Genomic DNA, 44,032 nt, shown 5'->3' with positions numbered 1-44,032 from the left:
TTTTTAGTGTAAACCTATTTCAGGATATGACAGTGAGCAGGCGCAGCCGAGTATGTGACGAATATATACCCTAATCATTAAAAATTAAACATTATTTCGTATTTTTGCGGACTGACACTAACAACACCATACTATGGAAGAAACATCACAAGGAGAGTTGCTTCTCTATCAAGATGAAAAGGGGGCAACCCAAATAGAAGTACGCCTTGAAAACGAAAACGTTTGGCTTACACAAGCACAGTTGGTAACCCTTTATCAATCTAGTAAAGCTAATGTAAGCGAGCATATTAAGCATATTTTTGAAGAAGGAGAATTAGAGGAAATGGCAGTTGTTCGGAAATTCCGAACAACTGCCGCTGATGGCAAAAATTATAACACAGCTTACTACAATCTCGATTTGATTATCTCTTTAGGCTATCGCATTAAGAGCCATATAGCTACTAAATTCAGAATTTGGGCTACCCAACGCATCAAAGAGTACATCATAAAAGGTTTTGTAATTGATGATAATCGTTTGAAACAAAATGCAGGGGGTAACTATTGGTACGAACTTTTAAATCGCATTCGCGATATTCGTTCTTCTGAAAAAGTATTGTATAGGCAAGTGCTCGATTTGTATGCCACTAGCGTAGATTATGACCCTCGCACCCCCGAATCTATCACATTCTTTAAAATTGTACAAAACAAATTGCACTATGCAGCACACGGGCATACCGCTGCAGAAGTAATCTATGAGCGTGCTGATAGCGATAAACCTTTTATGGGACTTACCGTTTTTGCAGGCGATCATCCTTCACTAAAAGAAGTAGTAATTGCTAAAAATTACCTCACCGAAGAAGAACTAAAAGTGCTTAACAATTTAGTTTCAGGATATTTTGATTTTGCCGAAATACAAGCAATGAAACGAAAAGCTATGTATATGGCAGATTATATCAAACAATTAGACAATATCTTATCGGCTACAGGAGAAAAAATACTACAAGATGCAGGGCGTGTAAGTCATCAAAAAGCTATTGAAAAAGCCACTACCGAATTTAAAAAATACCAAGTAAAAACCTTATCAATGGTAGAGGAGGACTATTTAAAAACCCTAAAATCTTTAGAAAAAAGAATTAATAATTAGCAATAGATGAAAATAATAAATAGCCTCTAAACATTATTTCGTATCTTTGCACACCACAATTTTGATACCTACAGAAAAATGGAAAATATCCAAGCCATAAAACAACGATTTAGCATCATCGGCAACGACCCCATGCTGAACCGCGCCATAGAAAAAGCTATACAAGTAGCCCCTACCGACATTTCCGTTCTCGTAACGGGCGAAAGTGGTGTAGGAAAAGAAAGTATCCCCCGCATCATACATACCCTATCCAACCGAAAACACGGAAGATACATCGCCGTAAACTGCGGTGCTATCCCCGAAGGAACGATAGATTCCGAACTCTTCGGGCACGAAAAAGGAGCTTTCACAGGAGCTACTGCCACCCGTAATGGCTATTTTGAAGAAGCCGATGGAGGCACTATCTTCCTCGATGAAGTAGGCGAACTACCCCTCACCACCCAAGTACGGCTCTTGCGCATCCTCGAAAATGGCGAATTTATGAAAGTAGGCTCTTCAGTAGTACAAAAAACCAACGTACGCATCGTAGCGGCTACCAACGTAAAAATGCAAGATGCTATCAAAAAAGGACAATTCCGCGAAGACCTCTATTACCGTCTCAGTACGGTTGAAATACACCTACCCCCCTTGCGCGAACGAAAAGACGATATTCACCTGCTGTTCCGCAAATTTGCTTCCGATTTTGCCAGCAAATACAAAATGCCCGCCATCAAGCTCACCCCCGATGCTGTATCCCTCCTCACCAACTACCGATGGAGCGGTAACATACGCCAGCTGCGCAACGTAGCCGAACAAATATCTGTATTAGAACAGCAACGAGACATCACAGCCCCCGTACTGCAAACCTACCTGCCCACCCCCACCAGCACTCTCCCCACCGTAATACCCCAAAATAATCGTAACGAAAACGACTTTAGCAACGAGCGAGAACTCCTCTATAAAGTCCTTTTTGATATGAAAAACGACCTCAACGACCTGAAAAAACTCACCCTTGAGCTCCTCAAAAACGGAAATTCAACCAAAGTGCAGGAAGATAACCAAACGCTTATACACCGCATCTATGGTAAAACTCCAGAAACCCCAGTCCCCACACATTATCCCGAAAATACCACACCCTATACCCTTATCCCTGTGAAAACCAATGAAAATACCACTATCCACCCCGTAGAAGATACTTATACTTACGAAGAAGCTACTGAAGAAGAACGCTTTTCGTTACAACAACAAGAAAAAGAAATGATTAAAAAAGCCTTAGAGCACAACGAAGGCAAAAGACGCGAAACTGCCAAAGAACTCGGCATTTCCGAGCGCACACTCTATCGCAAAATAAAACAATACAATTTAGACAATTAGCCTATTTGCTAATTGATTTATCAGCAAATTATTATGAAATCATACAAAATAGGCATCATAGGGCTTGGCTATGTAGGATTCCCCTTAGCCTGCCTCTTTGCCAAAAAATACCCCACCATAGGTTACGACCCACAAGAAAAACGCATAGCGCAGCTGCGCGAGGGAATAGATATCACCAATGAAATCGATACAGAGGTGATACAAGCACGCCTAAATACATACCTGCAATGCACTAATGACCCCAATGCACTGAAAGACTGCAATGTATATATCGTAGCAGTCCCCACACCCATAGACCTTTATCAGCAACCCGACCTTACGGCACTACGCAAAGCAAGCAAAACCGTAGGCACACTGCTCAAGCAAGGTGATATTGTTATCTATGAATCTACCGTCTACCCTGGGGTTACCGAAGAGGTATGCGTGCCTATATTAGAACAGACAGCAAAACTTACCTTCAATAGCGATTTTTTTGTAGGCTATTCACCCGAACGCGTAAACCCGTCCGACAAGCAGCACACAGTAGAAAACATCAAAAAAATAACCTCTGGCTCTACCCCTGCCATTGCTGCCGAAATAGATGCCCTCTACAACAGCGTTCTCACAGGAGGCACTTACCCTGCCGAGAGCATCAAAGTAGCCGAAGCTGCCAAAGTAATAGAAAATGCCCAACGCGATGTGAATATCGCCTTTATGAATGAAATTGCACAAATATGTAACCTCTTGAATATAGATACCCAATCGGTTATCAATGCTGCTGCCAGCAAATGGAACTTCCTGCCTTTTCGCCCAGGATTAGTAGGAGGACACTGCATAGGCGTAGACCCCTACTACCTCATACAAAAAGCCAAACTACACGGCTTATCACCACGCCTGATGATGGAAGCCCGAAAAACCAACGATAGTATGGGAGGGTATATAGTACATCAAATTGTAAATAAATTATGCACGCTTGGTATTAAGGTGAAAGACAGTAGGATACTTCTCTTAGGATTTACTTTTAAAGAAAATTGTCCCGATATTCGCAATACCAAAGTAATAGACTTATATCATAGTCTGGAAAGTTTTACACATAATATTACTATCTACGACCCTCACGCCAATGCAGAAACTGTACAAGAAGAATACGGCATCACCCTCATTACCGATATGAATAAGCTGCCCAAAAACAACGATGTTGCAGTACTATGCGTAGCCCATAACGAGATGTTATCTATAGATATTAATCAGTATATCAAGCCTGAAGGTATTATTTATGACGTAAAAGGAATACTACCCCTTAGCCCAAAAACTTATAGGCTATAAAACGACGAGGCGTGCAGTTTCACAACTACACGCCTCTTTTAGTATATAAATAATAGCGATTTCTGAAGAAATATTCCTCCTATTTTATTTAGAAAGATATTACATTCTTCAAGAAGAAGCTCAAAAACCGTGCCAATCTTTTTTTTAATCATTAACATTAATCATTGATATTTAAACATTATTTCGTATCTTTGCCCCCGAAAACAACTACACACTATGGCTCTGCTAAAATTGAATAAAAACGAACTTATCAACTACCAGCTCATCGGTATAGAAACCCCCTTGCCCGACTATAAGCTCGCCTATAAACTAAACCAAAAACTACATATTCAATTAGCAAAACATAAAGACTATGAACCTCTAATAGCTACAAACCACCAATACCACTCTTATTACACTTGGCAAGACCCTGCTACCGACCTAAAATGGCACTGCATAAGCAATAAAATGCTCATAGAAGGCACCCCCAACCAGCTATTCGGTATAGAATACCTCATAGATAAGTATAAAACAATAGATTATTTCTTAAAAATAGACACCCTCGATACCGACTTATGCAATGCTAACACCATAATGCAGCAACTAATGCCCCTAAAATGCAAAATTATAGACCCTAATAAACTGAATTTAAAACATAATTACATATTTCAAGAATGCTAAATAGTAAAAAAACCAAAATAGTAGCTACCTTAGGTCCTGCTACCGCTGACCCCGAAGTTATCAAAAATATGATGATTGCGGGAGTAAATGTATTCCGTATCAACTTCTCTCACGCCGACTATGACGATGTGCGAGAACGCATAGAGATGATACGCCGTATCAACCAAGAAAACGGCTTCCATACCGCTATCCTTGCCGACCTGCAAGGTCCTAAATTACGCGTAGGCGTAATGGAAGAAGGTACCGTAGTAACACCAGGAGATAAAGTTACTTTTGTAACAGGTGAACCTTTCGTAGGCAACAAAGAGCGCGCTTATATGAACTACGAAAAATTCCCTGCCGATGTACGCCCAGGAGAACGCATCTTGTTAGATGACGGTAAACTTATCTTCGAGGTATTATCATCAAACGGAGAAAACGAAGTAGAAGCTGTCGTAATACAAGGAGGTCCTTTCAGCTCTAAAAAAGGGGTAAACCTCCCCAATACCAAAGTATCACTACCTGCCCTTACCGAAAAAGATATACGCGATGCTCTATTTGCTATCACTCAAGAAGTAGATTGGTTTGCACTCTCATTTGTACGCCACCCCGAAGATATTCAAGACCTTAAAGACCTTATCGAGGAAAACGCAGGGCACAAAATACCTATTATTGCCAAAATTGAAAAACCAGAAGCTCTAAAAAATATAGATAAAATTATGGCAGCCTGCGATGGTATAATGGTAGCTCGTGGCGACCTTGGTGTAGAAATCCCTGCCGAAGAAGTACCTCTTATCCAAAAAGAGTTAGTACACAAAGCCAAAGCACACCATATACCTGTAATTATCGCTACCCAGATGATGGAATCGATGATAAACAGCCTAACCCCCACCCGTGCCGAAGTGAATGACGTAGGAAACTCTGTCCTTGACGGTGCCGATGCGGTAATGCTTTCGGGCGAAACTTCTGTGGGTAAATACCCTGTACAAGTAATAGAGCAAATGAGCCGCATTATTCGTAGTGTAGAAGATTCTGATATTATCAAAGTACCACTCGTTACTCCTTTTATACGCTCTTTGCGCTATATTACCAACACCATTTGCTTTCACGCAGCCAAAATGGCTAACGATACCAATGCCAAAGTGATAACCTCACTCACCAATAGTGGCTATGCAGCATTCCGCATCTCGTCATATCGCCCTAGCTCACATATTTTGATATTTACCTCTAATAAGCGATTACTCACCCAGCTAAACCTATTGTGGGGTGTAACCACTTTCTATTATGACCGCTTTGTCTCTACCGATGAAGTTATAGAAGATATCAACCACGTAGCCAATGAACAAGGCTATGTAGATATGGGCGACATAATGATCAACCTCGTATCAATGCCAATGCAAGGCAAAGGAATGGTAAATACCCTACGCGTTACCGAAATCGACTCTTGCGCCGTAAGTTTTGATAAGAAAAAACGATAAAGGTAATTATAAATTAATCAATAAGATAATAAATTAACACACAGAGGCTGTCCGAAAAGTTTTGTTTTGTGAAGGCGATTTGCCAATCGCCCCTACAATGTGAATAAAAGTGATTGATTATCAGAGCAATTAACTTTGTCAAACTTTCAAAGTTTGACAAAGAGTGTGGCGCAATCATACTTTTTAAAACTTTTCGGACAGTCCCTTTTAATGAATAAACTGTAAAAATGCAGTAGCATCACACTCCATTAGTAGCCAATTACCATTCACTCTCATAAAATAAAAATTAAAAGTATGAAAAACAGAGATTTAGGATTACTTATTTTGCGACTTACTATAGGCTTATTAATGATTCCACACGGGCTTCACAAGGTTATACATCCTATCGCCTTTCGTTTTATAAAAGAGACTGTAGAAGCCAAAGGGTTACCTATATTTATTGCTTATGGTGTATTTATAGGTGAGATTGTAGCCCCTTTATTAGTAGTATTAGGATATAGAGCACGTATTGCAGCCTTTGTGATGTTCCTCAATGGGTTAGTAACTCTTTATTTAGCCTATAGCAATAAGCTTATAGCACTCACTGAGTACGGTGATTGGTCACCAGAACTATCCGCCCTTTTCTTTTTAGGTGCATTGGCTCTATTCTTTACAGGAGCAGGCAAATACAGTCTTTCACATCGCAACACTTGGGACTAAAGCACTGCACTACACCCAAAACTCAAAAACAGCTGATAGCCAAAAAAATGCTATTGGTAGATTTAAATCATAAATAAAAAGTGTTACTTCCGTAATTTTCTCATCTACAAATTAGCTAATTAGCAAATTATTATTATCTTTGCCTGAGAAATTTAAAAAACAGCTAATATAATGAGCAGTACTAAACAACGAGAAGAATTACAAGCCGCTATTTGGAAGATAGCCAATGATGTACGTGGCGCTGTAGATGGTTGGGATTTTAAACAATTTGTATTGGGTACCCTTTTCTATCGTTTTATCAGCGAGAATTTTACTAATTTCATCGAAGGTGGTGATGAGAGTGTACAGTACGCCGAGCTGCCCGATGATACTATTACTCCTGAAATAAAAGACGATGCTACTAAAACTAAAGGCTATTTTATTTACCCGAGTCAGCTCTTTGTGAATATAGCCAAAAATGCAAATACCAATTCCAATCTCAATACCGATTTAGCAGCTATCTTCTCGGCTATTGAAAGTTCTGCCAATGGCTACCCTTCCGAAGCGGACATCAAAGGTCTTTTTGCCGACTTCGATACTACCTCCAACCGCCTTGGCAATACCGTTGAGGAAAAAAACAAACGACTTGCGGCGGTAATAAACGGAGTAGCAGGACTTAGTTTTGGCGATTTCGAAAACCACCAAATCGACCTCTTTGGCGATGCTTATGAGTTCCTCATCTCCAACTATGCTGCCAACGCAGGCAAATCGGGTGGGGAGTTTTTTACCCCTCAGAATGTATCAAAACTCATTGCGCAGTTGGCATTGTTGGGGCAATCTTCAGTAAACAAGATTTACGACCCTGCTTGTGGGTCGGGCTCTCTACTACTACAAGCTAAAAAACACTTCGATGACTACCAAATAGAAGAAGGCTTCTTTGGGCAGGAAATCAATCATACTACCTACAACTTGGCGCGTATGAATATGTTCTTGCACAATATCAACTACGACAAATTCAATATTGCCTTAGGCGATACCCTCATCAACCCTTGCTTTGGCGATGAAAAACCTTTTGATGCGATTGTTTCTAATCCACCTTATTCGGTGAACTGGATAGGCAGCGACGACCCTATCCTTATCAACGATGACCGTTTTGCACCCGCAGGTGTATTAGCTCCAAAATCTAAAGCCGACTTTGCCTTTGTATTGCATTCCCTCAGCTACCTTTCGGCTAAGGGGCGCGCCGCTATTGTGTGTTTCCCTGGTATCTTTTACCGTGGAGGTGCTGAGCAGAAAATCCGCAAATACCTCATCGACAACAATTATGTAGAAACCGTTATCGCCCTACCGCCCAACCTCTTCTACGGCACCAGCATTGCCGTAAATATATTGGTACTTTCCAAACACAAACCCGATACCCATACCCAATTTATAGATGCTAGTGGTGAGGAATTTTTTAAGAAAGAAACTAATAACAACGTACTTACTGATGACCATATAGCGCATATCGTTGGCATTTTTGCTGACAAAGAGGCGGTTCCTCACACCGCTGCGATGGTAGACAACCAGCAGATAGCCGAAAATGATTACAACCTATCTGTGAGTTCATACGTAGAGGCGAAGGACACCCGCGAGGTGATAGATATAAAGGTGCTAAATGCTGAAGTAGCGCAAACCGTAGTGCGGATTAATGAGCTGAGGGCGGATATAGAGGAGATTATTAGAGAAATAGAAAACTAATAGATAAATATGGAAGCACAAAAAGGAGAGATTATTCTTTATCAGCGTGAAGATGGTGCTGTACAGATAGATGTAAAGGTAGAAGACGAGACGGTGTGGCTTACACAACAATTGATGGCTGAGCTTTTTAACACTACTAAGCAAAATATCAGTTTACACATTCAGAATATATATGAAGAGGGTGAACTTTCAGCCGAAGCAACTGTCAAGAAAATCTTGACAGTTCAAAAAGAAGGTAACCGAGAAGTTAGGCGACAATTAGATTATTATAATTTAGATATGATTATCTCTGTTGGTTACCGGATAAAAAGTGTGATTGCTACTAAATTTCGCATTTGGGCTACTGAACGATTAAAAGAATACATTGTAAAAGGCTTTACGATGGATGATGAGCGACTAAAAGGCAATGGAGGCGGAAATTATTGGAAAGAACTCCTCAATAGAATACGAGATATCCGCTCAAGTGAAAAAGCTCTGTACCGCCAAGTGCTCGACTTGTATGCTACCAGTAGGGATTACGATCCTAAAAGTGAAATAACGCTTACTTTTTTTAAAATAGTACAAAACAAATTGCATTATGCCTGTAGCGAGCAAACATCGGCTGAACTGATCTATAGCAGAGCAGATAGTACTAAGGATTTTATGGGGCTTACGACTTTTAAAGGAGCTTTACCTACCCTGAATGAGGCTAAAATAGCGAAGAATTACCTCACAGAAGAAGAGTTATTCCGCTTAAACCGTCTTGTTTCTGCCTTCTTTGATTTGGCAGAGCTTAAAGCACAAACACAAAGCCCTATGTATATGCAAGACTGGGTAGATGAATTGGATAAGTTTTCAGCCAATTATGGTAAAGGAGTATTGAAAGGAGCAGGCACTGTTAGCCACGAACAGGCGGAGCAGAAAGCAATACAAGAATACCGAGCTTATGAAGCACGCACACTATCGCCTGTAGAACAATCTTATTTAGAGAGTTTAAAAGCATTAGAGAAAAACACAGCTAAGCTATTGAAAACAAAACATAAATAACAATGACACAAGAACCAAAAATATTCCCTTATATAGAACGCCTCCTACAAGGTACTGAAGTGGTGTGGAAACCTTGTAAGAAATATACTAATAAAGGAATGAATATAAGAAAAAGATATCAATAAAAATCAAAAATCATATTAATAGATTGAATAAGCAAGATAGAAATATAAGAACTTGGAAAAATAAAGAGGGAAATCTTTGTTTCAGTTATGATATGCAAGACTCTATGGAGAATCCAGCAATAGTCATTATAATATTATTGGTTTTCATAGGAATTATACTATTTGAATACTTATATTTTAATAGTTATTATTCTCTGATTATATTACCCTTTCTATACTCCATCATCTTTGTATATTGGACTTTTTATCCATTAAAATATAATGAAAAAATAGAAGAATATATGATGGATAAGAATGTTACTTTACGATTACATAATGATGTAAGAAAGTTAGGAAAAGATATTTATGAAAAAAGACGTAAATTTTATAAGGAAACAAAAGGCACTTATGGAGTTGTGACAGGCACTTATATGTTAGTACTATTATCAAATAATGACATCTTAGAGTATGAATTAAAATATCATGCATCTAAAGATAATCAAAAAAGTACCTATTGTGAGTTTATAAAAACACCTCAAAAATGTTCAAATTCTAATCGTAAAAAAGTTATAGAAATAAAAAGTTTTATAAACTGGCTGTCTAGTACTAAAATAACTGAAAGAGCAAAACTTTTAATTATTATATTTGGAATTCTGATTATAGGACTCTTAATGATTTTTCTTGGTTCATTTCTATATGCAAAATTAGGAATTACAAAATGTATATATTTCTTTATAATATATCTTGTTACTTATTTGTTGTTTAAAGGTATTATTCACTATAAAAAAAATAAGATACTAACTATTATTGATAATATTCTTTCTTTCCCTTATCTATTAATTGTTGTTATAGAGCCAACATTCACTATCCTTTATAGTTACTTATTCTTAATACTCTTTTCTATTATACCTTCAATGTTAATAGTATTATCTTTAATTTTTTTGTTTTCTATAAATCTTTCAATAGAAACATCTGTCTTTATTACACTCTCTTTAGCTTCTATCATAGGAACTTATGGAGAAAAATACATACAATGGATAATAAAAGAATTTAGCCCATTAAAGAATTGGGGAAATCATAAGTATGAAGAGTTTCAAGAAGAATTAGCTTTGTATGTTATTGAAAAAAACAATATAATCTTTTTTATTTATTTTATTTATCTATTATATTTATTTATTTCTAACTTTATACAGATACAGTATAACAGACCTTTGATAACAGTTGCTATTGATAATGCAGTGCTAAAGAGTTTTCTTATTTTTATTGCTTTTTCAAATATGATTAATAAATCAAATCAAGTTGATATAGAAGCAAAAACTCTGTTAAATAAAATAATAAAATTGATAACATCACACTACAAAAATTAAAAAGGAAGTAGATGTTTATATAAAAACACTATTGTAAGCTTACGTGAAGACAATTATACCAGAAAACAATGACACAAGAACTAAAAATATTCCCTTATATAGCCCTCCTCCTGCAAGGTGCTCAACTACAATACAAGCAATATTAAAAAATTAATGGATAAATATGGAAGCACAAAAAGGAGAGGTTATTCTTTATCAGCGTGAAGATAGTGCTGTACAGATAGATGTAAGGGTAGAGGGAGAGACAGTGTGGCTTACACAAGAACTAAAAATATTCCGTGTCAATTCCCCTCTCTATGGAAGGAGCTGTTTTAGAAATAGATGTAAATAGATAGTATTATAGAAATTTTTGGCACGAGCTGCAAGCTCGCGCCAGCATGGGTAGAAAACAATACCAGTATTATAGGGAGAAATTATTGTCGTTTTCTAAGGAATAAAAATTATTAAGCAAGTTTTGCCCCTTGTTAAGCAAGGAAGAAATGTAATTATAACTCACTGAAAATCAATAGTAAAATTTAAATAAGCAAGTTTTAGCCTTAAATAAGCAAGTTTTTTATACCAATAAGCAAGGAAAAATTATGAATAAGCCAGTATCAAAAATTAATAGTATTATTACCAAGCAATACTTAGAAAAACAGCTTGAAAACCAATATTTTGAAAGGAAAGGCTTAGGAGAGAAGGATACGAAACCTACCAAAATTGCGGAAGAGCTCATTGGTATGCTCAATGCTGATGGAGGGGTATTAGCTTTTGGAATAAGTGATAAAGGAGAAATACAAGACCTCAACACTATTGCTGACAAATTGGATGACTATAGAAAACTAGTCTTTGATTTTATTATTCCTCCTTGTAATATTGTATTAGAAGAAGTATTTATAGATGGAAAACTAATCTTTCTCTTTCATGTAGAACAAGATGTAGAGCGTATATATTGTCGTAAAGATAATGAAAAATTTTTTCTAAGAATAGCCGACAGTAACAGGGAACTAAACCAAGAGCAGATAAAAAAACTTGAATATGATAAAAATATTCGACGCTTCGAAGATGAGGTTATTCCTGACTTTGATACTGATGACTTAGACCAAGAATTATTAGCTGCCTACAAGGCAAAAGTGAATTTTTCTGGTGAGATATATGATTTGCTTTACAAACGAAATCTATTAGCTAAAAAAGAAGGGAAATTTCAATTTAAAAAATCGGCAATACTTTTGTTTTCTACTTCGCCTGAGCGTTATATTCCGTCAGCCTCAGTACGCTATGTACGTTATGAAGGTACAGAGGCAAAAGTGGGTAGTGAGCACAATGTAGTGAAAGACCAACGTTTTGAAAACAATATCCCAAGACTTATTGATGACCTTACCTATTTTTTACGTACCTCATTGCGAGATTATTATTTTTTAGATGTTACTATAGGAAAATTCAGAAAAGTACCTGAATACCCCGAAGAGGCTTGGCTTGAAGGGGTGGTCAATGCTCTTTGCCACCGTTCCTATAATCTACAGGGCAATGAAATTTATATCAAACATTTTGATGACCGACTTGAGATTAGTAATAGTGGTCCTCTCCCTGCACAAGTTACGATTGAAAATATAAAAACAGAACGTTTTGCTCGAAATCCACGTATAGCAAGAGTGTTAGAAGACTTAGGGTATGTTCGTCAGCTCAATGAGGGAGTATCACGTATTTATCAATCTATGGAAAAGTCATTGCTTGCCCAACCAGAGTATAGAGAGCAGAATAACAATGTATATCTCACTTTGCGCAATAGGGTAAGTGCTCACGAGAAAACGATTTCAAAAGCACTAATGAATGCTATTGAAGAGAAGTGGAATGAATATAATGAAACCCAAAAAGCTATTTTACTCTATTTATTCAGAAAAGGCTCTGCTGTACTTTCTGATTTGCTACAATATACAAAGATTAATCAAAATTCTGTACGCTCTTATCTAAATGCATTTATCGCTCAAAACATTATAGAACGACATAGTGAAAAACAGCGTGATGTGAATGCAAAATATACCTTCAAGAAAGAATAAGCAAGTTTTGCCCCTTGCTAAGCAAGGAAGAAATGTAATTATAACTCACTGAAAATCAATAGTAAAATTTAAATAAGCAAGTTTTACCCCTAAATAAGCAAGTTTTTAACAATGACCTACAACACTATTACTAAAACACAAAACTACATCAGACGACAAACCAACTATCATAGCCGCTTTTGTAGAGAAATACAAAGGTGTAGGGGGTGAGTTGTAATTTTCTCATCTACATTAGCTAATTAGCAAATTATTACTACTTTTGCCTGAGAAATTAAAAAATATCTATGTCTGAAAAACATCATTACAAGGGGCTTACCGAGGCGCAAGTCCTTGAAAATAGAAAAAAATACGGCGACAATACTCTTACTGCTGCCGAAAAAGAATCGCTGTGGAAGCAGTTTATTGAAAAATTTACCGACCCTATCATTATCATTCTATTGGTAGCGTTGGTATTTTCTTTTGCCGTTTCCACCTATGAGTTTATCGTTCATCACGAGGGTATTCACGCTTTCTTAGAGCCTGTGGGTATCCTTTTTGCTGTGCTTTTGGCTACGGGGGTGGCTTTTTACTTCGAGGTAAAAGCTAATAAACAATTTGAAATCCTCAATCAGGTAAATGACGATATTTACTACAAAGTTATTCGCAACGAACGGGTAACGCAAGTGCTTAAAAAAGACATTGTTGTAGGCGATATTATCCTTCTCGAAACCGGTGAAGAAGTCCCTGCCGATGGTGAACTGTTGGAGGCTATATCGTTGCATATCAACGAGTCGACACTTACAGGAGAGCCGATGGTGCACAAAACGACAAACCCTGAAGAATTTGAGCAAGAAGCTACCTATCCTTCCAACTACATCTGTCGAGGCACTTCTATTGTAGACGGGCATTGTGTGTTTGAGGTGAAAAAAGTAGGCGATGCTACCGAATACGGCAAGGTGTTTGAAGGCGTACAAATAGACAACTCGGTAAAAACACCTTTGAATGAGCAGTTAGACAATTTAGCCGACTTGATTACCAAAATAAGCTATGCCATCGCCGCTTTAGTAGTTGTGGGCAGGTTTATTGTTTTCTTCTCCAATCCCGCCAATACCATTGAGCATATAGACTGGGTACTCTTTGGCGGCTATATGCTCAATACCGTGATGATTGCCATTACCGTAGTGGTAGTTGCTGTGCCAGAAGGGCTTCCGATGAGTGTAACCCTTAGTTTGGCTTATAGTATGCGCCGTATGATGGCTACCAACAACCTTGTGCGCAAGATGCACGCCTGCGAAACAATGGGGGCAACCACCGTTATTTGTACCGACAAAACGGGTACGCTCACCCAAAACCAAATGACCATCTATGAAACCTACTTCAATCCCGCTACCGATGATACATTAGTAGCCGAAATGATGGCAGTCAATTCCACCGCTTATTTAGATTTTACTGATAAAGACAAGCCGAATGTCTTAGGAAATCCTACTGAAGGCGCCCTATTGCTTTGGTTGTATGGCAAAGGTATTAATTACTTGCCTATACGCGAGGAAAATGAAGTGCTTCAGCAACTTACGTTTTCTACAGAACGCAAGTATATGGCTACCTTAGTACAGTCGGTAGTTTTGGGCAAGAGCGTATTGTACGTAAAAGGAGCCCCCGAAATAGTAATGACCTTCTGCCATAGTGCAGGCAAGTTCAATTCTCAAATTTCGCAAGCCGACTTTGAGGCGAAACTCCTACAATATCAGCAGCAAGCGATGCGCACCATTGGCTTTGCATACAAGGTGATTGATGACCCCAAGGCAGTGATTTCCGAGAATGGCAAGCTGGTAGTAGAAGGCTTGCAGTTTGTAGGTATTACCGCTATTTCCGACCCTGTTCGTCCTGATGTGCCAGCCGCTATCAAAGAATGTATGGGCGCAGGCATACAAGTGAAAATCGTTACAGGCGATACCCCAGGTACAGCCAAAGAAATAGCACGACAAATAGGACTTTGGGACGACACTTGCACCGATATCAATCACATCACAGGCGCAGAATTTGCCGCAATGAGCGATACCGACCTCTCTAAACGCATCACACACCTACGCGTCATTTCGCGTGCTCGTCCGTTAGATAAAGCCCGCTTGGTAAATCTCCTACAACAGCGGGGCGAAGTAGTAGCCGTAACAGGCGATGGCACCAACGATGCTCCAGCCCTAAAAGCAGCCCAAGTGGGGCTCTCGATGGGTGATGGTACTTCGGTAGCCAAAGAAGCTAGCGACATTACTATCTTAGACAACTCTTTCAGCAGTATTGGCAAAGCCGTAATGTGGGGACGCTCGTTGTACCTTAACATTCAGCGTTTTATCCTCTTCCAGATGACCATCAACGTGGCAGCTTGTATCATTGTACTTTTTGGAGCGTTTTTGGGGGTACAATCGCCGCTTACCGTTACACAAATGCTATGGGTGAATTTGATAATGGATACTTTTGCCGCTTTGGCATTAGCTTCATTACCACCAAGTGAGCGCGTGATGAGTGATAAACCTCGCTCGCGCAGGGCTAATATCATCAGTAGAACAATGGCAGACGGCATTTTTGGCGTTGGCGGACTTTTCGTATTGTTGCTCTTCGGCTTTATACAATACTTTAAGAATGAGGAAATTACCAGCCTCACCCAGTTCAGCGTGATAGATTATTTCGCCCATTTCTTCCATTTCGGAAGTTTTGAGAGCGGATTGTCAGCCTATGAATTATCGCTATTCTTCTCAATCTTCGTGATGTTACAGTTTTGGAATATGTTCAATGCCAAAGCCTATCGCACAGGCAAGAGCGCTTTTGCAGGCATAGGCAATAGCAAAGGCTTTGTAATGATAGCCTTAGCCATTATAGTAGGGCAGCTATTGATTACCACCTTTGGAGGAGCAATGTTTAGCGTAACCCCTTTAAAAATAACTGATTGGCTCATTATTATAGGAGCCACCAGCACCGTCCTTTGGGTAGGCGAAGCCCTCCGAATGATAGTGCGTAAATAGTTATATTTAATCGTTATTTAAGAGGCTGTCCGGAAAGTTTAGTTTAAACTTTTAAGGACAGCCTTTCTTTTTTTCATTTTATTCCTGTGAGATACTTATTTTCTAAAATTATGACTTATAGACATTTGTAGGTTGGTAATTATTTTGTACTTTTGCATTGATTCAAAATAATAACGTATGATAGATTACTATAAAACATTAGAGGTTAGCAAAACAGCTACTCAAGATGAAATCAAAAAAGCATATCGGAAGTTGGCGCGCAAATATCACCCAGATATGAACCCCAACGATAAGAATGCCGAACAAAAATTTAAAGAAATTAACGAGGCAAACGAAGTGCTTTCTGATCCCGAAAACCGTGCTAAATATGATAAATATGGCGAACATTGGCAACACGGCGAAGAGTATGAAAGAGCCCAACAACAAGCGCAAGGTGGTTTTGGAGGCTTTGCACAAGGCGACTTTCAGGAAGGTGATTATTCCGATTTCTTCCGCGATATGTTTGGCGGTCGTGCAGAAGGCTTCGGGCGTGGGTATGGTAGTGCAGCACGCAAGTTTAAAGGACAAGATATTTATGCCGATATGCAACTCTCTTTGCGGGAAGTCGCTGTTAGCCAACAACGTACTTTTTCGGTAAACGGTCAGAATATACGCATTACAGTACCAGCAGGAGTATATGAAGGGCTACAAATAAAGCTAAAAGGACACGGGCATCAGGGGTATAACGGAGGTCCTAACGGCGATTTGTACATTACCTTCCACATAGCCCCCGATAGTCAGTTTGAGCGCGATGGGAATGACCTAAAAACCACAGTGAATATAGACCTTTATACAGCTGTACTCGGTGGCGAAGTGCAGATTGAAACCCTTAGCGGCAAGGTGAAAATGAAAGTAGCACCCGAAACCCAAAACGGCACTACGGTACGTTTAAAAGGTAAAGGTATGCCCATTTACAAGCAAGAAGGTGCTTTTGGTGATTTATTCGTTCATTACAACGTTACGCTACCCCAAAATCTCACCGATAAACAAAAGGCATTATTTGAACAACTTAAAAATTCATAGTTATGGAAGAAAGAATATCAAAAGAAGAAATAATCCGTTTGTACAATATAGAAGTTTCATTTTTTAACGACCTCGTATCAAGCGGACTTATACAAACGGAGGTAATTAATAACACTACTTATTTGCACTATGACCAGCTTTCTGCCTTCGAGCGTTTTACGAACTGGCATTATGACTTAGAGGTAAATATGGCTGGCTTAGAAATTATTCATCATTTGCTTGAACAAATAGAAGCTCTTAAGCGTTAATTTTTTTGTATACCCTCAGCGAAGGTTTAGCGAAGGATGAGCGAAGGATGAGCGAAGAATAAAAGCCTGTGCGGCTCGCACCGAAGGAAAGTCGGCGAGCTGGCGCAACCGAGTATGTGAAGCCTATGCGGCTCACACTTGTATATTAAACATTATTTTGTATCTTTGCATTATGAAAAAATATTTAATAGCCTGTCTCGGCAATATAGGCGAAGAATACGCACTCACGCGTCATAATATAGGATTTTTAGTAGCCGATAAATTAGCTAAAGACCATAACGCTACTTTCACCACCCAAAAATTAGGCGACCTTGCCGAAATAAAGGTGAAGGGGCGTACTTTTATACTCTTAAAACCTTCCACTTATATGAATCTCAGTGGCAAGGCGGTACGCTATTGGATGGAAAAAGAAAATATTCCTTTAGAAAATTTATTGGTGATATGCGATGATTTGAATATTGCTTTCGGTACATTGCGCCTGAAAGGCAAAGGTAGTGATGGCGGACATAATGGGCTAAAAGATATTCAGGCTCAGCTAAATACCACCAATTATGCAAGGTTGCGCTTTGGTATCAGCAGCAATTTTGAGCAGGGGAAGCAAATAAACTATGTGCTGGGTGAATGGACTGACGAAGAGAAGTTAGCTTTGCCCGAACGCATAGAAAAATGCGCCGAAGCCGTAATTTCCTACGGCTTAGCAGGTCTCGCCATTACAATGAATACCTTTAATAATAAGTAGCTATTAACAACTCATAACTAAATAATTAACTAAACAATGTACACACACCACATTCTCTTAGTACTTCACCTTATAGCAGCCACCATTTGGGTGGGAGGGCACTTAGTATTGGCTATAGGCTATTTGCCTAAAGCCCTAAAACACCGTGATTTTAGCTATATTGGCAATTTTGAACGCACCTACGAGCCCATCGGTATGCCCTCACTGTTGGTATTGGTCATCACAGGCATACTAATGGCGTATGATTTTGGAGCTACTGCCACCACGTGGTTCCATTTTCAGTATCCTGTAGAGCGCGTTGTATCGCTGAAATTGTTGTGTTTGCTCACCAGTGTGTGCTTTGCTATTTCGGCACAAACGCGCGTACTCCCCAAGCTCCGCAAAGGGCACATAGAAAAGTTGCCCGAAATGGCAGTACATATCATTTGCGTAACCCTTTTGGGCGTAACAATGGTATTACTCGGCAGCTTAGTACGCATCGGCGGACTATAATTGCCATACCGACTGCACCTAAAAACTAACAACTAAACATTGTGATTGAACAAATAAATTTAAACTACGAAAAAGTAGTGCTCGTTGGGATTATCAACCAGCAGCAAACCGAAGAAAAATCTAAAGAATACTTAGATGAGTTGGAGTTCCTCACCTACACCGCAGGAGGTGAGGTGCTGAAGCGTTTTACCCAAAAATTGGACGTTCCCAATCCTAAAACCTTTATAGGGACAGGTAAAATGGAGGAAGTGCAGCAGTACGTTGAAGAAAACGAAGTAGGCACTGTCATTTTTGATGACGAGCTTACACCAGCCCAACAGAAAAACATAGAGCACATACTCAAAGTAAAAATATTAGACCGTACAGGGCTCATTTTGGATATTTTCGCACAGCGTGCCCAAACCAGCTATTCGCGTACGCAGGTGGAACTCGCACAATATGAATACCTTTTGCCACGCCTTACAGGACTTTGGACGCACTTAGAACGCCAGCGTGGGGGGATAGGGATGCGCGGTCCTGGGGAAACCGAAATAGAAACCGACCGCCGTATTGTGCGCGATCGTATCGCCTTGCTGAAAAAGAAACTCAGCGCTATTGATAAACAGATGGCTACCCAGCGCAGCAACCGCGGGGCATTGGTACGTGTAGCCCTTATTGGTTATACCAATGTGGGCAAATCTACTTTGATGAACGTAATTAGCAAAAGTGATGTGTTTGCCGAAAACAAACTCTTTGCTACCTTAGATACTACCGTGCGCAAAGTAGTGATTGAAAACCTCCCTTTTTTGCTTTCGGATACAGTAGGCTTTATACGCAAACTGCCTACCCAGCTCATTGAGTCGTTTAAAAGTACCCTTGATGAAGTGCGCGAAGCCGACTTGCTGCTGCACGTGGTAGATATATCGCACCCCAACTTTGAAGATCATATACATTCGGTGAACCAGATATTGGCTGAAATAGAGAGTGCCAACAAGCCTACCATTATGGTTTTCAATAAAATAGATGCCTACACTCACGAAGTAATAGCCGAAGACGATTTAGCAACCCAGCGCACCGCCAAGCATTTCACCCTCGAAGACTGGAAAAATACGTGGATGCAGAAAATGGGGCGTGATGTTCTCTTTATTTCGGCACTCAATAAGGAAAACTTAGAGGAGTTCCGCAAAGTGGTGTATGAAAAAGTGAAGGAAATACATATCACCCGCTTCCCCTACAACAATTTTTTATATGATATAGATGAAATTAGCTCTTAGCTTAAAAATCTTTACTCGTTAGATTGGGGTATTGACCAACGACTAATAACTAAAACCTAGCGTACGACTAAAAATGGTAGAAATAGGAAATATAAATTTGGGGGAGTTTCCCGTCTTGCTTGCCCCTATGGAGGATGTAAGCGACCCTCCTTTTCGCCGTCTCTGCAAGCAGCACGGGGCTGATATGCTTTACAGTGAGTTTATCTCTTCCGAAGGATTGATACGCGATGCTATAAAAAGCAGGCAGAAATTAGATATTTTTGATTATGAGCGTCCTGTAGGGATACAAATTTTTGGAGGTGATGAAGAGGCTATGGCTCTTTCGGCAAAAATAGTAGCAACGGTCAATCCCGACCTTGTGGATATCAACTTTGGTTGCCCTGTGAAAAAGGTAGTTAGCAAAGGGGCTGGTGCTGGGGTACTGAAAGATATCGACCTGATGGTGCGGCTTACCAAAGCGGTGGTGAATAGCACTTCGCTGCCTGTAACTGTAAAAACGCGTTTAGGTTGGGACGAACAGAGCATCAATATTGAAGAGGTGGCTGAACGGCTGCAAGATGTAGGGATTAGTGCCCTTACAATACACGCCCGCACCCGTAGCCAGATGTACAAAGGTCATTCGGACTGGAGTTATATTGCAAAAGTGAAAAACAACCAGCGTATAGTGATACCCATTTTTGGCAATGGAGATATTGATAGTGCTGAAAAAGCGTTGGAATACCGCAATAAATATGGTGTAGATGGAATAATGATAGGGCGAGCTGCCATTGGCTATCCGTGGATATTTGAAGAAATAAAACATTATTTTGCTACGGGGCAACTGCTACCCCCCCCCACTATGGCAGATAGGGTAGAGGCAGTGCGCAATCATTTGCTATGGTCGGTGGAGTGGAAAGGCGAGCGGCAAGGAGTGTTGGAGATGCGTAGGCATTATGCGAACTATTTCAAAGGAATACCAAATTTTAAGCCTTATCGCCAGCAATTAGTAACCTTAGATAGCGTAGAAGAGATTCTAAAAGTTTTGAATTTTGAATTGCCCGTAACAAATGACAAATGACAAAAAAACTAACGACTAACGGCTAAAAACTAACAACTAAATTTGTATAAATATAGAATTTTCAATAAAAAATTGGAATATCATATTATATTGTATATTGAGCATATTTTTTAATGATTATTAAAGAATATGCTTTTTTATTGAATATATTTTAATAAAGAAAGGTTTTTAAGACAAAGTTTTATATGTTTATAATAGTTACACATATAAAAAATAAAATAAAAAGTTTTGATTAGAAGAATATATTTTCTACTTTTGCGCGGTAATTAAATATTTTTAGAAGATGAAAATAAGTAAGCAGAGCAAAGTATGGTTTGCGCTATTGTTGGCAATGATAGTGCAAAGTGTCTCGCTAGCGCAAGAGCGAGAGGTTAAAGGAACAGTAAAAGACGAGTCCGGACTTCCTATGAGTGTGGTTACGATTCTTGTGAAAGGAACGAGCCACGGTGTAGCTACCGATATGGATGGTAACTACACCATTAAAGTGCCTGATGATAAGGCTGTATTGGTGTTTTCGCAGTTGGGTATGAAAACTGTAGAGAAAATAGTAGGAAAAGCACGTCGTATAGATGTGGTATTGCTTGAGCAAGCACAAGAATTAGGCGAGGTGGTAGTAACGGGTGTTGGTACTGCTACTGATAAACGCAAGGTGGCTATCTCGGTAGATGCCGTTTCTGAAAATAGTTTGAAACGTACCCCTGTAAAAGGGATTGACGATGCACTTAGCGGAAAAATTGCTGGGGCACAAATACAATCAACTTCAGGACAACCAGGGCAACAAGCTAATATCATCTTGCGTGGTATTAACTCGTTGAGCAGTACGCAACCTATGGTGATAGTAGATGGAGTAGAAGTAAACGTGAGCAATTACGCTATGGGAGCTTCAGGAAGTAGTGGGGTTTCCTCTCGTTTAGCCGACTTAGACCTCTCTAATGTAGAACGCGTAGAGGTAATACAAGGTGCTGCTGCTGCGACTATCTATGGAGCACAAGGGGCTAATGGAGTAATACAAATATTTACTAAAAAAGGGAAAAAAGGACAACGTACAGAAGTATCCTATAATTCTACTTTGAGTGTAGATAATGCTTTAACAGGGAATCTTTCGTTTGCTAAAAATCACTATTATAAAACAGATGCAGAGGGTTATATAGTAGACGGTAATAATACCCGTATTGCTGTAGATCCTACAACAGGCTATTGGACAATGCCTGACCCTACTGTAGGTTCAGAGACAGTAAACTCTAAACCTTATAAAGAAAAAACTTATGACCACTTAAAGCAGTACTATAAAACAGCTTATACATATCAGCATTCTGTAAATGTTACAGGATCTTCAGGGAATATAGACTATGCTATAGGGGGGACGTTATTAGACCAAACGAGCCCTGTGAACGGATCTTATAACAAGAAAAATATAACAGCCAATATAGGTGTTGAAATATTTAAAGGCTTTACACTTCGTTCAAATACTCAGATAATAAAGAGTGAAAATACTACAGGGGGTGTAAATGGTAGAAGCTCAATACTTTCGGGTATAGGTACTGTTTTGGGAACTCCTGCTTATGTAGATTTAGGCTATAAAGATGCATTGGGCAACCCTATTGTGAATTATAATGAAAGTGTAGATGGTGTATTTCCTTTCTATACCTATAAATTTCGTACTAGCAGCGTAGAAACCAATCGTGTGTTGGAAAATATTAATGCTAATTACAAGCTCACTAAAAATATAGATTTGGATTATAAATATGGTTATGACCATACGCGTTATGATGATATTGATTTTATCAAAAATCAAGAAAGAACTAATAGTCCTAATAAAGCGATAGCCCCTCACACTGGGAAGATTACGGAACGCCTTATACGTCATACACTTCAGAACTCGTTGCTAAGTGCGTTCTTGCGTTTTGATTTTCAAAGAGATTTTAAACTAAAATTGCCTATCAACTCTACAACACAGTTGGCTTATGACTGGCGTAGGGAGGATTATCGCAGTGTAACAGGGGTAGGAGAAGGTTATGGTGAAGAACCTCCTTTTACCTTATCGTCAGCTAATTCATCTACTTCATCAGAAAGAATACAAGAGTTTGTAACTTTCGGTTACTTAGTAAATCAAAAATTTGATTATGCTAATCTGTTAGGATTTTCAGTAGGGGTACGTTCAGATTATTCATCGGCTTTTGGTGCGGGTGGAAAACCTTTTACTTTCCCTCGTGCTGATGCATACTTCCGTATTTCTGATTTATTAGGCTACGAAAAACTTACAGAATTAAAACTACGTGGGGCTTATGGTGAAGCAGGGATACAACCCGATGCTTACGACCGACTCATTACCCTTAAAAACCAAAAATTTAGCAGCCAAGGTTATCTTTATTTGAATTCTTCTTCTAGCAACCCCGATTTGGAAGTGCAAAAGAGTAAAGAGACTGAATTTGGTTTGGATTATGGGGTTCGTTTAGAAAGAGAATGGTTCCATCGTATTAGTGGTAATGTAGTGTATTGGAAACGCCAATCATTAGGTACTATCTATAATGTACAAACAGCACCTTCTACTGGGGCTGAAGAAGTTAAAACAAATGCGATAGACCTATCAAGCAACGGATTACAAGCTTCGTTAGATATTAACTTGCTTAGCAAAGACAATGTAGAATGGAATTTTGGGGCTCGCTTTAGCAAAGGGGAAACTGTAGTAGATAGGATTTCTAACGGCAAACGTATAGTTGTAGGAGTACAAGGAGGTGGACAATCAGCTCTTGAGGAAGGGGAGCGAGTAGGGACTTTCTTTGGTTATCGTCCTTTGTCATCACTCACACAAACTAAATCATCAGGGGAACGCTATATAGCTGATAGCGAATTGAATAAATATGAGGTAGTGAATGGTATGGTAGTAAATAAAGTTACTAAAGCTGTGCAATTTGCTACAGAACAAGAAAAAATAGGTGATGCTACGCCTGATTTTACAATGTCATTCTTTAGTGATGTAACCTTGTATAAGCGCCTTACATTAGCATTACAAGTGGATTGGACAAAAGGTGGTGACATTTATAACGGAACAAGACAACGTATGTATTTGGCTAAAACACATGGCGACTTAGATAAATCTATTACAATTAATAACAAAGCAGGAGCTTATGTGAATTACTATAATAGTTTGTACAATATAGGGCAAGCAACTTCATATTTTGTAGAAGATGGTTCATATGTAAGACTTCGCAGTGTGTCATTGAGCTATGATGCTACCGATGTACTAAAAGATAGCTTTGTAAAAGGTCTAACGCTTACAGCTTCTGTAAGAAACTTGCTTACATTTACTGATTATTCAGGATTAGACCCTGAAGCGGTGGGTATATCGCTTAATGAGCCTCTTTATAGAGGGGTAGATTTATATACCTTCCCTAATATGCGTACTGTTACTTTAGGTGTAAATCTTAAATTCTAACTTATAAATAGAAAAACAATGAAAAAGATATATATAATTGCTTTTGTAGCCTTATTATTGGGCTCTTGCAGCAAGGAATCACTGAAACTGTACAATCCGAACGAATCGGGTTCTGAGAGTATAAAAACGGAAGCAGGAATGCAGAAATTTGCATTGGGTGTATACCACCCTATGCGTACTGCCTATTACGCTTGGCTATCACTCACACTTCATAACTTGATGGGTGATGCTACTACAGCACACGCTGGTAACTTTAGTTTTTGGCATTCAAACTCAATATATTCTATTACACGCCCTAATGGAACTGTGCTTTCTACCCCTTTTGGTAAAACACAAATAGAAGTACTAAAAAGTAGAAATACACGTGAACAAGGAATAGAAAATGCGTTTCATAACGAATGGGTAGCGATGTATGGCACTATAGGGCACTGCAATATGGCACTAAAAACTCTTGATGCCAATGAGGTAACTTTTAAAGACAATGCTGAAGTTAAAAAGAAAGCTTACAAAGTGTGGTTTTTGTGGTGGAAAGGCTTTGCTTACTCTCGTATTGGATCTCTTTACACTAAAGGGGTAATTACTAATGAGTACAACTCGCTTAACACCTATCATTCGCACGAGGAAATAATTACTGAGGCAAATAGGGTATTTGCAGAAGCTAAAGCTATATTGGCAACAATTAATGAAAGTGATGCTGCTTATCAAGAAGTGATAGGAAGTATTATCCCTTCGCAGTTTAAAGTAGGAAAAGGAGGCGTAGTTACTCCGCAAATGTTTATCCGCAATATCAATACTTATATGGCGCGTAACCTTTTGGTGAATAAATATGCTGCAAACCTTACCGCTGCAGATCTTACTGAAATACAAAACTTGGCTAACGCAGGAATACAACAATCTGACAAAATATTCACTATGCGTTCGGTAGCTAATGATAACGTGTGCTTTGTAGGTGGAACAGGCTGGTCGCCTTATCGTTTAGTAACAGGTATTTGGGAGCACTTATCAGAGCGTTTAGTACAAGACTTTAAACCAGGTGATAATCGTTTTACTCGTAATGTTGAAAGTCGTCCTTTACTATTTAATCCACGCGACCGTGGCTTTGGTATAGGTACTCGCTATATAGCTAAAGATGGTGGTGATTATGCAAGTTCTACTGCGGGTACTGTAGAACTGCCTTTTGCAGGTAGCTATGAAGAAAACCAATTGATGCTTGCTGAAGTAAAAATTAGAAATAATGATATAGAAGGCGGTTTGGCACATATAGATGCGGTACGTACTTACCAAAATGCACAATTGGCTGCCGTTGCAGGTACAGGGCTTAATCAGGTGCAAGCACTTGAAGAGCTTCGCAAGGAACGCCGCATCGGGTTGTTCCAAAAAGGTACAGCTTTTTACGATGCACGCCGTTGGGGTATCTTAAAGCCTGTATCACAAGGTGGTGGACGTAGAAATGCTAATGTAGTAGTAGAAGCTAATGGTACTGTAGAACCTTGTACTATTGATTATCAATATATAGAATGGTTTGATGTGCCTGCTGCTGAAACAGATTTTAATAAAATCTAAAAATTAGTTTAGTAAATATATAAACTTTGCCAAAGGTTGTGCAACAGCTTTTGGCAAAGTTTTGTTTTTCACAAATTCTGAGATTCATAAATAATTACTATCTTTGCCCGCTGAATGGCTTGAACTAACTATGAATGAAAAACGTGATATAAGAGCGCTTAGTAAAGAGGAACTGCGTATTTTTTTTAAAAATAAAGGAGACCAAGCTTTTCGTGGTAATCAGGTGTACGAATGGTTGTGGCAAAAGGGGGTGCATAGCTTTGAGGCGATGACGAGCTTGCCCAAAGCTACCCGTGAAATGCTGGAAGCGGAGTTTGTAATCAACCATATAAAGGTGGATGTGATGCAACGCAGCGATGATGGTACTATAAAAAACGCTGTACGCTTGCACGATGGGCTGCTGGTAGAATCGGTGTTGATACCTACCGATACGCGCACTACAGCTTGTGTATCGAGCCAAGTGGGCTGTAGCTTGAACTGTTCGTTTTGTGCTACGGCGCGCCTTAAGCGTATGCGTAACTTGCTGGCTGATGAAATTTATGACCAAGTGCGTGTGATTGATGAGCAAAGTAGGGCTTTTTTTGGCAGACCGCTTACCAATATCGTCTTTATGGGTATGGGCGAACCGCTGATGAATTATAACAACGTGCTGAAGGCAATTGATAAAATTACTTCGGCTGATGGGCTTGGAATGTCGCCAAAACGCATTACGGTTTCTACTTCGGGGGTACCCAAATTGATAAAAAAAATGGCAGATGATCAGGTAAAGTTTAAATTGGCAGTATCTTTGCATTCAGCTATCAAAAGTGTTCGTACTAGCATAATGCCTTTCAATGAGCAGTTTCCGCTGGAAGAGCTTCGTGAGGCTTTGCAGTATTGGTATCAGAAAACGCGCAACCGCATTACTTATGAATATGTGGTGTGGAAGGGCATTAACGACCAGCGCAAAGATGTAGAGGCACTTATAAAATTCTGTAAATTTGCTCCTTCTAAGGTAAACCTCATAGAATATAACCCTATTGATGACGGTGATTTTCAGCAAGCAGCACCAGAGGCTTTGCAGCTTTACCAACAGCTTCTTGAGGAGGCAGGCATTACGGTAACGGTGCGGCACTCACGCGGCAAGGATATAGATGCCGCTTGTGGTCAGTTGGCAAATAAAGGACAAAATAAATAACAAAAGGATAACAATTATATTTATGGATATATTTTTGATAAAAGCGGCTCAGCTGTTACTGAGTCTTTCAATTTTGGTGATTCTGCACGAAATGGGTCACTTTATACCTGCAAAACTTTTCAAAACAAGAGTAGAGAAGTTCTTCCTATTCTTTGATGTGAAGTTTGCCCTTTTCAAAAAGAAAATAGGAGAGACAGTATATGGTATAGGGTGGCTTCCGCTGGGGGGCTATGTAAAAATAGCGGGAATGATTGTTGAGAGTATGGATAAGGAACAGATGGCACAACCTCCTCAGCCTTGGGAATTTAGGTCGAAACCTGCGTGGCAACGCTTGCTCATTATGATAGGAGGGGTAACGGTGAATTTGCTGTTGGGTTTCTTTATCTATACAATGATTTTATTTGTGTGGGGGCAAAAGCAGTTGTACGCTGATGGGGTAAAACAGGGGTTTGCCATATCGCGTACTTTGCGTGCTTACGGCTTGCAAAATGGTGATATTATTACAGCTGTAAATGGTAAAAAATTAGAAAATTTGGTAGATGCCAATAAGTATATTTTATTGCGCGGAGCTACTCAGCTAGAGGTGTTGCGCCAAGATGGTACTGCTCATCGCGTATCGCTTCCCGATACATTGGGGAAAACGCTTTTTATGCGTGGTGAAACTTCGCCTGTAACGATGAAAACTTTGCCTATTGTAGATACTGTAGTGGCAGGAATGCCTGCCGAAAGAGCAGGTTTGCGCAAGGGTGATAAGATTTTGGCTATTGGTGGTGAACCTATCTATTATTTTTCGGATGTATCGCCTGCAATTAATTTGGTGGGTAATACTCATTCTATTCCTTTTACTATTGAACGCGAGGGTGTGCGTATGGAACTGAAGGTTGTGCCTAATGGTGATAAAAAAATAGGTGTATCGGGCTTTCAAAGCGAAGGTGAAGTACATTTTACTAATAGGCAATATGGTTTGGGTGAGGCTTTAGCGCATGGCGTACAATATGGCTATGATGTGCTGCGTGATTATGTATCGCAATTCAAGTTTATATTTACCAAAAAAGGTGCTAGTGAATTGGGTGGTTTTGGTACTATAGGGAAACTTTTCCCTGAAAGCTGGAATTGGCTGGCTTTTTGGCATATTACGGCTTTCCTTTCCATAGCTTTGGGGGTAATGAATATTTTGCCAATACCTGCCTTGGATGGTGGGCACGTGGTGTTCTTACTATACGAGATGATAAGTGGTAGAAAACCGAGCGAAAAGGTTTTGGAATATGCTCAAATGGTGGGGTTTGTAATTTTGGTAGCGCTACTGCTCTACGCTAATGGTAGTGATTTGGTACGAGCCGTACGGGCGTATCTTTAAGGACTAAACACTAAATACTAACGACTAGCGACTAATCACTAAATACTAATGACTAAATACTAACGACTAACGATGGATTTTGAGCGTATAAAGGAGAAATTAGCCATATTGGCTGATGCGGCAAAATATGATGTGTCGTGTTCGAGCAGTGGAGCTAATAGGAAAGGCAAAAAAGGTGCGCTGGGTAATACGGCTTCTTTTGGTATTTGTCATTCATTTACAGAAGATGGTCGTTGTATTTCGCTACTGAAGATTTTGCTTACCAACCATTGTATTTACGATTGTGTGTACTGTGTGTCGCGGCGTACAAACGATATTGCTCGCGCTGCCTTCACCGTGCAGGAGGTGGTGGATTTGACAATCAACTTTTATCGTAGGAATTATATAGAGGGGCTTTTTCTTAGTTCGGGAGTGTTTAAAGACGCTGATACTACAATGGAGCGCTTAGTGAGGGTTGCTAAAAAATTGCGTACGGAGGAGCGTTTTAATGGATATATCCACTTGAAAACGATTCCTGGTGCTAGTGAACATCTGATACGCGAGGCGGGACTTTATGCCGATAGGCTTTCTATTAACCTTGAAATTCCTACTAAAGAGGGGCTCAAACTGCTTGCTCCTGAGAAGAATCACGACCAAATGGTGGCTCCGATGCGCTTTGTGAAGAACGAACTGGCAATACAATCAGTAGAAAAGATGAAATACAAGCATACGCCTACTTTTGCCCCTGCGGGACAGAGTACGCAAATGATTGTAGGAGCTACCAATGAAACTGACCAAAAAATTATAGATGTGGCGAGCTATATGTACGGCAAACTGCAGATGAAGCGTGTGTATTATTCGGGCTATGTGCCTGTACTAGAGGATAGTAGATTGCCTTCTATCCATACACAGGTGCCTGTGGTGCGCGAAAATAGGCTTTACCAAGCCGATTGGCTAATGCGGTATTACGGCTTTGCTCCTAATGAGTTGCTTGACCCTGCTCACCCTTTTTTGGATTTGGAGATAGACCCCAAACTGGCGTGGGCTTTGCGTCATCAGGATTTTTTTCCGATAGATGTGAATACGGCTCCTCGTGAATGGCTACTTCGGATTCCTGGTGTGGGCGTACGCGGTGTAGAACGTATCTTGGCTACACGGGTATTTCAGAAACTGACATACTATCACTTGAAACAGATGGGAATAACACTTAGCAGGGCGAAGTATTTTATTACTTGTAGTGGTGCAATGCCTATAGCGGGAACTATAGAGGGGGTAAAACTACGACAACTATTGCTCAGTAAAGGGGTTAGTAAATATAAGGGTCTTTTTACGGGACAACTGTCTTTGTTTGATTGAGTTATGGTTCAGTTGCAATATGATGGTTCGTTTGAGGGCTTGTTAACAGCGGTGTTTGTGGTATATGAATACGGCTATAAAGAGGTGGATATTAAGCCTGAAGGTGCTGCAACTGCTTTGCTTTTTGGTGAAGAGGAAACAATATATACCGATGCCGACAAGGCTTGGCGTGTGTTGCATAAAGTGGAACAGTGCTGGGGCAAGGCGGGGGTGGCTATACTGCTAAGGGCTTTTCTTTCGGCTGAAACACAGATAGAAAATCATATATTAGAAGCAATACGACTGATGGTGCGTATGCCTGAAATGAATGTATTAGAGAATTTTGGACATCAGGCTATAGCTCATATACAAAAGGCAGCCAAGAGCGTGTCGCGCGAGGTGCATAGAATGAAAGAATTTGTGCGCTTTGAAAGGGTGGGCGAGGTGTATTTTGCACAACTTACCCCTCAGTATGATGTGTTGCCACTGGTGATACCTCATTTTAAGAATAGATTTTCTGACCAACAATGGATAATCTACGACCTTCGCCGGTGTTATGGCTTTGTATACGACTTGGAAAAGGTTACAACTTTTACTCCTGCCAATAAGCAGTTTGGCAAACTTATTGAACGTGGTACTGATGTGTATGAACAGCTTTGGAAGACTTATTTTCGGCATATCAATATTGTTGAACGTAAGAATAGTAAGTACCAAATGAGAAATATGCCCAAGCGATATTGGCGCTACCTGACAGAGCTAAAAGATTGATTGAAAAATGAAAAAATATATAATTTTACTACTAATGCTGTTGAACGTTGGTTTGTTGCCAGCACAAACACTTGCTAAGATACGCAGTGCTTATACCACAGCAGCTGATAGTGAGGCGAATGCGGTTGCATTTGAAACCCTAATGGCACAAAATGCATCAACCGATGGGTTGCTAACTGCTTATAGGGGTGCAAGCAAGGTGATACTAGCTAAATATAAAAAGAATCGTATCGCTTTGCTGAAAGAGGGGAAGCCTCTGATAGAGGAGGCTATTGCAGGGCAGCCTGATAATGTTGAGCTGCGGCTCATCAGGCTAAGTGTGCAAGAAAATTTGCCAAAAATAGTGCCTTATCGTAACCATATTGCTGAGGATAAGGCGTTTATCATTGCAAACTACGAAAGATTACCACTTGATGTTCGGCACTATGTGGCGGGGTATATAAAAAAATCAAAAGAATTTACAGCAGCTGATAAAAAGGCTTTGGGCTTATGAATTATTGCGTACTGATACCTACTTATAATAACGATCGTACACTCACACGTGTGATTGAAGGGGTGCTAAAACACACTCCTAACATTATCGTGATTAACGATGGCGCTACTGATAGTACGGCTTTGCTGTTGAAGAACTATCAGCAGCTGGAGGTGATTACGTTGCCTGCTAATAGAGGTAAAGGCAACGCTTTGCAAGTGGGCTTTGAAAGGGCACGTGAGCTGGGTTATGAGTATGCTTTGACGATAGACTCGGATGGGCAACATTACCCAGAAGATATAGAGGTTTTTCTTCAGGCACAAGCACAAGCTACTGAACCTACTCTTTGGGTGGGTAGCCGCAATATGCAACAGGAGGGAGTGCCTAAAAAGAGTAGTTTTGGGCATTGGTTTTCTAACTTTTGGTTTCAGTTTGAAACAGGCGTAAAACTCACCGATACACAGTCGGGGTATAGGATGTACCCCTTAAGGCTTATACCTAAACGTTACTACAGCAAGAAATTTGAATTTGAAATAGAGGTGCTGGTGCGAAGTAGTTGGCGAGGTGTACCGCTAAAAAATGTGCCTGTGCAGGTACTTTATGACCCTGCAGAAAGAGTGTCGCACTTTCGCCCTGTGCGTGATTTTTTGCGTATCAGTGTGCTGAATACGATATTGGTACTGATAGCTGTTTTTTATATTAAGCCACGCGATTTTATACGAGGCTTTAGGAAGAAGAGCTTTAAACGATTTATAAAGGAAGATGTGCTTGAAAGTGATAGCAGCGATGAGGTGAAGGCTTATTCGGTAGCATTGGGTCTTTTCTTTGGTTTGTCGCCTTTATGGGGGTTGCAGACAATACTGACACTTGCTTTGGCTGTTTTTCTCAAACTGAATAAGACTTTGGCTTTTGTGTGTTCTAACGTAAGTATTCCGCCAATGATACCGGTGCTTATGCTTGCCTCAATGAAAGTGGGGAGTTTTTTTGTAGGAGGTGAAGTGCTTCCTCGCACTACTGACTTTACTATGGACTACGCCAAAGAATTTATAAAAGATAATCTTTTGCAGTATTTGGTAGGAAGTGCTATCCTTTCTACTACTGTGGCAATAACTTTAGGAATGCTTACCTATCTTATACTGAAACTGAGTAGCAAAAAAAGGTAGCTAACGCGAGAACTTACAGAGTTCATCAACAGTAATATTGAACACTTCGGCATATTGTTGTAGGGTTTTGGCAGATAGTTTTTTGAAAACAGAAGGTTTGGCGTGTCGTTTTATAATCCACTGCCAGCGATGCATAGCACTAGCGAGTACCGCCCAGTCCATACGATTGAGCAACATATAATAGGGAATAGGGCTGCTAATGCCGTTTTCCATAGCTGCTTTGGCTTGAGCTATCTGTTCGTTTAGTAGTGCTAATGAGGCTTCTAAAGCTATGTTTTTCACTTCCCATCCTGCACTTAGGCAGGTAGTATAATTGCCATTGGTATCGGTAGCATAGCATAGTTCTTTTATATCGCCCAGTGCGCCCTCTTGCTGAGGTACTTCATTTTCTTTCATAAGGATAAGTTTTTAATTACTAAATTGAGTTCGGCAGTAGCCAAAAAGGTAGATTGTTCATAAGTACTGCACTTCATAGCGCAGAGGGTATAGTCTTCTGTATCTATTTGTGAAAGTAGCGTAGCTTCGGTGCGTATGGTTTGCCCCTCTATAGGTAGCTCGTATATTTCACTCTTTTTTATAGTGCTTATGTACCCTATCAAATTAGGTTTATCGTGTAGCTCATAAATAAACTGCCCAACAATAGCCGAGCAGGTTTGTGCCATATTTTCTATCAATCCTATTTCGGCAAAAACTCCCTTAGCAATAAAAATGCAAGAGCTGCTTATAGTAAATTCGGTAACTACGTGTGTGCTGCTGATATTTGTAATAGTATCAACCATTTGCATCGGAGCTCGGTGGGGCAGATATTGCTGTATAGGGATATTCATTGTAGTAATATTTAGGGAGTGGAAGCCAAAACTGTTTTCATTTCGCCTTCGGCTATAAGGGTGTTGTTACTAAAAGTTTGTATTGCTACAAGGGTAACATCCATAAATTCTTGTATAATTTTCAGTTCAGTGCGCAGCGCTTCACCCACTATAGGCAAGCGATATATACTGATATGCTTTATGGCTCCTATATAGCCCATTGGGGCTGGTTTTTGCTGCAAATAGTGATAATACCCCTTGTGCAATGCGATGCTTTGGGCAATATGCTCTATAAGTCCGCTTTCTAAGAACCTTCCTTGCTGCACAAAAAGGTTATCAGCCGTAACGCTCAGCCCTGTTACACCTGTAGTAGGGGTATATTCCCAAAGCGCATCTATCATTACTATTGGCGAACGTTGTGGGATAAGGCTTAATACACTGGCAATATCAGTAATAGGTAATTCCATAAACGTTTGAATATTAAAGATTATACAACTCTTAAAAAAGCATAGGAGTATGAAAATCTACCACTTTCAGGTACTGATAGTAGTATGGTATCACCCGTTTTGAGTTTGCCGGATTGCATTAGAGCTTCCAACATCAAGTAAGCAGATGCAGAGCCTACATTGCCTACTTCAGGCAGGTTTATAAACCAACGTTCCAGTGGAATATCAATACCCACTCCCTTGAGTGCCTCATACAAGCGTTCTTTGAAGTAACAAGACGATATATGCGGCAGAAAATAGGTAATATCCTCAGCTACAAGCTGGTGTTTGTGTAAGGTAGCACGCATACTTTCAGCTCCTTTCACCAATATATTTTCATTGAGCAGCTTTACATCTTGCTTGATAGCAAAAACAGACTCTTGTAGCCACGCCTCAGCGGTGTATTCACTCCATCCCTTCAAGCTGCCATCATCTAACTTATCTCCTCCTGCATACATACAAGCCTCTAACTGATGCGCATACGAATAAGCATCCATCCACTCTATAAGCAAAGCCCCTTCACGAGGTTTGTTTTCCAATAAAAATGCACCTGCACCATCCGACAGCATAAAGCGCAAGAAATCTTTCTTAAAAGCGATGACAGGTTGCGCTTCCAATTCGGCTAATAATTGTACTTCATTTTCGTATTTATCGGCACGCAACCACGCCGATACGCGTTCGGAACCCGTGCATACCGCATTGGCACTATTGCCCGATTTTACCGATAAATACCCAAACTTCAAGGCATTCATTCCCGAATTGCATACCCCCGATGAGGCATTCAGCTCTACCGAGTGCCCTCCTAAAAGCCCGTGTACCATTGCACTATGCGAAGGCAACAGCACATCAGGAGTAGAAGTGCCACACGAAAGCACTTCAATAACATCCCACGGCACATCACTGCTCATTAGGTTTTTTACAGCCAAAGCAGTAAGCTGAGCATTGCTATGAGTAGGATTACCCTCAGCATCAAGCGCATAATAACGCTTTAGAATACCATTATTGCGCAGCACAATACGCCGTGCCTTCGAGGCATTCTGATTGATAAGCCCTAAAAAAGACTCCATTTGCTCATTACCAATAGGGTCGTTAGGTAAATATTTACTTGCTTTTGTTATATAAACGTTCATAAAGCACTATTCAAAAATGTCATTAGTATTGATACTTAAGCTCGGGAATTTTACAGAATGAATGATTTTACCTTTCGCTACAGGTGCTAAACCTATATACCGATTGCCCTCCAATACAAATATATTCACTTCTTTATCTTCTGGGCGTACAATCCAATATTCACTTACGCCTACTTCCTCGTATAATCTGAATTTATCATCTATATCGCGTTTGGTATTACCAGGTGAAAGAATTTCAATCACAAGGTCTGGAGCACCCAAACAGCGTTTGCCATCAGCTAACTTTGCAGGGTCGCATACGATGCAAATATCAGGTTGTACTACCGTATCTTCTTTGCCCTCTTTGTTTTTTAACACCACATCAAAAGGAGCGTAAAACAATTTGCATTTTGTATGCTTAAAGAAAGGTGTAAGGCTAATGGTAAGGTTTCTAGAAATATCCTGATGCACAATAGAAGGAGCTGACATTTTGAAAATCCTCCCTTTCAAAATTTCCACTCGCTGTTTGAACTTCCACAAAATATAATCAGCATAAGTATATAAGCTGCTTGTGAAATCCAACTGATTGATATTAGTAATTTCCATAATCTTTAATTTTTTAATTATTAGTGATTATCCTCTTTACGTCCCGCTCCACTTTCCAAAAAAATAGCGGATACGTAAGCCAATACAGCAACCATACTATAGGCATCAGTACCCAAATAGCTATATATAAGTAGTAATGAAAGCACTTTAGCAACAGTTTGCGCTGTTTGCTACCATAAATCATTTTTGCCCATATTCCAAACAGGCGATTTGCCTTTTTTTCTGCCGAAATCAAAAAGCGCCTATAATGCACCCCTCCATTAGCAACTATTTCCTCTTGAAGCCCTGTGTAATTACCTGTTACTAAGTGAGCAGCAATAAGTTTGCCATATACACTCGCCCCTTGTATATCTTTGGCAGAAACTCCTGCTTTGGGGAAAACACCAAGATAACGCCTATTTTTATCCCCCGAAAAAAGCCATTGTACAATTGTGATAACGCTAATGTGATTGTGATGCCTATCCGTCAGAGCAATATTGCCCACTAAATGCGCTCCACAATCAGCCAAAAGCAGCTTAACCTTCTCTTGCGCCATAACCCACATATTTCGTGTACCCGATATAGTAATCACAGGCTTATCTCGCAATAACTTCCTGCCAGCCTCACTTCGTAAAAAAGAATTAATAGGAATGGAAGGCGATAAATACCACACTTGGTAACCCAAAATCACCAAATCGTAATTATCGGAAGGCAATTCAAAAGGTTGCAAAGGCTGTGCAATTTGCAAAAACGACTCAGGAAAAGCTCCAAAAAAAGCTTCATCTGTCCAAGGAAAAGGAAACCCCTCAATTGTATCAATAGCCAAATAATCTACAACAACACCCTCTATAGGCTGCAACAAACTATCTATAATCTCCTTTAGTTGCCCCGATTGGCTGTAATATACCACTAAAATACGCTTCACTGCTCCCAAAAATTAAAATAGTTAAACCACTGTAGCGGATACTTTCTAAGCATCTGCTCCATACTATCCGTATAAGCCTCCAATAGCGACTCAGCATCTGCTTTTTTCACCTCTGCTATCCGCGCATAAAGATGATAGTGCAAACCCTTTTCCTTCATTACATATACAAATACAACAGGCACTTTCAGTCGTGAAGCTATTACAAAAGGACCCGCAGGGAAAGTAGCTTCCGCACCCAATAAGCGCCCTTTTAGCGACCTTCCCCCCTCAAAATAACGATCCCCTGTAAAGCATACAATATTTTTATGAGCAATTACATCGTTTATTTCAAATATATGCGACATATCAGGTTTTACATAAATGTACTGATTCAACGACTTGCGCTCCGTTATACCCTCCAAATACTCCTTAATTACCGAACGCTCCATATCAGTAGTAATCGTACTAATTTGCAATTTTAGGTCTATCTTTCTGAAAAAAGGTTCAGCAATTTCAAAATTGCCAATATGAGCAGAAATCAAAACCCCACCTTGTTGCTCTTTTAGTAGTTTGAATAAAAGCTCCTGCCCGTCAAAATCAAAAGTAAATTTATGCTCTAATCCAGCTAAAATAGCAATTTTATCAATGATAATCTGTCCAAAAGTAAAGTAGCTTAAGTACAGCGAACCAATAGTTTTAGCCAACGAATACCCCAGCCTATGCCTAAAGTAATAGAACATAAAGCGGTTAGACTGCCATTCGGTGAGAAAGTAATAAAAAGCAACAAAAATCAGTAACGAATAAGCCGCATAAATACCCAAATGCCTCATCAAGAAAACAAAGATACGGTAGCCAAGTACCGTACCTTTTGATTTTCCTTGCCATTTGGTAGTTGTATTACTATTGTGCATTCACTTTTTCTTCTAAAATAGTATAAAAGTCAGCAAAAGTAACAATCTTTTTAAAATCGTTTTCTACCAACTTCACACCCAATTCTTCTTCAATAATTACTACCAAATCTACATAATCAAGGCTATCAAGCCCCAAGCCTTCACGAAAATCAGCTTCAGGACTTATTCGCGTAGCCTCCACCTCAAACTCTTCTACAAAAATACGAGTAGTAATTTCAATAATTTCTTGTTTGCTCATTCTCAATATTTATATATTTATTAGTCTCTATTCACTTGTTTTTACTTTTTCCCAAGTATCTTTCAGCCCTACAGTTTTGTTGAACACAAGGTTCCCCTTCTTGCTATCAGCATCTATGCAGAAATATCCAAGGCGTTGAAATTGTACTGTTTCGCCTACCTCAGCACTGCTTAGGCTCTGTTCTACGTAAGCAGTAACCACTTTCAGCGATTCGGGGTTGATATAGTTTAAGAAACTATCTTCTTGGCGGTCAGGTTCCGCTATAGTGAAAAGACGGTCGTACAGACGCGCTTCAGCAGCTACTGCGTGCTTTATCGATACCCAGTGCAGCGTACCTTTCACCTTACGCATACTCGCCTCTGTGCCACTACCGCTGCGGCTATCAGGGTCGTAAGAGCAATGTATTTCAGTGATATTGCCCTCAGCATCTTTCACCACACTCTCGGCTTTGATAATATACGCATTTTTTAGGCGCACTTCACCCCCCAACTTCAGTCTAAAGTATTTTTTATCAGCTTCTTCGCGGAAGTCATCACGCTCTATATACAGCTCTCGGCTAAAAGGCACTTTGCGGTAAGTCATAGGCGTTACTTCAGGGTTATTTTCAGCCTCCAACCACTCTTCTTGTCCTTCAGGATAGTTGGTAATCACTACCTTTACAGGGTCAAGCACTGCCATTACGCGATTAGCTTTCTTGTTGAGGTCTTCGCGTACACAAAACTCCAAAAGCGACACATCTATCAAGTTTTCGCGTTTAGCAATCCCAATAGTATCAGCAAATTTTCGTATAGATTCAGGAGTATAGCCACGCCTGCGCAATCCCGAAATAGTAGGCATACGAGGGTCGTCCCAGCCAGCTACATATTTTTCCGTAACCAATTGCAATAGCTTGCGCTTGCTCACAATCGTATGGCTCAAATTCCTCCTTGCAAACTCACGTTGTTTAGGTCGAGTAGTTCTTTTGCTTTGTTCAGGATGCGTTCCTCCCTCCCCTTGGGGGAGGGTAGGCGAGGGGATAACTTGGTCTAAAAACCAATCGTACAATTCCCTGTGAGGTAAGAACTCCAGCGTACAGAGCGAATGTGATATTTGTTCAAGATAATCACTTTCGCCGTGAGCCCAGTCATACATAGGGTAAATATGCCATTTATTACCCGTGCGGTGGTGCGAAGCATTCATAATGCGATAAATAATAGGGTCACGCATCAGCATATTAGGCGAAGCCATATCTATTTTGGCACGAAGCACATAAGTTCCATTGGCAAACTCACCATTTTTCATACGCTCAAACAGCGCAAGGTTTTCTTCAGGTGAAGTATTTCTATACGGACTATCACTGCCGGGTACAGTAGGCGTACCTTTTTGGGCAGCTATTTCTTCCGAAGTTTGTTTATCTACATAAGCTTTCCCTTGTTTTATGAGCATTACTGCCCAGTCATATAACTCTTGAAAATAGTCAGAAGCGTAGCATTCTTTATCCCATTGAAAACCCAGCCACTGCACATCGCGCCGAATAGCATCTACATACTCCTGTTCCTCCTTGCTTGGGTTAGTATCGTCAAAACGAAGGTTTACAGGAGCATTGTATCGCAATCCAAGTCCAAAATTTAAGCAAATAGAACTTGCGTGCCCCAAGTGCAAGTACCCATTAGGTTCGGGTGGAAAGCGAAAACGCAAAGCATTGGCGGGGAAGCCCCCAGCAAGGTCTTCTTCAATAATATTTTCTATAAAGTTATTAGCGCGTTGTTCTTTTATTTCTTCGGTCATTTTTAGTATATGTGTTAGTCGTTAGAAATCGTCATCAAATCGAGGAACATTTGTCGTACCTCCTCATTTTCATCATTTTTAGAAATATATTGAAACCCAAATCTTTCATAAAAAGGAAAAGCTTGTCGATAAGCATCTACTGTTATCAACCGACAAGCTTGATTTTTATTAAAAGCGATGCAATCACTTATTATATTTTGAAGTATCATACTCCCCAAGCCTTTGCCTTTGTAAGATTTATCAATCCCCAAACGACCAATTTTCAATGATATGGTCGTCTGTGAGCAACAAAACAGTAAAATTTTCAGAATTACTTGTTTTCACTTTTTTCTTCTTCTTTTTTGAAAAATGATTTAAAATATTTAGCACTTTCCTCTATTTTTTTACGACTGAGTACGATGCCTTTTTCTTTTAGATATTGAGGATAAGTCTCTAATTTTATTAAAAAATCAATAGCGTCTTGCCCTTCAAGTACCGGAGTAGGTTGTATTTCTCTTGCCATAATATTTAAATGTTATCAATTAGGGGATTACCCCCCTCTTTACAAAGTGCAAAGGTAGTAATAATTTAGTGAATTAGCAAATAAAATCTATTTCCTCTCATTACTGCCAATTCAAAATTCAGAGTTCAAAACTTCATCGAACGATAGCTGAAGATAAGGGGAAGATAAGGGGAAGGTAAGGGGAAGATAAGCGAAGGAAAGTTGGCGAGTATGTAACGAACCTTTATTGTGTGTCGGGGACAGCTTTGCCCAAGATAATAGCCGCAGCCATTGCTACATTCAGGCTTTCGGTGCGTTGGTGTTTGCTAAAGCGCGGAATATACAATGAACTATTGCCCAAAGCAGCTACTTCAGCACTTACTCCATTAGCCTCATTACCCAAAACAACGATAAAATCATCAGGAAAAGAAGTGCTGTACAACCCCGAACCATTCTTAACATCTGTTACATAAACCGACATACTAGTAGTTGCCAAAAAGCCTGCCAAATCAAGGTAATGCACCGCTACACGTGTGAGCGAACCCATAGAGGCTTGCACTACCTTAGGATTGTAACAATCTACCGTACCATAGCTACAAAGGAGCGTTTCCACCCCAAACCAATCGCATAGCCTGATAATAGTACCCAAATTGCCAGGGTCTTGTATATTGTCTAAAGCAACGATTACTCCTTCTTGCAAAATACCCTTATGTTTGGGTTGCCGAAAAACAGCTAAGCCCTCATCAGGATTTTGCAATCCACTAACCTTACGAAGTTCATCTTTGCTTACCAAGGTAACAGGGCAATCAGCAGGCATACTACTAAAAACATCAGTTCCCAGCAAGAGTTGCGGCTCGTAGCCGGCTTGCAGGAACTCAAGGATACTTTTTTTACCCTCTACAACAAAAAGCTGCAACTCATTACGATATTTTTTTTGTTGTAGTTTTTGTATAAGTTTAATTTGATTTTTGCTAAGCATAAAAAGAAATTGAGTGATAGATTGCAAAGATAATTATTTTTTTGTATTTTTGCCTTAAAATTAAAGCTACTTTTATAATCTGTTTTAAATAAAGAAGATAAGGGAATTATGAATTTTGAATTATGAATTTTGAATTGTGGGAGCTATGGGAGCAATGAGAGCAATGAGAGCAATGAGAGCAATGGGAGTAATGTGAATTATGAATTTTGAATTGGGCACAAGCTGCAAGCTTGCGCCAGAGGAATCCTCACCCCCGTTCCCCCTCTCCAAAAGAGAGGGGGGCAGTGCGCAGTAGTGCTGTGTGGGGGATGTAAAGAGAATTATGAATTGGGCACAGGCTGCAAGCTTGCGCTAGCGGGGGGGGGTGAAAGCACAGGCACGAGTTCTAAAAATAATGTTCATCTATACTATGAATAATACTTTATAAAAATATTACAATGGAAAAGAAATGGATATGTTGTACAACAGAAGAGTTAGGTGAGAGTTGGGAAGTGTTAGCAGATGAAAAAGAAAAAAATAATCCTAATTTTCTAATCAGCAAAAAAGGAAATAGAGCTATTATGAAATTTGTTTATGATACAACAGATTATGTTTTGGTTACTATATTACCTGCTGCTAAAATCAGAGAATTTGAAAAGAATTATACAGAAAAAGATCTTTTTCATATAAAACTATCCTTAATTAATGGAGACCAATGGTTTGCACTTTCTAAATGTAAATTTAAAAAGGAAGAAGCTATAAAATTAGCAAGTCTTTTTATTGGATTAACAAAACATCAGGCAGAGCGAGTGTGGATTTCTAAAAAATTAGGTGATTTGAATACAAATATCTTGTGTCATTCCTATTAGAAATTCAATGTATTAGTTGTTTTTCCAAGCTTAATTGATAAGAAGGCGAACAAGACCTTTATGGCAACTCCCGACAAGGTTTTGCTAAAGAGAATTTTAGGTGTCCTTTTAAATACCAAGGACAGTACTATGATAGCGAGGTTGAACTCTGCTACAATAGGTTTAGGTATTATCACCCTGAGACGGGGAGGTATGTAAGTGAAGACCCTATTAAACTCTTGGGTGGGTTTAATGTGTTTGCTTATGTTAGTGATACGAATGCGTGGGTGGATTTGCTGGGGTTATCAAGCTGGTGGTATTACGCACGAAAATTTCATGATGATGAAGCCACTAAAATTTTTGGAGAAGGAAAAGGAAAAAGGTTAAAAGATAGAGTTTATGATAAGGAATACGATGGTAAAGATATAGAGTTTAAATCAGCTAATTTTAAAAGAGAGAGGACTCAAAGCGAGATTGATCATATGAATAAGCAAATAGATAAGGATATTAAGTACAAACAATCTGGAGAAGCAAACCCTCATTGGTACTTTCTTAATGACCCAAAAGGAGTACCAGATATGGAACCAATCTTAAAAAGATTAAAAGATAATGGTATTGAATATTCAAGTGGTTCTACTTATAACAATAATAAATAGTTATTATATTATGTTAGATTCTCAATTAATACTTAAAAAATTCACACTTTTAATAAATTCATTCGGTTTTAAAACAGCTAAAAGGTTTTGGCATAAAAATATGGTATCCTTTATAAAACGTTTAGATGATATTTATTATTGTTACATTATTATAGATGCCTATAAAAATAATCCCGTTGAGGTTTTTAGAATAAATCTTTGGGTTGGACCTATTTGTTTTCCTGATGACAGTTTGAGTAGTCTCTCTGCTAACATTAAGTTAGAGATATCTAAGGCTAATACGATGACCGATATATTTTTGGAAGCAAGTGAGAAAAAAATTAGAAATCTTATTGAAACAGATGTTGTAAATACTCTTATTAATTTTTCTAAGAGAGAGATAGATTCACCTTCTATAAAGAATCATAGATATGAAGTATACACGAAATATTTACTACCTTTTTTTCTAAACACTATCAGAAAAGCAGATGGTAATGTTTTTCTGTTAAAAAATAAAAATATCCGAGAAGAAATTATTAAAGATTTATTCAATAATTTAGAAGGGGAAAATAAAGAATATTTTGATAGATTTACACTGCCAACTACAATAGAATATATATCAGATTATTGTTATCTCTACACAATATAGATAGGCTCTACTAAAATTTTTGTGGCACAATTCGTGTGTACTGTGTACGACTATAGTACAGTTATAGATGAACATCTTTTTGAATATTGATAGGTAAGCATCTATCACAAAAACTTTGCTAACTATAACTCTCTAACCAAAACACCCTACAAAATATTTCAAAAATAATTTTGTGGATTAGAAGAATTATAGTATTTTTACCTCACAGGGGTGTATGAGTACCACACAGGCAAAATATGCGAGTACTCAAAGCGGGGTGTATAGTGGGAATATCACCATTGTTCACTGTACTCTATACACTATGCACTAATAAAGAGCCTACAACCAAGAAGGCGAGCTAATATGGGAACGCGAACAAGACCTCTATGGCAACTCCCGTCAAGGTTTTGCCAAAGAAAACTTTAGGTGTCCATTCAAGTACCAAGGACAATATTACGATCCCGAAATAGAGTTATGCTACAATAGGTTTAGGTATTACTACCCTGAAACGGGACGATATATAAGTGAAGACCCGATAGGATTCTTATCTGGAGAACCTAATTTCTTTGCGTATGTCAGTGATACGAATGCGTGGGTGGATGTATTGGGGTTAGATTTTTTAAAGATTTAAACCATACAGGAGATGGTCACCACATGTTTCCTCGTGCTTTAGGAGATAAATTAGGTATTAGAGATATAATAGAAGATGTTAAGTGGTATCCTACAGAAACTAAAAATACGGCTTCATTACATAAAGCACTACATGACAAATTAAAAGAAGCAGGAATACCCTTCCATCCTAAACGAGATAATTACACAGGAAGTATAGATGATGCTCTTAATGCAATGGATATAGCATATAAGGACTTTGATAGAGATGGTTTTCTAATGATTGATGGCAAAAAGCATCCAGACTTGTCCCCCGCTGAAGCAATGAAAAAAATTAGAGAGCATATAGAAAATGAATTGAGAAAAAGAAATAAATACAACAAATGATCAATACGGACAAATTTATAGATGCAATGGGATATGGAATGGCTTTGTTATCTCCTTCCCTTTTTGAAGATTATAGAAAGAAATTTAATATAAGGACAAAAAAAATGCTTTCTTTTTTTGATAAACATAATGATGTGTTTTATAATTTTATAGACAGAGGATTATTTCTTCCTTTAAATAATATAGGTGCATATCCTTATAAAATATTTTTTTCTTTAGGAGAAATAGAATTGCCAAAAGGCTGGGAAATTATTGATAAATGGGAACCATTTAACCTTGAAATTGCTGATAATACTCTTTGGGCTTTCAGTTTTGAACAGATGCAGAATTGGGACTATAATAAATTAGTTAATATCGAAGAAATTGAAAATAATAATTATATAATAGAAGATAAAAGTAAAATACCATATAAGGGATTAAAGTATGTTATCCCTAATGGGAAATATATTGTAGAAGTAATTGGTATTAGAAATTTCAATTATAAACGTTATTATAGTTTTGGATTTATTTTTAATTTAATTTTTGTCAATAGTTTTATAAAACCCATTGATTCATCTCAGGTTGATTATTCAAAATTATTTGAAAATTAGGAGAATTGATTCCTCAAATTCTATTAAGAAGTACAGTTTTGAGATATGATTTTTGAAGCAGGCTCTTTTGTGCCCTGCGGAAAGATCTCCAATGGCAAGCATTACTCCATCATCACCGACCACTTAGGCACGCCCATAGAAGCCT

At 39.1% G+C, this 44,032-nt stretch carries 44 protein-coding genes and 1 pseudogene; 33 read left to right on the top strand and 12 right to left on the bottom strand.

The genetic code is table 11. From position 1 onward, the window contains the following. Nucleotides 1–133 precede the first annotated feature (133 nt). The 27 genes from HMPREF9075_RS06500 (at nucleotide 134) to HMPREF9075_RS06380 (ending at nucleotide 31,946) form a co-directional block, all read left to right on the top strand. A complete protein-coding gene (locus HMPREF9075_RS06500; protein ID WP_009415710.1) occupies nucleotides 134–1,123 on the top strand; it encodes a virulence RhuM family protein in 990 nt (329 codons plus the stop codon). A gap of 78 nt (nucleotides 1,124–1,201) precedes the next feature. Then, entirely contained in the window at nucleotides 1,202–2,476 is a 1,275-nt protein-coding gene (locus HMPREF9075_RS06495) for a sigma-54-dependent Fis family transcriptional regulator (RefSeq protein ID WP_009415709.1), read from the top strand. Nucleotides 2,477–2,509: 33 nt separating this feature from the next. Continuing rightward, entirely contained in the window at nucleotides 2,510–3,781 is a 1,272-nt protein-coding gene (locus tag HMPREF9075_RS06490) for a nucleotide sugar dehydrogenase (RefSeq protein ID WP_009415708.1), read from the top strand. Nucleotides 3,782–3,997: 216 nt separating this feature from the next. Continuing rightward, nucleotides 3,998–4,441 carry an IPExxxVDY family protein gene (locus tag HMPREF9075_RS06485; protein WP_009415706.1) on the top strand — a complete coding sequence of 148 codons (444 nt, stop codon included), beginning with the start codon at nucleotides 3,998–4,000 and terminating at the stop codon, nucleotides 4,439–4,441. Then, complete coding sequence (pyk, locus tag HMPREF9075_RS06480; protein ID WP_009415705.1) at nucleotides 4,435–5,898, top strand: pyruvate kinase; 1,464 nt, start codon at nucleotides 4,435–4,437, stop codon at nucleotides 5,896–5,898. Before HMPREF9075_RS06485 ends, pyk begins: the two co-directional genes overlap by 7 nt. A gap of 294 nt (nucleotides 5,899–6,192) precedes the next feature. Continuing rightward, nucleotides 6,193–6,597 (top strand): DoxX family protein, encoded by a 405-nt coding sequence (locus HMPREF9075_RS06475; protein ID WP_009415704.1) that lies wholly within the window; start codon nucleotides 6,193–6,195, stop codon nucleotides 6,595–6,597. 171 nt (nucleotides 6,598–6,768) lie between these two features. Then, nucleotides 6,769–8,316 carry a type I restriction-modification system subunit M gene (locus tag HMPREF9075_RS06470; RefSeq protein ID WP_009415703.1) on the top strand — a complete coding sequence of 516 codons (1,548 nt, stop codon included), beginning with the start codon at nucleotides 6,769–6,771 and terminating at the stop codon, nucleotides 8,314–8,316. A gap of 9 nt (nucleotides 8,317–8,325) precedes the next feature. Then, nucleotides 8,326–9,342 carry a virulence RhuM family protein gene (locus HMPREF9075_RS06465; RefSeq protein ID WP_009415702.1) on the top strand — a complete coding sequence of 339 codons (1,017 nt, stop codon included), beginning with the start codon at nucleotides 8,326–8,328 and terminating at the stop codon, nucleotides 9,340–9,342. Between the two features lie 2 nt (nucleotides 9,343–9,344). Further along, on the top strand, nucleotides 9,345–9,467 hold the full coding sequence (locus HMPREF9075_RS14015) for a hypothetical protein (protein WP_009415701.1): 123 nt from the start codon (nucleotides 9,345–9,347) through the stop codon (nucleotides 9,465–9,467). A gap of 23 nt (nucleotides 9,468–9,490) precedes the next feature. Beyond that, the gene (locus HMPREF9075_RS06460) at nucleotides 9,491–10,813 is read left to right on the top strand and encodes a hypothetical protein (protein ID WP_009415700.1); all 1,323 of its coding nucleotides are present in this window, start codon (nucleotides 9,491–9,493) and stop codon (nucleotides 10,811–10,813) included. A gap of 163 nt (nucleotides 10,814–10,976) precedes the next feature. Continuing rightward, nucleotides 10,977–11,144: a hypothetical protein gene (locus HMPREF9075_RS13855; RefSeq protein WP_009415699.1), complete on the top strand. Its 168-nt coding sequence runs from the start codon at nucleotides 10,977–10,979 to the stop codon at nucleotides 11,142–11,144. 247 nt (nucleotides 11,145–11,391) lie between these two features. Continuing rightward, nucleotides 11,392–12,849: an ATP-binding protein gene (locus HMPREF9075_RS06455; protein ID WP_009415698.1), complete on the top strand. Its 1,458-nt coding sequence runs from the start codon at nucleotides 11,392–11,394 to the stop codon at nucleotides 12,847–12,849. 284 nt (nucleotides 12,850–13,133) lie between these two features. Next, nucleotides 13,134–15,845, top strand: coding sequence for a calcium-translocating P-type ATPase, PMCA-type (locus tag HMPREF9075_RS06450; protein ID WP_009415697.1), 2,712 nt, complete (start codon nucleotides 13,134–13,136; stop codon nucleotides 15,843–15,845). Between the two features lie 177 nt (nucleotides 15,846–16,022). Next, a complete protein-coding gene (locus tag HMPREF9075_RS06445; protein ID WP_009415696.1) occupies nucleotides 16,023–16,907 on the top strand; it encodes a DnaJ C-terminal domain-containing protein in 885 nt (294 codons plus the stop codon). A 2-nt stretch (nucleotides 16,908–16,909) separates the two neighbouring features. Beyond that, complete coding sequence (locus HMPREF9075_RS06440) at nucleotides 16,910–17,155, top strand: chaperone modulator CbpM (RefSeq protein WP_009415695.1); 246 nt, start codon at nucleotides 16,910–16,912, stop codon at nucleotides 17,153–17,155. Nucleotides 17,156–17,327: 172 nt separating this feature from the next. Next, nucleotides 17,328–17,894 (top strand): aminoacyl-tRNA hydrolase, encoded by a 567-nt coding sequence (pth, locus tag HMPREF9075_RS06435; protein WP_009415693.1) that lies wholly within the window; start codon nucleotides 17,328–17,330, stop codon nucleotides 17,892–17,894. A gap of 36 nt (nucleotides 17,895–17,930) precedes the next feature. Further along, nucleotides 17,931–18,386 (top strand): hypothetical protein, encoded by a 456-nt coding sequence (locus HMPREF9075_RS06430; RefSeq protein WP_009415692.1) that lies wholly within the window; start codon nucleotides 17,931–17,933, stop codon nucleotides 18,384–18,386. A 41-nt stretch (nucleotides 18,387–18,427) separates the two neighbouring features. After that, nucleotides 18,428–19,639 carry a GTPase HflX gene (gene hflX, locus HMPREF9075_RS06425; protein ID WP_009415691.1) on the top strand — a complete coding sequence of 404 codons (1,212 nt, stop codon included), beginning with the start codon at nucleotides 18,428–18,430 and terminating at the stop codon, nucleotides 19,637–19,639. Between the two features lie 73 nt (nucleotides 19,640–19,712). Continuing rightward, nucleotides 19,713–20,696: a tRNA dihydrouridine synthase DusB gene (gene dusB, locus HMPREF9075_RS06420; RefSeq protein WP_009415690.1), complete on the top strand. Its 984-nt coding sequence runs from the start codon at nucleotides 19,713–19,715 to the stop codon at nucleotides 20,694–20,696. A gap of 283 nt (nucleotides 20,697–20,979) precedes the next feature. Continuing rightward, nucleotides 20,980–24,132 (top strand): SusC/RagA family TonB-linked outer membrane protein, encoded by a 3,153-nt coding sequence (locus tag HMPREF9075_RS06415; RefSeq protein WP_009415689.1) that lies wholly within the window; start codon nucleotides 20,980–20,982, stop codon nucleotides 24,130–24,132. Nucleotides 24,133–24,150: 18 nt separating this feature from the next. Next, entirely contained in the window at nucleotides 24,151–25,695 is a 1,545-nt protein-coding gene (locus HMPREF9075_RS06410; RefSeq protein WP_009415688.1) for a RagB/SusD family nutrient uptake outer membrane protein, read from the top strand. A gap of 130 nt (nucleotides 25,696–25,825) precedes the next feature. Next, entirely contained in the window at nucleotides 25,826–26,872 is a 1,047-nt protein-coding gene (gene rlmN, locus HMPREF9075_RS06405; RefSeq protein WP_034557077.1) for a 23S rRNA (adenine(2503)-C(2))-methyltransferase RlmN, read from the top strand. 22 nt (nucleotides 26,873–26,894) lie between these two features. Beyond that, nucleotides 26,895–28,229, top strand: a complete 1,335-nt coding sequence (rseP, locus tag HMPREF9075_RS06400; protein ID WP_034557095.1) for an RIP metalloprotease RseP — start codon at nucleotides 26,895–26,897, stop codon at nucleotides 28,227–28,229. Between the two features lie 72 nt (nucleotides 28,230–28,301). Further along, a complete protein-coding gene (locus HMPREF9075_RS06395) occupies nucleotides 28,302–29,564 on the top strand; it encodes a putative DNA modification/repair radical SAM protein (protein ID WP_009415685.1) in 1,263 nt (420 codons plus the stop codon). A 3-nt stretch (nucleotides 29,565–29,567) separates the two neighbouring features. Next, nucleotides 29,568–30,311 carry a TIGR03915 family putative DNA repair protein gene (locus HMPREF9075_RS06390; RefSeq protein WP_009415684.1) on the top strand — a complete coding sequence of 248 codons (744 nt, stop codon included), beginning with the start codon at nucleotides 29,568–29,570 and terminating at the stop codon, nucleotides 30,309–30,311. 7 nt (nucleotides 30,312–30,318) lie between these two features. Beyond that, nucleotides 30,319–30,804 (top strand): hypothetical protein, encoded by a 486-nt coding sequence (locus HMPREF9075_RS06385; RefSeq protein WP_009415683.1) that lies wholly within the window; start codon nucleotides 30,319–30,321, stop codon nucleotides 30,802–30,804. Further along, complete coding sequence (locus HMPREF9075_RS06380) at nucleotides 30,801–31,946, top strand: DUF2062 domain-containing protein (protein WP_009415682.1); 1,146 nt, start codon at nucleotides 30,801–30,803, stop codon at nucleotides 31,944–31,946. The genes HMPREF9075_RS06385 and HMPREF9075_RS06380 overlap by 4 nt, the downstream gene beginning before the upstream one ends. Here HMPREF9075_RS06380 and HMPREF9075_RS06375 read toward each other — a convergent pair whose 3' ends face one another. The 12 genes from HMPREF9075_RS06375 to HMPREF9075_RS06320 form a co-directional block, all read right to left on the bottom strand. After that, entirely contained in the window at nucleotides 31,947–32,342 is a 396-nt protein-coding gene (locus HMPREF9075_RS06375; RefSeq protein WP_009415681.1) for a hypothetical protein, read from the bottom strand. Further along, nucleotides 32,339–32,773: a hypothetical protein gene (locus HMPREF9075_RS06370; protein WP_009415680.1), complete on the bottom strand. Its 435-nt coding sequence runs from the start codon at nucleotides 32,771–32,773 to the stop codon at nucleotides 32,339–32,341. The genes HMPREF9075_RS06375 and HMPREF9075_RS06370 overlap by 4 nt, the downstream gene beginning before the upstream one ends. 11 nt (nucleotides 32,774–32,784) lie before the next feature. After that, nucleotides 32,785–33,219, bottom strand: a complete 435-nt coding sequence (locus HMPREF9075_RS06365; RefSeq protein WP_009415679.1) for a hypothetical protein — start codon at nucleotides 33,217–33,219, stop codon at nucleotides 32,785–32,787. Between the two features lie 20 nt (nucleotides 33,220–33,239). Beyond that, a complete protein-coding gene (locus tag HMPREF9075_RS06360; protein ID WP_009415678.1) occupies nucleotides 33,240–34,367 on the bottom strand; it encodes a beta-ketoacyl-ACP synthase III in 1,128 nt (375 codons plus the stop codon). Nucleotides 34,368–34,373: 6 nt separating this feature from the next. Further along, complete coding sequence (locus tag HMPREF9075_RS06355; protein ID WP_009415677.1) at nucleotides 34,374–34,952, bottom strand: Uma2 family endonuclease; 579 nt, start codon at nucleotides 34,950–34,952, stop codon at nucleotides 34,374–34,376. Nucleotides 34,953–34,965: 13 nt separating this feature from the next. After that, a complete protein-coding gene (locus HMPREF9075_RS06350) occupies nucleotides 34,966–35,856 on the bottom strand; it encodes a hypothetical protein (protein WP_009415676.1) in 891 nt (296 codons plus the stop codon). After that, nucleotides 35,853–36,746, bottom strand: coding sequence for a lipid A biosynthesis (KDO)2-(lauroyl)-lipid IVA acyltransferase (locus HMPREF9075_RS06345; RefSeq protein WP_009415675.1), 894 nt, complete (start codon nucleotides 36,744–36,746; stop codon nucleotides 35,853–35,855). The genes HMPREF9075_RS06350 and HMPREF9075_RS06345 overlap by 4 nt, the downstream gene beginning before the upstream one ends. After that, nucleotides 36,736–36,984, bottom strand: coding sequence for an acyl carrier protein (locus HMPREF9075_RS06340; protein ID WP_009415674.1), 249 nt, complete (start codon nucleotides 36,982–36,984; stop codon nucleotides 36,736–36,738). Before HMPREF9075_RS06340 ends, HMPREF9075_RS06345 begins: the two co-directional genes overlap by 11 nt. A gap of 27 nt (nucleotides 36,985–37,011) precedes the next feature. Then, entirely contained in the window at nucleotides 37,012–38,751 is a 1,740-nt protein-coding gene (locus HMPREF9075_RS06335) for a glutamine--tRNA ligase/YqeY domain fusion protein (protein WP_009415673.1), read from the bottom strand. A gap of 14 nt (nucleotides 38,752–38,765) precedes the next feature. Continuing rightward, nucleotides 38,766–39,002 carry a GNAT family N-acetyltransferase gene (locus HMPREF9075_RS06330; RefSeq protein WP_369797058.1) on the bottom strand — a complete coding sequence of 79 codons (237 nt, stop codon included), beginning with the start codon at nucleotides 39,000–39,002 and terminating at the stop codon, nucleotides 38,766–38,768. A 59-nt stretch (nucleotides 39,003–39,061) separates the two neighbouring features. After that, a complete protein-coding gene (locus HMPREF9075_RS06325; RefSeq protein ID WP_009415671.1) occupies nucleotides 39,062–39,253 on the bottom strand; it encodes a hypothetical protein in 192 nt (63 codons plus the stop codon). Nucleotides 39,254–39,476: 223 nt separating this feature from the next. Then, a complete protein-coding gene (locus HMPREF9075_RS06320; protein ID WP_009415670.1) occupies nucleotides 39,477–40,211 on the bottom strand; it encodes an RNA methyltransferase in 735 nt (244 codons plus the stop codon). A gap of 437 nt (nucleotides 40,212–40,648) precedes the next feature. Here HMPREF9075_RS06320 and HMPREF9075_RS06315 point away from each other — a divergent pair, with 437 nt between their 5' ends. The 6 genes and pseudogenes from HMPREF9075_RS06315 to HMPREF9075_RS06295 all read left to right on the top strand — a co-directional run bounded on the left by HMPREF9075_RS06315 (nucleotide 40,649) and on the right by HMPREF9075_RS06295 (nucleotide 43,887). Further along, nucleotides 40,649–41,059 carry a hypothetical protein gene (locus tag HMPREF9075_RS06315; RefSeq protein ID WP_009415669.1) on the top strand — a complete coding sequence of 137 codons (411 nt, stop codon included), beginning with the start codon at nucleotides 40,649–40,651 and terminating at the stop codon, nucleotides 41,057–41,059. 71 nt (nucleotides 41,060–41,130) lie between these two features. Beyond that, a pseudogene (locus tag HMPREF9075_RS13520) lies at nucleotides 41,131–41,694 on the top strand (RHS repeat domain-containing protein); the annotation flags it as partial. Nucleotides 41,695–41,704: 10 nt separating this feature from the next. Beyond that, nucleotides 41,705–42,322 (top strand): Imm25 family immunity protein, encoded by a 618-nt coding sequence (locus HMPREF9075_RS12600; protein ID WP_062079410.1) that lies wholly within the window; start codon nucleotides 41,705–41,707, stop codon nucleotides 42,320–42,322. Nucleotides 42,323–42,662: 340 nt separating this feature from the next. Then, on the top strand, nucleotides 42,663–42,932 hold the full coding sequence (locus tag HMPREF9075_RS12865; RefSeq protein WP_083476188.1) for an RHS repeat domain-containing protein: 270 nt from the start codon (nucleotides 42,663–42,665) through the stop codon (nucleotides 42,930–42,932). Further along, complete coding sequence (locus tag HMPREF9075_RS12595) at nucleotides 42,893–43,297, top strand: hypothetical protein (RefSeq protein ID WP_009415666.1); 405 nt, start codon at nucleotides 42,893–42,895, stop codon at nucleotides 43,295–43,297. The genes HMPREF9075_RS12865 and HMPREF9075_RS12595 overlap by 40 nt, the downstream gene beginning before the upstream one ends. Continuing rightward, nucleotides 43,294–43,887 carry a hypothetical protein gene (locus tag HMPREF9075_RS06295; protein WP_009415665.1) on the top strand — a complete coding sequence of 198 codons (594 nt, stop codon included), beginning with the start codon at nucleotides 43,294–43,296 and terminating at the stop codon, nucleotides 43,885–43,887. Before HMPREF9075_RS12595 ends, HMPREF9075_RS06295 begins: the two co-directional genes overlap by 4 nt. Nucleotides 43,888–44,032 lie beyond the last annotated feature (145 nt).

Source organism: Capnocytophaga sp. oral taxon 332 str. F0381, from assembly GCF_000318275.2.
In the GTDB taxonomy this organism is placed as follows: domain Bacteria; phylum Bacteroidota; class Bacteroidia; order Flavobacteriales; family Flavobacteriaceae; genus Capnocytophaga; species Capnocytophaga bilenii.
Note: the sequence above shows the minus strand (reverse complement) of the source record. Positions and strands in the feature narration are given on the sequence as shown.

Bases quoted from the DNA above. Each gene is read 5' to 3' on its own strand.
- HMPREF9075_RS06370 (WP_009415680.1), bottom strand. From the start codon at position 32,773: ATGAATATCCCTATACAGCAATATCTGCCCCACCGAGCTCCGATGCAA.
- HMPREF9075_RS12600 (WP_062079410.1), top strand. From the start codon at position 41,705: ATGTTAGATTCTCAATTAATACTTAAAAAATTCACACTTTTAATAAAT.
- HMPREF9075_RS06390 (WP_009415684.1), top strand. From the start codon at position 29,568: ATGGTTCAGTTGCAATATGATGGTTCGTTTGAGGGCTTGTTAACAGCG.
- HMPREF9075_RS06365 (WP_009415679.1), bottom strand. From the start codon at position 33,219: ATGGAATTACCTATTACTGATATTGCCAGTGTATTAAGCCTTATCCCA.
- HMPREF9075_RS06355 (WP_009415677.1), bottom strand. From the start codon at position 34,952: ATGGAAATTACTAATATCAATCAGTTGGATTTCACAAGCAGCTTATAT.
- HMPREF9075_RS06500 (WP_009415710.1), top strand. From the start codon at position 134: ATGGAAGAAACATCACAAGGAGAGTTGCTTCTCTATCAAGATGAAAAG.
- HMPREF9075_RS06385 (WP_009415683.1), top strand. From the start codon at position 30,319: ATGAAAAAATATATAATTTTACTACTAATGCTGTTGAACGTTGGTTTG.
- HMPREF9075_RS06455 (WP_009415698.1), top strand. From the start codon at position 11,392: ATGAATAAGCCAGTATCAAAAATTAATAGTATTATTACCAAGCAATAC.
- HMPREF9075_RS06315 (WP_009415669.1), top strand. From the start codon at position 40,649: ATGGAAAAGAAATGGATATGTTGTACAACAGAAGAGTTAGGTGAGAGT.
- dusB (WP_009415690.1), top strand. From the start codon at position 19,713: ATGGTAGAAATAGGAAATATAAATTTGGGGGAGTTTCCCGTCTTGCTT.
- HMPREF9075_RS06415 (WP_009415689.1), top strand. From the start codon at position 20,980: ATGAAAATAAGTAAGCAGAGCAAAGTATGGTTTGCGCTATTGTTGGCA.
- HMPREF9075_RS06335 (WP_009415673.1), bottom strand. From the start codon at position 38,751: ATGACCGAAGAAATAAAAGAACAACGCGCTAATAACTTTATAGAAAAT.
- HMPREF9075_RS06440 (WP_009415695.1), top strand. From the start codon at position 16,910: ATGGAAGAAAGAATATCAAAAGAAGAAATAATCCGTTTGTACAATATA.
- HMPREF9075_RS06325 (WP_009415671.1), bottom strand. From the start codon at position 39,253: ATGGCAAGAGAAATACAACCTACTCCGGTACTTGAAGGGCAAGACGCT.
- HMPREF9075_RS06380 (WP_009415682.1), top strand. From the start codon at position 30,801: ATGAATTATTGCGTACTGATACCTACTTATAATAACGATCGTACACTC.
- HMPREF9075_RS06470 (WP_009415703.1), top strand. From the start codon at position 6,769: ATGAGCAGTACTAAACAACGAGAAGAATTACAAGCCGCTATTTGGAAG.
- rseP (WP_034557095.1), top strand. From the start codon at position 26,895: ATGGATATATTTTTGATAAAAGCGGCTCAGCTGTTACTGAGTCTTTCA.
- HMPREF9075_RS06495 (WP_009415709.1), top strand. From the start codon at position 1,202: ATGGAAAATATCCAAGCCATAAAACAACGATTTAGCATCATCGGCAAC.
- HMPREF9075_RS06430 (WP_009415692.1), top strand. From the start codon at position 17,931: ATGTACACACACCACATTCTCTTAGTACTTCACCTTATAGCAGCCACC.
- HMPREF9075_RS06320 (WP_009415670.1), bottom strand. From the start codon at position 40,211: ATGCTTAGCAAAAATCAAATTAAACTTATACAAAAACTACAACAAAAA.
- pyk (WP_009415705.1), top strand. From the start codon at position 4,435: ATGCTAAATAGTAAAAAAACCAAAATAGTAGCTACCTTAGGTCCTGCT.
- HMPREF9075_RS06375 (WP_009415681.1), bottom strand. From the start codon at position 32,342: ATGAAAGAAAATGAAGTACCTCAGCAAGAGGGCGCACTGGGCGATATA.
- HMPREF9075_RS06490 (WP_009415708.1), top strand. From the start codon at position 2,510: ATGAAATCATACAAAATAGGCATCATAGGGCTTGGCTATGTAGGATTC.
- HMPREF9075_RS14015 (WP_009415701.1), top strand. From the start codon at position 9,345: ATGACACAAGAACCAAAAATATTCCCTTATATAGAACGCCTCCTACAA.
- rlmN (WP_034557077.1), top strand. From the start codon at position 25,826: ATGAATGAAAAACGTGATATAAGAGCGCTTAGTAAAGAGGAACTGCGT.
- HMPREF9075_RS06395 (WP_009415685.1), top strand. From the start codon at position 28,302: ATGGATTTTGAGCGTATAAAGGAGAAATTAGCCATATTGGCTGATGCG.
- HMPREF9075_RS13855 (WP_009415699.1), top strand. From the start codon at position 10,977: ATGGAAGCACAAAAAGGAGAGGTTATTCTTTATCAGCGTGAAGATAGT.
- HMPREF9075_RS06360 (WP_009415678.1), bottom strand. From the start codon at position 34,367: ATGAACGTTTATATAACAAAAGCAAGTAAATATTTACCTAACGACCCT.
- HMPREF9075_RS06345 (WP_009415675.1), bottom strand. From the start codon at position 36,746: ATGCACAATAGTAATACAACTACCAAATGGCAAGGAAAATCAAAAGGT.
- HMPREF9075_RS06475 (WP_009415704.1), top strand. From the start codon at position 6,193: ATGAAAAACAGAGATTTAGGATTACTTATTTTGCGACTTACTATAGGC.
- HMPREF9075_RS06410 (WP_009415688.1), top strand. From the start codon at position 24,151: ATGAAAAAGATATATATAATTGCTTTTGTAGCCTTATTATTGGGCTCT.
- HMPREF9075_RS06465 (WP_009415702.1), top strand. From the start codon at position 8,326: ATGGAAGCACAAAAAGGAGAGATTATTCTTTATCAGCGTGAAGATGGT.
- HMPREF9075_RS06340 (WP_009415674.1), bottom strand. From the start codon at position 36,984: ATGAGCAAACAAGAAATTATTGAAATTACTACTCGTATTTTTGTAGAA.
- HMPREF9075_RS06445 (WP_009415696.1), top strand. From the start codon at position 16,023: ATGATAGATTACTATAAAACATTAGAGGTTAGCAAAACAGCTACTCAA.
- HMPREF9075_RS06295 (WP_009415665.1), top strand. From the start codon at position 43,294: ATGATCAATACGGACAAATTTATAGATGCAATGGGATATGGAATGGCT.
- HMPREF9075_RS06485 (WP_009415706.1), top strand. From the start codon at position 3,998: ATGGCTCTGCTAAAATTGAATAAAAACGAACTTATCAACTACCAGCTC.
- pth (WP_009415693.1), top strand. From the start codon at position 17,328: ATGAAAAAATATTTAATAGCCTGTCTCGGCAATATAGGCGAAGAATAC.
- HMPREF9075_RS06450 (WP_009415697.1), top strand. From the start codon at position 13,134: ATGTCTGAAAAACATCATTACAAGGGGCTTACCGAGGCGCAAGTCCTT.